This window comes from Proteiniborus ethanoligenes (assembly GCF_900107485.1).
Classification (GTDB): domain Bacteria; phylum Bacillota; class Clostridia; order Tissierellales; family Proteiniboraceae; genus Proteiniborus; species Proteiniborus ethanoligenes.
Genome location: NZ_FNQE01000030.1, coordinates 1 through 46,648, shown reverse-complemented (window position 1 = coordinate 46,648; position 46,648 = coordinate 1). Strand labels below are relative to the sequence as shown.

40 protein-coding genes, 1 pseudogene and 1 other annotated feature are annotated in these 46,648 nt (G+C 33.3%); of the genes and pseudogenes, 35 read left to right on the top strand and 6 right to left on the bottom strand.

Annotation, left to right across the window (positions count from 1 at the left end):
- Together BLV37_RS12135 and BLV37_RS12130 are read right to left on the bottom strand one after the other, a co-directional pair.
- On the bottom strand, window positions 1-253 hold a 253-nt coding region (locus BLV37_RS12135), incomplete at its 3' end, for a transposase (protein WP_143031517.1).
- 111 nt (window positions 254-364) lie between these two features.
- Window positions 365-1,429 carry an FAD:protein FMN transferase gene (locus BLV37_RS12130; protein WP_091731896.1) on the bottom strand — a complete coding sequence of 355 codons (1,065 nt, stop codon included), beginning with the start codon at window positions 1,427-1,429 and terminating at the stop codon, window positions 365-367.
- A gap of 345 nt (window positions 1,430-1,774) precedes the next feature.
- Here BLV37_RS12130 and BLV37_RS12125 point away from each other — a divergent pair, with 345 nt between their 5' ends.
- The 11 genes from BLV37_RS12125 to BLV37_RS12075 all read left to right on the top strand — a co-directional run bounded on the left by BLV37_RS12125 (window position 1,775) and on the right by BLV37_RS12075 (window position 13,926).
- Window positions 1,775-3,643 (top strand): FAD-dependent oxidoreductase, encoded by a 1,869-nt coding sequence (locus tag BLV37_RS12125; protein WP_091731893.1) that lies wholly within the window; start codon window positions 1,775-1,777, stop codon window positions 3,641-3,643.
- Between the two features lie 112 nt (window positions 3,644-3,755).
- Complete coding sequence (locus tag BLV37_RS12120) at window positions 3,756-4,727, top strand: polyprenyl synthetase family protein (RefSeq protein WP_091731890.1); 972 nt, start codon at window positions 3,756-3,758, stop codon at window positions 4,725-4,727.
- Window positions 4,728-4,981: 254 nt separating this feature from the next.
- Window positions 4,982-5,338 (top strand): FMN-binding protein, encoded by a 357-nt coding sequence (locus tag BLV37_RS12115; RefSeq protein WP_091731888.1) that lies wholly within the window; start codon window positions 4,982-4,984, stop codon window positions 5,336-5,338.
- An 86-nt stretch (window positions 5,339-5,424) separates the two neighbouring features.
- On the top strand, window positions 5,425-6,999 hold the full coding sequence (locus BLV37_RS12110) for an ATP-binding protein (protein WP_091731886.1): 1,575 nt from the start codon (window positions 5,425-5,427) through the stop codon (window positions 6,997-6,999).
- A gap of 1 nt (window position 7,000) precedes the next feature.
- Window positions 7,001-7,693 (top strand): response regulator, encoded by a 693-nt coding sequence (locus tag BLV37_RS12105; protein WP_091731884.1) that lies wholly within the window; start codon window positions 7,001-7,003, stop codon window positions 7,691-7,693.
- Window positions 7,694-7,938: 245 nt separating this feature from the next.
- A complete protein-coding gene (gene pdhA, locus BLV37_RS12100; RefSeq protein ID WP_091731881.1) occupies window positions 7,939-9,024 on the top strand; it encodes a pyruvate dehydrogenase (acetyl-transferring) E1 component subunit alpha in 1,086 nt (361 codons plus the stop codon).
- Entirely contained in the window at window positions 9,024-10,001 is a 978-nt protein-coding gene (locus tag BLV37_RS12095; RefSeq protein ID WP_091731878.1) for an alpha-ketoacid dehydrogenase subunit beta, read from the top strand. The genes pdhA and BLV37_RS12095 overlap by 1 nt, the downstream gene beginning before the upstream one ends.
- 11 nt (window positions 10,002-10,012) lie before the next feature.
- Window positions 10,013-11,308 carry a dihydrolipoamide acetyltransferase family protein gene (locus tag BLV37_RS12090; protein ID WP_091731875.1) on the top strand — a complete coding sequence of 432 codons (1,296 nt, stop codon included), beginning with the start codon at window positions 10,013-10,015 and terminating at the stop codon, window positions 11,306-11,308.
- Between the two features lie 13 nt (window positions 11,309-11,321).
- The gene (lpdA, locus tag BLV37_RS12085) at window positions 11,322-12,707 is read left to right on the top strand and encodes a dihydrolipoyl dehydrogenase (RefSeq protein WP_091731872.1); all 1,386 of its coding nucleotides are present in this window, start codon (window positions 11,322-11,324) and stop codon (window positions 12,705-12,707) included.
- A 180-nt stretch (window positions 12,708-12,887) separates the two neighbouring features.
- Complete coding sequence (locus BLV37_RS12080; RefSeq protein ID WP_091731870.1) at window positions 12,888-13,586, top strand: DUF1538 domain-containing protein; 699 nt, start codon at window positions 12,888-12,890, stop codon at window positions 13,584-13,586.
- A 13-nt stretch (window positions 13,587-13,599) separates the two neighbouring features.
- Window positions 13,600-13,926 carry a P-II family nitrogen regulator gene (locus BLV37_RS12075; protein WP_091731867.1) on the top strand — a complete coding sequence of 109 codons (327 nt, stop codon included), beginning with the start codon at window positions 13,600-13,602 and terminating at the stop codon, window positions 13,924-13,926.
- 106 nt (window positions 13,927-14,032) lie between these two features.
- Here the strand turns inward: BLV37_RS12075 and lplA are convergent, their stop codons facing one another.
- Window positions 14,033-15,061, bottom strand: coding sequence for a lipoate--protein ligase (gene lplA, locus BLV37_RS12070; RefSeq protein WP_244270535.1), 1,029 nt, complete (start codon window positions 15,059-15,061; stop codon window positions 14,033-14,035).
- A gap of 237 nt (window positions 15,062-15,298) precedes the next feature.
- Between lplA and BLV37_RS12065 the strand changes: the two genes are divergently transcribed.
- The 7 genes from BLV37_RS12065 (at window position 15,299) to leuS (ending at window position 23,351) form a co-directional block, all read left to right on the top strand.
- On the top strand, window positions 15,299-16,999 hold the full coding sequence (locus BLV37_RS12065; protein WP_091731864.1) for a zinc ribbon domain-containing protein: 1,701 nt from the start codon (window positions 15,299-15,301) through the stop codon (window positions 16,997-16,999).
- Between the two features lie 137 nt (window positions 17,000-17,136).
- Window positions 17,137-17,448 carry a LysO family transporter gene (locus tag BLV37_RS12060; RefSeq protein WP_091731862.1) on the top strand — a complete coding sequence of 104 codons (312 nt, stop codon included), beginning with the start codon at window positions 17,137-17,139 and terminating at the stop codon, window positions 17,446-17,448.
- A complete protein-coding gene (locus BLV37_RS12055; RefSeq protein WP_091731859.1) occupies window positions 17,438-18,031 on the top strand; it encodes a LysO family transporter in 594 nt (197 codons plus the stop codon). Before BLV37_RS12060 ends, BLV37_RS12055 begins: the two co-directional genes overlap by 11 nt.
- Before the next feature lie 70 nt (window positions 18,032-18,101).
- On the top strand, window positions 18,102-19,277 hold the full coding sequence (iadA, locus tag BLV37_RS12050) for a beta-aspartyl-peptidase (RefSeq protein WP_091731856.1): 1,176 nt from the start codon (window positions 18,102-18,104) through the stop codon (window positions 19,275-19,277).
- A gap of 172 nt (window positions 19,278-19,449) precedes the next feature.
- Window positions 19,450-19,791: a PadR family transcriptional regulator gene (locus BLV37_RS12045; RefSeq protein ID WP_244270534.1), complete on the top strand. Its 342-nt coding sequence runs from the start codon at window positions 19,450-19,452 to the stop codon at window positions 19,789-19,791.
- Between the two features lie 2 nt (window positions 19,792-19,793).
- Window positions 19,794-20,510 (top strand): hypothetical protein, encoded by a 717-nt coding sequence (locus tag BLV37_RS12040; protein WP_091731852.1) that lies wholly within the window; start codon window positions 19,794-19,796, stop codon window positions 20,508-20,510.
- Between the two features lie 158 nt (window positions 20,511-20,668).
- Window positions 20,669-20,879 (top strand) — a binding site (T-box leader).
- A 63-nt stretch (window positions 20,880-20,942) separates the two neighbouring features.
- A complete protein-coding gene (gene leuS, locus BLV37_RS12035) occupies window positions 20,943-23,351 on the top strand; it encodes a leucine--tRNA ligase (RefSeq protein WP_091731849.1) in 2,409 nt (802 codons plus the stop codon).
- 81 nt (window positions 23,352-23,432) lie between these two features.
- Here leuS and BLV37_RS12030 read toward each other — a convergent pair whose 3' ends face one another.
- The 3 genes from BLV37_RS12030 to BLV37_RS12020 form a co-directional block, all read right to left on the bottom strand.
- Entirely contained in the window at window positions 23,433-23,894 is a 462-nt protein-coding gene (locus tag BLV37_RS12030) for an Hsp20/alpha crystallin family protein (RefSeq protein ID WP_091731847.1), read from the bottom strand.
- A 313-nt stretch (window positions 23,895-24,207) separates the two neighbouring features.
- Window positions 24,208-27,240, bottom strand: a complete 3,033-nt coding sequence (locus BLV37_RS12025; protein ID WP_091731844.1) for an efflux RND transporter permease subunit — start codon at window positions 27,238-27,240, stop codon at window positions 24,208-24,210.
- A gap of 14 nt (window positions 27,241-27,254) precedes the next feature.
- Window positions 27,255-28,463 (bottom strand): efflux RND transporter periplasmic adaptor subunit, encoded by a 1,209-nt coding sequence (locus tag BLV37_RS12020; RefSeq protein ID WP_091731842.1) that lies wholly within the window; start codon window positions 28,461-28,463, stop codon window positions 27,255-27,257.
- Window positions 28,464-29,166: 703 nt separating this feature from the next.
- Between BLV37_RS12020 and BLV37_RS12015 the strand changes: the two genes are divergently transcribed.
- The 17 genes and pseudogenes from BLV37_RS12015 to BLV37_RS11935 form a co-directional block, all read left to right on the top strand.
- A complete protein-coding gene (locus BLV37_RS12015; protein WP_091731840.1) occupies window positions 29,167-30,975 on the top strand; it encodes an ABC transporter ATP-binding protein in 1,809 nt (602 codons plus the stop codon).
- A 34-nt stretch (window positions 30,976-31,009) separates the two neighbouring features.
- On the top strand, window positions 31,010-32,872 hold the full coding sequence (locus tag BLV37_RS12010; protein ID WP_091731837.1) for an ABC transporter ATP-binding protein: 1,863 nt from the start codon (window positions 31,010-31,012) through the stop codon (window positions 32,870-32,872).
- 69 nt (window positions 32,873-32,941) lie between these two features.
- Window positions 32,942-33,229, top strand: coding sequence for a hypothetical protein (locus BLV37_RS12005; RefSeq protein ID WP_091731835.1), 288 nt, complete (start codon window positions 32,942-32,944; stop codon window positions 33,227-33,229).
- Between the two features lie 83 nt (window positions 33,230-33,312).
- Window positions 33,313-34,203 (top strand): cation diffusion facilitator family transporter, encoded by an 891-nt coding sequence (locus BLV37_RS12000; protein ID WP_091731832.1) that lies wholly within the window; start codon window positions 33,313-33,315, stop codon window positions 34,201-34,203.
- Window positions 34,204-34,423: 220 nt separating this feature from the next.
- Complete coding sequence (locus tag BLV37_RS11995; RefSeq protein WP_091731830.1) at window positions 34,424-35,155, top strand: GntR family transcriptional regulator; 732 nt, start codon at window positions 34,424-34,426, stop codon at window positions 35,153-35,155.
- 41 nt (window positions 35,156-35,196) lie between these two features.
- On the top strand, window positions 35,197-36,480 hold the full coding sequence (locus BLV37_RS11990) for an amidohydrolase (RefSeq protein WP_091731828.1): 1,284 nt from the start codon (window positions 35,197-35,199) through the stop codon (window positions 36,478-36,480).
- A gap of 40 nt (window positions 36,481-36,520) precedes the next feature.
- Window positions 36,521-37,471 carry an MDR/zinc-dependent alcohol dehydrogenase-like family protein gene (locus BLV37_RS11985; RefSeq protein WP_091731825.1) on the top strand — a complete coding sequence of 317 codons (951 nt, stop codon included), beginning with the start codon at window positions 36,521-36,523 and terminating at the stop codon, window positions 37,469-37,471.
- A 30-nt stretch (window positions 37,472-37,501) separates the two neighbouring features.
- Complete coding sequence (gene mtnA / locus BLV37_RS11980; protein ID WP_091731823.1) at window positions 37,502-38,539, top strand: S-methyl-5-thioribose-1-phosphate isomerase; 1,038 nt, start codon at window positions 37,502-37,504, stop codon at window positions 38,537-38,539.
- Between the two features lie 16 nt (window positions 38,540-38,555).
- Window positions 38,556-40,277, top strand: a complete 1,722-nt coding sequence (locus BLV37_RS11975) for an ABC transporter ATP-binding protein (protein WP_091731820.1) — start codon at window positions 38,556-38,558, stop codon at window positions 40,275-40,277.
- Window position 40,278: 1 nt separating this feature from the next.
- Complete coding sequence (locus BLV37_RS11970) at window positions 40,279-41,037, top strand: energy-coupling factor transporter transmembrane component T family protein (protein ID WP_091731818.1); 759 nt, start codon at window positions 40,279-40,281, stop codon at window positions 41,035-41,037.
- 12 nt (window positions 41,038-41,049) lie between these two features.
- Window positions 41,050-41,817: an S-methyl-5'-thioinosine phosphorylase gene (locus tag BLV37_RS11965; RefSeq protein ID WP_091731815.1), complete on the top strand. Its 768-nt coding sequence runs from the start codon at window positions 41,050-41,052 to the stop codon at window positions 41,815-41,817.
- Window positions 41,818-41,838: 21 nt separating this feature from the next.
- Window positions 41,839-42,633 (top strand): QueT transporter family protein, encoded by a 795-nt coding sequence (locus tag BLV37_RS11960; protein WP_091731812.1) that lies wholly within the window; start codon window positions 41,839-41,841, stop codon window positions 42,631-42,633.
- Between the two features lie 149 nt (window positions 42,634-42,782).
- Window positions 42,783-43,973, top strand: coding sequence for a trans-sulfuration enzyme family protein (locus BLV37_RS11955; RefSeq protein WP_091731810.1), 1,191 nt, complete (start codon window positions 42,783-42,785; stop codon window positions 43,971-43,973).
- 156 nt (window positions 43,974-44,129) lie between these two features.
- Complete coding sequence (locus tag BLV37_RS11950) at window positions 44,130-45,164, top strand: S-methyl-5-thioribose-1-phosphate isomerase (RefSeq protein ID WP_176967973.1); 1,035 nt, start codon at window positions 44,130-44,132, stop codon at window positions 45,162-45,164.
- 14 nt (window positions 45,165-45,178) lie between these two features.
- The gene (locus BLV37_RS11945; protein ID WP_342026621.1) at window positions 45,179-45,865 is read left to right on the top strand and encodes an L-fuculose-phosphate aldolase; all 687 of its coding nucleotides are present in this window, start codon (window positions 45,179-45,181) and stop codon (window positions 45,863-45,865) included.
- 34 nt (window positions 45,866-45,899) lie between these two features.
- A complete protein-coding gene (locus tag BLV37_RS11940) occupies window positions 45,900-46,259 on the top strand; it encodes a nuclear transport factor 2 family protein (RefSeq protein WP_091731805.1) in 360 nt (119 codons plus the stop codon).
- 163 nt (window positions 46,260-46,422) lie between these two features.
- Window positions 46,423-46,648, top strand: a pseudogene (locus BLV37_RS11935) (hypothetical protein); the annotation flags it as partial.

The window sequence follows — 46,648 nt, the reverse complement described above, 5'->3', positions numbered from 1 at the left end:
CTATATAAGATCCTTTGTTAGTTATATATTCTTCTATAACTTCTAGTTTAAACTCCTTAGTGTAAGAATTGTTTCTCTTTGTAGTATCAAATGCATTGACCCCATGTTCTCTATATTTAAAGTACCATTCTCTTAATGTTGTCCAATTAACTCCAATTTCCTCGGCTATGCTTTGAAAACTACCTTTACCTTTCTCATAGTCTTTGCATGCTTGAGTTTTTGTTTCTATACTATACTGTGATTTCTTCCCCATAAAAAATACCTCCAAGTAGATAATCTAATTTTAATTAATTAGACTGTCTACTTTGGAGGTATCATATCAGTCCGGATTTAGGGGGTAACATCATTTCCTGTGGTGTTTGTTTTAGAAGCTTTTTTCCTTAAATTCGTCATTATCAATCGTAAAAGTATCTTTAAGACCACTTGTCACATAAACATTTTTATCCAAGTCTACAAAAATTGCATCAATTCCATTTAGGCCTTCAATTAGCTTCATTCCATTCTCAATTCCTAAAGCAAATACTGTAGTCGATAATCCATCAGCATCAATAGACGTATCTGCAACTATGGTAACACTCATCAACTCATTTTCTACAGGATAGCCTGTGAATGGATCTAAAATATGATGGTATCTTTTGCCGCTTTCAAAAAAATATCTTTCATATACTCCAGATGCAACTATGGTTTTATCTATGACCTTTAATACTCCTATAGACTTATTTCTTTGATCAAAGGGATTTTGAACACCAATGCTCCAAGGGTACTTTCCATCCTTTGCTCCTAAGGCTAATACATTACCACCTAAGTCTATTATTCCACTGTTAATATTCTTTGACCTTAGAAATTCTGCAAGCACATCAGCAGTATATCCTTTTGCTATTGCACCTAAATCAATTATCATACCTTCATTTGCAAGCATAACACTCTGTTCAGATTCGTTAAGTAAAATATCCTTGTAGCCTATCATGCTTATAGCTTCATCTATTTCCTTTTGTGGTGGTACAGTTGCACCCTCCTGACCTATGCCCCAAAGCTTAACCAAAGGTCCTATACTTATATCAAATTTTCCATTTGAGATTTCTGAATAATATTTTCCTTTTTTAATAACAAAATAAGTTTCAGGAGACACCTTAACATAAGCCTTACCCGCATTTTTATTAATCTCCATAACTTCACTTTCTTTTATATTTATGCTCATTTTGTTTTCAATATCTTCAATAATGTTAAATGCTTCTTCAAACAATTCTTCAGGCTGTGGTTCAAAGAGTTTAATTTTAACTAATGTTCCCAGCATGAATCCAGATTTTTCAGTTATTAAATTAGCACTTGAATTATTCGTGCCTTTATTTTTATTAACAAAAATAAAAGCTCCAAGGGCAACTATTGTGACAAGTAACACAAATATTATTGTTTTATTATTTTTTTTCATAGCTATCCTCCAAATTAATCTATAAATGTTCGCAATCGTAAACAAATAATTAAAACCTAAAATATACAATATTGTGACAAAATCATTATAGCACTAATAATAGCACCTTTAAAGTAAAATTAATATTATAATCCTATGAACAAAATTAACAAAAAGTATCCCTAATGACCAAAAACTTAGCAAATATAGACATTTGACAAGTATATGATAATATTTTAACTAGGATAGTTTGTGTATTATCAAACTTTAGAAATAGAAGGTAACATCATCCATGTGTTATGCATAAATAAATATTTAATTCAAAGGCTTGCTCTTTGAATGCTATAAATAAAGGGAGGTAAATCAATGGCTGATACTAAACGAATTATAGTACTAGGCGGAGGCTATGGTGGTATCATAGCAGCAAAAAAGCTTGGTAAATTGTTTAAAAAAGATGACAGCGTAGAGATTACATTGATTGATAAAAAGCCTTATCATACAATGTTGACAGAATTACATGAGGTTGCTGCTGATAGAGTTCCAGAGGATTCTATTAGAATTGAGTTTTCAAAGGTTTTTGCTAAGAGAAAGGTAAACGTTGTACTTGACGAAATAACAGACATTGACTTTAAAAATAATACTCTTAAATCAGAAAAAAGTAATTACAAATACGATTATTTAGTATTAGGTACTGGCTGTAAACCAACTTATTTTGGCGTGCCTGGTGCAGAGGAATATACTAAGAAGCTTTGGTCCTATGAAGATGCAGTAGAGCTTAAAGAACATATTCTTCATATGTTTAGGGAAGCTGTAAAAGAAAATGACCCAGAGAAAAGAAGAAAGATGCTCTCATTTGTAGTAGTTGGTGCTGGATTTACTGGAGTAGAGATGATAGGTGAGCTTGGAGAATGGAAGGATAGACTATGTAAAGAGTTCTATGTAGATAAGGAAGAGGTAAAGCTTTATGTAGTAGATGCATTACCTAAGATACTTCCAATATTTCCAGATAAGCTAATTAATAAAGCGGAAAAAAGACTAAGAAAGCTTGGGGTTGAAATAATTACAAATGCTGGGATTACAGAAGTTAAACCAGATGCTGTAATAATGGGAGAAAAAGGCACAATAGAATCTCAAACCATTGTATGGGCAGCAGGTGTGGAAGGTGCTGACCTGCTAGATAATTTAGATATTGAACAAAAAGGTAGAAAAAGAATAGTTACAAATGATAAACTTCAATCAGTAGATTATGATAATGTTTATGTAGTAGGAGATAATATATTTTATATACCAGAGGGAGAAGAAAGACCTGTTCCTCAAATGGTTGAGAATGCAGAACATTCTGCTCCGTTGGTTGCAAACAATATTTACGCAGATATTAAAGGTGGAGAAAAGAAATCATATAAGCCTTCATTCCATGGAGCTATGGTTTGTATAGGAGGCAAATATGGTGTTGCACATGTAGGTTTACCGGGTAAATTCTTTGGATTGCCAAGCTTCTTTGCAATGCTTGCTAAACATTTTATTAATATACTGTACTTCTTCCAAGTAGCTGGATTCAATAAATGCTGGTCTTATATTATGTATGAATTCTTCAATGTAAAAGATAATAGAAGCTTTATAGGCGGACATTTAGCTAAACGCTCTCCAAATTTCTGGCTATTCCCACTTAGATTGTTTGTAGGATATAAGTGGCTAGTACAAGGATTAGAGAAATTACCAAGTATTTTAGAGGATCCTTCAAAGATATTCTTGATACCAGCATCCCCACTTGCTGCTACAAGTGGTGCATCAGATGCAGTAGCAGCAGCTTCACAAGCAGCAGGAGAGGCTGCAGAAGTAGTGTCACAATGGGGAGAAGCTTTACCGGTTCCTGGATTTATTGAAAATATTGTTGAATGGTCAATGAATGCATTTTTCTATACACCTGATGGAGGCTATACAAAATTAGCTGAAGTCTTCCAAGCAGGAATGGTAATAGGTGAGATAATAGTAGGATTACTATTATTAGCAGGTTTATTCACAGCTTTAGCTTCTTTAATAACATTAGCAATGGGACTAATGATATGGTCTTCTGGAATGGCACCAACGGAAATGCTATGGTACTTTGTAGCAGGTATTGCCTTAATAGGCGGTTCTGGAAGCACACTTGGATTAGATTATTATGTGCTGCCTGTTCTTAAAAAATGGTGGAAGAATACAGGTTTTGCAAAGAAGACATATCTATATATTGATTAATAACTTCTAAAATGGGTGTCCTTTTAAAGATTTCTTTAGAAGGACATTTCATTATAAAGGAGAATATATATGCATAATATCATTTATAAACTAGACGGGTAAAGGTGAGAAAATGAATAGATTTTGGAAGGACTATCCAGTATTATTTCATGAATTAAATCAAGTTAAAGACCTTATAAAGAAGAATATTAGTTCAAGAGAGAAGTATTTAGAAGAGGCAATACTGCCAATGGTTGATGGTGGCGGAAAGATGCTTAGACCCGCATTTCTTCTTCTATCAAGTAAATTTGGAGAGCCTGATCCTGAAAAAATATATAACATTGCTGCTGTAATCGAAATGCTTCATATGGCGACTTTAATTCATGATGATATTATTGATGATGCTAGGCTTAGAAGAGGTAGTGAGACTGTACAGTATAAATACGGGAAGGAATATGCAGTATATATTGGAGACTTTCTCTTTTGCCAATGTATCAATATGCTAGCGAATTATGATTATAATATGGAGGATTTAAAGAATATATCTAAGGCTTTAACTAAGATTTGCATGGGAGAAATAACTCAATATAATCTAAGATATGCTAAGCACGCAAGCTTAAGAAATTATATAAGAATAATATCAGGAAAGACTGCTGCGTTATTTGCATTAAGCTTTTATACAGGAGCTAATGAAGCGAAGTGCAATGAACTGATTTCCAAATCCTTAGGAAAGATTGGATATAATGCAGGAATGGCTTTTCAAATAATAGACGATATACTTGATTATGATGGTAATACTGAACAGCTAGGTAAATCTGCATTAAGAGATTTAAAAAGAGGGTATTATACTTTGCCTTTAATATTAGCATTAGAAAAAGATAAGGATGGCAGGTTATTAAAATTAATTGATAATAAAGATTTATCTGATGAAGAAACAAAGGAAATAATAGAATTAGTCAATTTATATAATGGAACTAGTCGTGCTAAAGAGGTAGCAGATAGATATACTGAAAAAGCAATTGCAAGGATTGAAAAGCTTCCAAATTGTGAATCAAAGGATATAATCAGAAGTACGGTTATAAATCTATTAAAAAGAGATTATTAGATCCCAAATTAAAATTTTTTAATGAGCTGTTTTAAATCAACCTATAGGATGGAATACTTAGTACATTCTATAGGTTTTTATTTGCTCAAAGAGCTGAACCAAGGATTATATTTTTAAAATGCCTAATAAGACATAGCATGTGACAAAAGACCTGCTAAATGGTATAATGGGATAAACAATATTTACATTAAGACCAAAATCATGTATTTATATCTAGTATATTATCTCTACTTAGGCATAAGGAGAGGATAGAAATGAGAAAGACTATTTTCATTTTAATTATAATAATATTATGTACAGGATTATTAGGCTGTGGACCTAAAAAACAGCTATATAATCCAGGAGAATATGTTGGCGTTGGAGAAGGCCATCATGGTCCTATTAGAGTAATAGTTACTACAGATGAATACAGTATAATAGATATCCTAGTAATTGAAGAATATGAAATGCCAGAACTGGCAGTTATTGTTTACGATAAAATACCTAAAAAAGTAATAAAAACTAATAATGCAAACGTTGATGTTGTTGCTGGTGCTTCCTATACAAGTGTTGGGCTTATTGAAGCTATTAATGATGGGCTTAATAAGGCACTTATAGCACCAAATAAATAATACATTGCATTCGTCCATGAATAATAGCCAAGACTTCTCCGGAAGAAGTTTTGTTTATTACGGATTATAACAAAAGGGGTATTAGTATGAAACTACAGTATAAGATTACTATATTTATGACCTTGATGCTTATTGTAGTAGTAGGTGGTGTTGGCGTATTAACCTTTAAGCAAGTTGAAAACACCATAGAGAATCAAATGGAAAATAATGCTATGGACTTGGCAGTAACTATAGCTTCTATGGATATTATAAAAGAGACTTTGGCTACAACAAAGGATTATAGAGTTATACAAGACAAGATTGAAAGCTTTAGACATGAGACTAGATTTCAATATATTATTGTTATGGATATGGAGGGTATAAAGTACTCATATCCTATAGAATATGATTTAGGGAAAAAATATATTAGTGGCGGGGAAGAAAGGGTATTAAAAACAGGAGAGGCTTATGTTTCGGCAGACAGAAATGTACTAATATCAGCTATAAGAGCTTTTGCACCAATTTACCATGAAGGAGAACAAGTTGGAGCAGTATTGGTGGGACTCTTAAACAACACGGTATACGAAGAAATAGGACCCTATATATTTAATTTTTGGAAGACTCTTTTAGTAGGACTTATTGTAGGTGTTATTTGCGCAGCAGTTCTTTCTTACAATATTAAAAAGACTATTTTTGGTTTAGAGCCGAAAGAAATCGCACTTTTACTTGGGCAAAGAGATAATATAATCCATAGCTTAAAAAATGGGATTATGGCAATTGATGAAAAAGGAAAAATTATATTATTAAACAAGAATGCAAAAGATATTCTTGGCTTGAAAGACGAAGATGTAGGGAAGAATATATACGATTTAAACCTAGCATATACAAAACAGTTAAGTGAAGTGTTAGAAAATGGTGAATCTATATATAATGAAGAGGTTAAAATAAACCTTAGGAAAGTACTTCTTTGTAGTCATACTATAATGAAAGATCATAGAAACGAAATAATAGGAGTAGTATCTAGCTTTCAAGATTTATCTGAGGTTAAACGCATGGCAGAAGAGCTTACAGGTATAAAAAAGCTTACTAATGACCTTAGAGCTCAAAATCATGAATTCCTGAATAAGCTTCATACTATATCAGGACTTATACAACTAGAAGAATATAACAAGGCTATTGATTATATATCTGATTTATCTGACAGAAGACATGAGATATTAGGAACATTAACATATAAGATAAAGGATGCTCATTTAGCTGGGATATTGCTTTCAAAGTATAATAAAGCATCTGAATCTAAAATAGAAATGATAATAGATCCTAGTTCAAACTTAACAGTTATTCCAGATACAGTTACTGTTGACGAGGTATGTTCTATAGTTGGGAACTTAATAGAAAATGCTATAGATGAGTTAGTTAAAATAGAAAATGGGAAGCTTTATATTAAGATCAATTCGGACACAGATGGATTAAGAATAATAGTTAAGGACAATGGATTGGGAATAAAAAAAGAGATGAGAGATAAGATTTTTAAAAAAGGATTTACTACTAAAGTAGGGAATAGAGGGTATGGATTAAACATAGTTAAAAAAATCATAGATGAAGCAGATGGGATAATAGAGCTTAATTCTGATAAAGGGACAAGCTGGAATGTATTTATTCCAGCAAATAGGAGGGATTAATTTGATAAAGGTTTTAATAGTTGAAGATGATCCTATGGTTAGGGAAATAAACGAAAAATTTTTAAAAAGAGTAGAAGGCTATAAGCTACTAAATAGTGCAAGTTCAATAGAAAGAGCTAAGGAACTGATTTTAGAAGAATGTCCTGATCTCATTTTATTAGACATATTTTTCCCACAGGGGAAGGGTTTAGAGCTTTTAAAATGGATACGGAAAAAAGATATGAAAATTGATGTAATATTAATAACTGCTGATAGAAATATGGAATCTGTGGAAGAGGCCTTTAGATATGGAGCAGTAGATTATATTATTAAGCCTTTTGTATTCGAAAGGTTCAAAGAAGCAATGAATCAATATAGAAACAGAAAAAAGGGACTTGAAACTAATGGTTGTATAAACCAAGAAATAATTGATAAATACCTTCTAAATGAAAAGAAAGCCGCTACTAATCTCCTAGAGGATATCGGAGAAGTTAAAGGATTTAGTCAATATACCTATGAAAAAGTATTAGAGTATATAGAAGAAATGAAGGGGAAAACCTTTACCGCTCAGCAGGTAGCTAAGGATATTGGAGTCTCAAGAATTACAGCAAGAAGATATTTAGATTTTCTAGAAAAAGAACAAAAAATAGTCCTTGAGCTTGAATATGGAAAAGTTGGGAGACCTCAGAACAAGTATAGACTGAGGGAAGATTAAAAAAACTAATAGTATAGAGCATATATATTAGAGATCGGCATGTTCTTAAGATGATAATTTCGTTTTCTTAAGATTTAAAAAGATCTCTATTTTTATTTTGACAAAAATTATCAAAAAATTAACTATGTTTTTATTTCCATTTAAAAGGGTAATATTAAAGTAAGAGAACAAAACTAATTTAATTTTAGAGGATTAGTTTTCCATATATGAAAACTATTAAAGCAAAGAATAGGAGGATTGATTTAATGTTAACAGAAAAGTTTAATCCATTAAAAGAAGAGATGCTTAATATACTAGATTATGAAGGAAACATAGTAGATGCTAATTTAGAGCCTTTTATTGAGAATGATAATCTATTGAAGATGTACCACACTATGGTTCTGGCAAAGGTGGCAGACATAAAAGCATTGCAATACCAACGTCAGGGTAGGATGCTCACATATGCGCCTAATAGAGGTCAAGAGGCTGCTCAAGTAGGCTCCATAGCAGCTATAGAAAAAAGTGATTGGTTAGTTCCAGCCTTTAGGGAGCTAGGGGCATGGCTTTACAAGGGAGTATCTCTAGAGCAGGTATACCTGTACTGGTATGGAAATGAAATAGGCAGCAAGTTTTCTGAAGATGTAAAAATGCTTCCTGTGTCCGTTCCTATAGCATCACAGCTAAACCATGCGACTGGCATAGCTATGGCTTCAAAGATAAAAGGAGAAAATGATGTGGCTATTGCATATGTTGGAGATGGGGGGACATCACAGGGAGAGTTCCACGAGGCAGTAAATTTTGCTGCTGTATTTCATGCACCTGTAATATTCCTAATTCAAAACAACCAATGGGCTATATCAGTGCCTAGGAGTATGCAGACAAAGTCAAAAACATTGGCACAAAAGGCAATAGCCTATGGAATACCTGGTATTCAGGTGGATGGTAATGATGTTCTAGCAATGTATGCAGCAACAAAGGAAGCAGTAGATAGAGCTAGAAGAGGTGAAGGACCTACTATTATTGAGGCAGTAACATATAGACTAGGGCCTCACACAACTTCAGATGATCCAACAATATATCGTGATGATAGTGAGGTTAAAGAATGGGAAAAGAAAGATCCAATTGAAAGATTTAAGAAGTATCTCATAGATAAAGGCTTATGGAGTGAAGAAAAGGATAAAGCACTTTATGAGGAATATGAAAGCTATGTAGGGGAAACCTTTAAGAAAGTTGAAGAATCAGGATTAGTTTCATTAGAGGATGTATTTAAATACACTTATGATGAAATGACTCCAAACTTAATAGAGCAATATGAAGAATATAAGAAGTATCTTGAAGAGGAGGGACAATAATGGCATTACTAAATAATATAGGTGCATTGACACATGCATTAGATAAAGAAATGGAAAGAGATAAGTCTGTTGTAGTTTATGGAGAAGACGTAGGTCATGAAGGTGGAGTTTTTAGAGCTACAGTTGGGCTACAGCAAAAATACGGTAAGGATAGATGCTTTGACACACCACTTTCAGAGGCAGCAATAGTTGGGTCAGCTATTGGAATGGCCATAAACGGACTTAAACCTGTTGTTGAAATTCAATTTTCAGGATTTGTACTTCCAGCAGTCAATCAAATACTTGCACATGCTGCTAGAATGAGGAATAGAAGTAGGGGCAAATACAATCTTCCTATGGTAATAAGAATGCCCTATGGTGGTGGAATTAGAGCCTTAGAGCATCATTCGGAAAGCTTAGAAGCAATATTCTCACATATTCCAGGACTAAAGGTTGTAATCCCTTCTACACCCTATGACACAAAAGGCTTATTACTATCAGCAATAAGAGATCCAGACCCAGTAATATTTATGGAGCCAAAGAGAATATATAGGGCCTTTAAGCAAGAGGTTCCTGAGGAAGATTATACAGTTCCAATAGGAAAGGCTAAGATAGTTAAAAGTGGAAAGGATATAACTGTAGTAACATGGGGTGCCTTAGTTAGAGAAGCTCAAAAGGCAATAGAGGAAGTAGAAAAAGAAGGAATCAACGTTGAATTAATAGATTTGAGAACTATATCTCCAATAGACAAGGAAACAATAATTGAATCAGTAAAGAAAACAGGAAGGTTTCTAGTTGTCCATGAAGCAGTAAAATCCTTTGGGGCAGGTGCAGAGCTTATATCCATAGTAAATGAAGGAGCGTTTTTATATCTGGAGGCTCCACCTACACGACTTACTGGATTTGATATAACTGTTCCACTACCAAAGGGAGAGCATCATTTTATTATTGAACCAAAGAAAATAGCTTATAAAATCAGAGAAGTAGTAAAGTTCTAGGAGGTGATTAAATGTTTGAATTTAAATTTGCAGATATTGGAGAAGGTATTCACGAGGGAGTACTTCTTAAATGGTTTGTAAAAGAAGGAGATAATATAAAAGAAGGTGATTCACTATTTCTTGTAGAAACAGACAAGGTAAATGCAGAGATACCATCACCAGTAGGGGGCAAAATAAATAAGCTTATGGCTGAGGTAGGAGATACAATCCACGTAGGGAATACAGTAGTAATTATAGATGACGGAAGGGAACTCTCAGAAACTAAAAAAGAGCAAGAGCCTGTAAGTGAGGATGAAAAAGGTGCAGGTGTAGTAGGTGAAATAGAAGTATCTTCTGAGATTATAGAAAGCAGTGATGAGGGGAAATATGAAGAAAAAGACATAAAAGTCAAGGTGCTTGCAACTCCTGTAGCCAGAAAGCTAGCTAAGGATTTAGGAGTGGACATAAATCAAGTAAAGGGTACAGGACCTGCTGGAAGAGTGATGAAGGAAGATATACAATCCTATAATGAGAAAAACAAAGATATAAAAGAAAGCAATGTATTTATCCAACCAGTAGGAGATACCTTCATAAAGCAACCAGCCATACGTGAGGAAATAAAGGTATATGGCGAAGTAGAAAGAGTTCCTATATCAAGGCTTAGAAAAACTGTTGCAGAAAACATGGTTTTATCCAAGACCATAATTCCACATGCTACTACAATGGATGAATTTGATGTAACTGAGCTAGTAAAAATAAGAACAGAACAAAAAGAAATAGCCATAGATAAAGGTATAAATCTAACCTATATACCGTTTATTATAAAGGCCTTAACAATAGCCTTAAAGGAATTCCCTGTATTTAATTCCAGTTTTGATGATATAAAGGATGAAATTATTTACAAAAGATATTATAATATTGGTATAGCAACAGATACTCAAGAAGGGTTAATGGTTCCAGTTATTAAAAACGTTGATAGTAAGGGAATATTAGAATTAGCAAAGGATTTAGATGAAACAATTGAAAAAACTAGAAATAGAACTATAGGTATAGAGGAACTATATGGTGGAACCTTTACAATAACAAACTATGGTGCTTTGGGTTCAACCTATGGAGTGCCAGTAATAAGGTATCCTGAAGTGGCAATACTAGGAATAGGAAAGATTGATAAAAAACCAGTGGTATTAAATGATGAAATAGTTATTAGGCATATGATGCCTGTATCTCTGAGCATTGACCACAGAATCATAGATGGTGGAGACGCAGGAAGATTTTTAATGAGGCTAAAGGAGCTTTTGAGTAACCCTATGTTGCTGTTACTAAGCTAAAGGAGGTCAAAGGATGAAACAGTATGACATTTTAATTCTTGGAGCAGGTCCAGGAGGCTATGTAGCTGCCATTAAGGCTGCGCAAATGGGAGCTAAGACTGCAATTGTTGAAGCAGGTGAATTAGGAGGAGTGTGCCTCAATGTAGGCTGTATACCTACTAAAACATTATTAAAGAGTGCAAAGGTATACGAAAGCATAATGAATGCAGATAAGTATGGCATCAATATTGGGGACAAAAGTTTAGTATCTGTTAATGTTGATGGAATGGTTAAGAGAAAGAATCAAGCAGTTAAGAGATTGACAAGTGGAGTAAAGCTATTATTAGAAAAAAATGGTGTAGACATTTACAAAGGCTTTGGTGAAGTTGTAGACAAAAACACTGTAAAAGTAAATGATGAAGTGCTAAATATTAAAAACCTAATCATTGCTACAGGCTCATCTCCTATGATACCAGAGGTAGAAGGTATAAAAGAATCTTTCGAGCAAGGTTATGCTGTTACTAGCACAGAAGTTCTTGATCCAAAGGAAATTCCAGAGCATTTAATAGTAGTAGGTGCAGGTACTATAAGCATCGAGTTTGCAACATTATATAATGCACTTGGCAGTAAAGTAACCATACTTCAACGTTCTCCAAGGATATTGTCAGGAATCGATAAAGACCTAAGTGAAGCAATGGCAAAGGTATTAACTAGAAAAGGTGTAAAGATAGTTTATGGAGTGAAGCACAAAAAATTTGAAGGAAATAAAATAGTAGTAGAAGTAAATGGAGAGGAAAAAATCTTTGAAGGAGATAAGATACTAGTCAGTCTAGGAAGAACTCCTAATTTAAAAGGCTTAGAAAGCTTAAACCTTGAAACTGATAGAAAAGGTATCATTACAGATGAAAGGTTGAGAACTAACATTGAGGGAGTATATGCAATAGGAGATGTAAACGGGAAAGATTTACTGGCTCATGTAGCCTCAGCAGAGGGTATAATTGCCGTTGAAAACATAATGGGCAAGGACAGTAAAATGAGTTATGATAAGATACCATCATGTATATACAGCTTCCCTGAAATTGCAACTGTAGGCTTAACAGAAGATGAAGCAAGGGAAAAAGGCTATGATATAGTAGTAGGCAATTTCCCATTAGGTGCGAATGGTAAGGCATTAGCAGAAGGGGAAAGAGATGGATTTGTAAAGATTGTAGCAAGTAAAGAATACGGTGAGATTTTAGGAGTTCATATGATGGCATCCACTGCTACAGACATGATTGCAGAAGGGGTCATGACCATGGAGCTAGAAGGAACTCTAGAAGATTTAGCTAGAGGAATTCACCCTCATCCAACGCTTTCAGAAACAGTTATGGAAGCAGCACATCTGGCATTAGGCAGTCCAATCCATACTTTAAAACAATAAAGCAAGGGCAATAAAGCAAGGGGACGGGGTTAGTACTTCAATTGAAGCACTAACCCCGTCCCCTTGCTTGGAGACAAACATTTATTCTTGAATTGACAATGTATATAGGATAAAATAGATTATATGAGCGGAAAATGCAATAGTATTTAAAGAAACAATAGAGAAAGGGGGCTAGAATAATTGAAAGCGATTGAGATTTTTAAAGATTTATGGGAAACTGCTAAAAGTATTATTCCAATATTGACAGTATTATTATTTTTTCAAATAGTTGTACTAAAAAAACCATTAACTAATATCAAAGGATTAGTAATAGGCCTTATACTTTCAATAATAGGACTCAATCTATTTTTGAAAGGAATCTATTTGAGTATTATACCCTTAGGAGATACTGTAGGAGAAAGCCTTGTAAATGTTGATAATAAATATTTTATTATTCTGATTGCATTTTTCATAGGCTATGCTTCTACCTTAGTAGAGCCAGCACTGAGGGCATTGACCCTAGAGGTAGAAGAAATATCCATAGGAGTAATACGCAGCAAAATACTACTTCAAACAGTAGCCTTAGGATTTGGTATAGGTATGGCAATAGGTATGTTTAAAATACTTAATGGAATACCTACATCAAAAATTGTTATGCCAATACTTCTAGTAATAGCAGTATTGCTTTACTTTACACCAAAGGAATTCACAGGTATTGCTTTTGATGCTGCTACATCAACTACAGGTCCTGTAAACGTGCCATTGAACATGGCTATAGCCATAGGATTGACCCGAATAGTAGGCTCCAGTAATGCCTTAGTGGATGGTTTTGGAATTGTTGGAATCATGTCTTTAATGCCTATTGTTGCTGTGCTTACATTAGGTATACTTGTTAGATAAAGGAGGTTTTAAAATGCTAGACGTATTAGGGATTATTGCTATAGTTGAAAGAGGAAAAGCTGACTATGTTGTAAAAAAAGCAAAGGAAGCAGGAGCTCAAGGTGCTACTATTTTATACGGAAGAGGAACAGGTACTCACGAGGAAAAAAAATTATTTAATATTCACATAGAATCATCAAAGGAATTAATAATCATTCTAGTAGAAAAAGATAAAATGAAGCCGATATATGATGCAATAGTAGAAGCAGGTAAGTTAAATGATCCAGGAACAGGAATTATATTTACACTTCCTGTAGGTAATCTTTTAGGATTACATCATAGAGATAATATAGAGGAATAATAGGCTAAAAAGTCTTTTATCGTTGCACTATAAACTAAATAGAACTTATATAGAAAAAAGGTGCTGTAACTATATTTATTTCGTTACAGCACTTTTCAGCTATATTCTACTCAAAAAACATACAATCAATAAAATCATCAATACTTATACCATAAAAATATTCTCCAAAGCTTATGGAATTTAGTAGGGTTCTCACAGAATCTTCCCTAAAGCTAATACCACCTAAGAGTTGTTCAAGTTCAGATAAATCCTCTTTCCCGAAGAAATCACCAAATATTTTACATTCCTTAATTGTTCCATTGTGAACATTTAGTCTTATATCTAAGCCTCCTCCTGCATATCTTTTAGATTTTTGAAGATCAAAATCAGGAGATTCTCCATAAATCCATTCCCAAGTACTATATTTCTCATCCTTCATTTTGTTAATAACTGCAAGATCTTCTTCTGTTAGCTTATACTCTTTATTTTCAATATTATCAGTGCCAAGCATGAATTTTAAAAGGGTTTCCTTAAACTCTTCAACACTCATTTTTTGGGGAAGGTAATCATATATATTGCCAACTCTGCTTCTAACTGATTTGATTCCCTTTGATTCTATTTTGTCTAATTTTACATTTAGGACATCCTTAAGTATATCTAAATTAGTATGGAATAAAATAGTCCCATGGTGAAGCATTTTATCTTTGTAGTAGTATTGAGCATTCCCAGAAATTTTCTTACCATCTACAGTTATATCATTTCTTCCTGAAAACTCTGCATTTACACCAAGCATGTTTAATGCATCTATTACTGGCTTTGTGAATTTTCTAAAATTATTTGCACTATCACCTTGGCTGGAGGTGATAAAAGTAAAGTTTAAGTTGCCGTGATCATGGAATACTGCTCCACCACCAGACATTCTTCTAACTACGTTTATATTATTATCCTTAATGAATTTACTGTTTATTTCCTCTATAGTGTTTTGATTCCTTCCAATAACTACTGTTGGTTCATTAATCCATAGTATTATTATGTCATCTTCTAAAATTAAATGCTTTAGAGCATACTCTTCCAATGCAAGATTGAAGTATGGATTATTACATTCATTTTTAATATTTATCAATATTTTCACGTCCTTTTCATATATACTTTTCATTTAATATTAATATACCCTAAATTGCTTCCACTGAAAAGACTTTATGTCTAAAACTATTTCAATCTTGATTGCAATGTAGCTTTCTATGTTGTATATTATCTATAAGGCTTAAGAAAGACTTATAGAAATAAAATTTTAATATACAGCAAACCTTGCAAAAAATATTTAACCTATGAATGCAAATTTATTATGCAAAGGATAAAAAGTCTTTCATAATAACAGAAGGGAGATACTAATATGTTTTGTACAGAGTGTGGCAACAAATTGGAGCAAGAGGCAAAATTTTGTAGTAGCTGTGGCAGCATGGTAAAGGGAGAAGAAAAGCAAGAATCCCAGCAATTACAGCTATCTCAGGAGTCAAGTACTATAGCTACATACGAAAATCAAAAAGAGATAAAAAAGAGAAATGTATCCATGTCTAAATCTAAATGGGCTATAATTGCTATATCTCTAGTAATCATATTACTTATAGGTTTGATGGCTAAAGATTATGTAATATATGCCATATCTCCAGAGCTTTATATTAAAAATGCTTTTGGTAATACCATACATAGTGTAACAAAGGATTATTATAAAATGCAGTCACTAATATTAGGAAATAATTCATCAGATTTAAGCTATTCTACAAGTGCTAATGTATCTATAAAAGATGCAAGCCACACAGATCTATGGGAGAATGCAAACTTGTATATTTTAAAAGGATTAGGTATAGATTTTAAAACTATTTTTGATAACAAAAACAAAGAATACTATTTCGCTGGCAAATACCAAATATCTGGGAATGATGTAGCGTCCTTAAATTTAAAGCTTGATGATAATGAATTGTTATTGAACGTGCCAGAGCTATTTGACGAGGCTATAAGCGTACCTTCTAAAAGCTTTGGAAGTGAGTGGAACAGATCAATATTTGGTAGAGAAAGCTATTATAGTTTTGATGATGACCTGGACATATCTCTTTCAAATTTGTTAAAGATGCAAAACCCAGCAGAAACGGATACCCAAACTAAAAGTAGATATATAGATTCATTTAAAACAATGTTAGCTAACGGACGTTATGAGAAAAATGGAAGTACAACCTTGATGATTGGTGGGGCAATGAAAAAATGTAATAGAACTACTATACTTCTGAGGGAAGATAATGTAAAACAAGGACTTATGGATTTTTTAAATGCCTTAAAGTCAGATGATATGATAAAAACTTGGTCAAATAGCTTTAACCAAGGATATAGCTATTATGATTTTGAAGAAGCTATAGATGAAGCTAAATATGAATTAAAGGAAAATTTTAAAGCTGATAAAGTCTCTATAGATTTATTTACTAATAATGGGAAGGTAGTAAAGGCTGAATTCATAATCATTCCTGATAGTGATTATGAGGAGGATAGACTAGAAGCTAATATTGAGCTTTTAGGCGAAAAAAGTCTTATAGATAATTTCAAGCTAGAGATTGCAGTAGCAGATGAGAAGATAATGTTTGAAAGCGAAGGTAATCATACAGGAAAAAACAATATGTTTATAGATAATAGCAAATTTACTGTGAAAACCTATTATGGCGAAGAAGTAATCTTTAACTCATCAACTAAAATTGATTTTAATAAGGATAGGAATAACTTTGATTTAGATATAAAATTATCTGCAGATGGTGAAAGCATAAGATTTAATACAATAGGTGATTTTAAATTATCTAACAAATCTATTTCTTTTATATCTGATGAGATCCAATTTACATATAAGGATTACTATGATGATGTACTTAAGATTAATCTTAGTGCAAATATTATAAAAGAAAATAGTGTGAAGGATAAACCAGACTTTGATAAATACAGTAAATTAAATGTATTCAAGATGGATGAGTATGAAATGTACAATTTTATAAGTTCAATCGAAGAAAGAGCTTTTTGGCTTGGTCAAAAAATTGAAGAATATTATAATTATTAAAATAGAAAGCGGCAGAGAAATTAATCTCTGCTGTTTTTTCTGAATTGACCTGAATATACTAATAAAGTAAAATAGATAGATAAGAATCTATAGAGCATAATATACCTTAAAATACAATCGAAAACAGGAGGAATTAGATGGGCATTAGACTTTTATTATATTTAGGATTATTGATTATAGGTGGGATATTTGGCTACAAAGGCTTTGGTGGAGAGAAGCTAAATTCAAAGTTAGGAATTATTCAGACCATATGTCTTTTGTTTTTGCTCTTTATAATGGGTGTTAGAATGGGATTAGATGAAAAAGTCATATCCTCATTCTTAGAGCTAGGACTACAAGCACTTATAATTTCAGTATTCACAATAGTTTTTAGTGTACTATTGGTAATGAGTGTAAAAAAATATGTTGTAAAAAATATGAAGCAAGGAGAGCAGAAAAATGAGCTTTAAAATCATATTAGCAGTAGCAGCAGGGGTTGGAATAGGATATTTTGCCTTACCTAGCCATCTATTACAATATACAGATTATATACTAGATATAGGTATATGCTTGCTTTTATTTTTTGTGGGCATTGATATAGGAAAGCACAAGGATGTATTTAATACAATTAAGAGAATAGGCTTTAGGGTACTTCTAGTACCTATTATGATAATAATAGGGAGCATATTTGGAAGTGTTGTGGCGGGGTTTATTTTAGGTATTCCTGCAAATGAGGCAGGAGCAGTAGGAGCAGGCTTAGGCTGGTACTCATTATCCTCTATGATGCTATCCACATACTCATCAAAGCTAAGTGCACTTGCATTTATTTCAAATGTTACTAGAGAGATTATAGCACTACTAACAATACCCCTTATAGCTAAATATATAGGAGACGTAGAAAGTGTAGCCCCTGCAGGAGCTACTTCAATGGATACATCATTGCCCCTCATAGCTAGCTCTACAAATCCTCACACTGCAATTATTGCATTTATTAGCGGAGTTATATTGTCTACTTCTGTGCCAATATTAGTGTCAGTTATCATAAAGCTTTAAAGCAAGGGACGGGGTTGTTGCTTTTCTAGTACGAAGATAGAGTTACCACTTAAGAGAGGAGGAACTAAGTATGATAAAGCTAATCAAGAATGGAGAAGTATATTCACCAGATTATATTGGGAAAAAAGATATATTAATAACAGGAGAGAAAATTGGATATATAGAGGATTTCATAAGTATTCCAGAAAACTTCCTAGATATTGAAGTCATAGATGCAAGTAATCGAATAGTAGTTCCAGGTTTTATAGACGGACATGTTCATATAACTGGTGGAGGAGGCGAAGGCGGCTTTAAAACTAGAACACCAGAAATTCAACTAACAGACATTACAAAAGGCGGAGTTACTACGGTTATAGGAGTTCTTGGAACTGATGGGACTACTAGAACTATGTCAAACTTACTGGCGAAGGCATATGCTTTAGAAGAAGAGGGCATAAGTTGTTATGTACTAACAGGCTCATATCAAGTACCGATAAGAACAGTTACAGGCAGCATTCAAGACGATATAATACTTATAGATAAAATAATAGGAGTTGGAGAAGTGGCATTATCAGACCACAGATCTTCACAGCCTACATTAGAGGATATAGCTAAAATCGCTGCTGAAGCTAGGGTTGGAGGGATACTATCAGGAAAAGCAGGTATTGTGAATATTCATATGGGTGACGGGAAAAGAATGATAAGTTTCATAGAGAAAATACTAGAAGAAACTGAGATACCATCCAGACAATTTATCTTGACTCATATTAGTCGAAATTCAGAGCTCTTCAAAGCTTCAATAGAATATGCTAAAAAGGGGGGGTTAGTAGATATTACTACTAGCAGCTCAAGGGAAACAAATGATAATGGTGAGCTGACGCCTAGTAAGGCTTTGAATACTATGCTTAGTAATGGTGTAAATATTAAAAACATAACATTTACCTCTGATGGGCAAGGTAGCCTACCTATTTTTGATGAGAAAAAAAGATATGTAGGGCTAGGTGTTGGAAAGGTTACTTCTCTATATGCTGCTGTAAGAGATGCTGTATCATCGGAAAAAGTTTCTTTAGAGGATGGATTGAGGTTGATTACTTCAAATCCAGCAGATAACTACATGCTTAAAGATAAAGGCTATATTAAAGTAGGAAATGATGCCGACATAGTATTTTTAAACAAGACTGACCTTATAATAGATACGGTAATAGCTAGAGGTAAGGTAGTGATTCAAAATGGCGAAGTAAAAGTTAGAGGAACATTTGAAGTATAATAGAATAGTAATTCTTAAAAAACTAGCAAGGCTTTTATTTGATTAAGTACAGTAATCATTTAAAAGTCTTTTTTTGTTTTTGATTGAAAATAAAAAATACTTGCACAATTAAACACTTAGTATTATACTATACTTAGCAATACTAAGTATAGTATAATTGCGAGGTGAAGCTTTGAGCGGAATTGATAAACAGCTAAAAAAAGGGGTTTTAAATATTCTAATTCTAAAAATGATAAATAGAAAGGATATGTATGGCTATGAACTAATTCAAATAATGGATGAAAAAAGCAATGGTTATTTTAAGCTGAAGGAAGGCTCTCTATATCCTGTTCTCTATAGATTAGAGGATGAAGGACTTATTGAAAGCTATTGGAATCAAGAGCCTTATAAAAGAACTGTGCCTAGAAAATATTATAAAATTACTAAAAAAGGTAAGGCTGTACTGAAGGTATATATTGAGGAATGGAATGATTTTTTAGAGAGCACTAAAAGCATACTAAAGGGAGATGAGTAGGAGTGAAAAATTCAAGCCATGAAAGATATATAAAATCCGTTATAAATAATATTAGATGTAATGAAATTACAAAAAGAAAGATAAAAGAAGATTTACTTAATCATATTCAGATAAAATCTTTTGAAACAGGTGAAACAGATCCCTGGAGACTAATGGGAGACCCACAAGAAGTTGCAAAAGAATTTAGAGAAAATATGGATTTGAAAGATGATTATGGCTATAGGTATCCAGAGTATGAATATATATCTAAAACAAGGATATTTGGAATTCCATTAGTTCACATAAATAACAGAAGAAACGGTGTCGCTAAAGGTATTATAGCAGTTGGTGGAGTTTCTATAGGCGTACTTAGCCTTGGCGGAATATCCTTTGGATTATTTAGCTTTGGCGGGGTTTCCATAGGATTATTGATAGCCTTAGGTGGATTAGCAGGATCCCTTGGATTTGCACTAGGGGGTGCTGCCTTTGGATATTATATGGCGATGGGAGGAGCTGCAATAGCACAACATTTTGCAATGGGAGGATATGCTCAGGCAAATGTAGCTGTTGGAGATACGGTAAAAGGAATAATTACTGTATTCAAGACTAAGGGAACCGGAGACTTTCTTTTTAAAACACCAGTAAATGTCCAAGAATTTTCTGATGCAGTAAGAAACTTGTACCCTAAAATAGGCAAAATTACTTTTAGAATATTGGGCTTTTTTGTTGAGAATATGTGATGTAAATCAGCCCCAATAACTTTATAGTCATAACTAAATAATTTAAGCAAGTAAGTATTTTTTATCAATTAATTGCAAATACTAAAATATTCTTTCCTATTCGTTACAAAAACATTTGCTTTATATAATAAAATTTGGTACAATACCATATAATTGATATAATTGCATTGAAGAGAAGTAGTAGGCTATGGAGTTGTTTTTAGAGAGTCGTTGGCTGGTGAAAAACGACAGCAACAGTATCCGAACTCGTCTCTGAGCTATTAAGGTGAATACATTAGCCTTAATCGGATAAATCCGTTAAAATTTTTGAGTGGATAGTATTAATTATACTGTCAATTAGAGTGGTACCGCGAACCTTTCGTCTCTATATGAGTTGAAAGGTTTTTTTGTTTTTAAAACTATGAAACCAACTTTAATCAAGGAGTGAGAGCTTTGAAAGAGTATAATCCAAAATCAATTGAAAAAAAATGGCAAGACATTTGGGATGAAAAAGAAACCTTTTATGCTTCTGAAGATAAATCGAAGCCGAAATTCTATGCATTAATAGAATTCCCGTATCCATCAGGACAGGGACTTCACGTAGGCCATCCTAGACCATATACAGCACTAGATGTAGTAGCTAGAAAAAGAAGAATGGAAGGATATAATGTACTTTATCCTATGGGATGGGATGCATTTGGACTACCAACTGAAAACTATGCAATACAGAACAAAATTCATCCTGCAATAGTAACAGAAAAAAATGTTGCTAGATTCAAAGAACAGCTAAAATCTCTAGGACTATCTTTTGATTGGTCTAGAGAGATAAATACAACTGATCCTGAATATTTCAAGTGGACACAGTGGATATTCCTTAAGCTTTTTGAAAAAGGATTAGCGTATAAGAAAGAAGCATCTATAAATTGGTGCAACAGCTGTAAAGTAGGACTTGCAAATGAAGAAGTAGTAAATGGTGGCTGTGAACGATGTGGAGGAGAGGTAGTTAGAAAAACAAAAAACCAATGGATGTTAAAGATCACAGAATATGCAGAAAGATTAATCAATGATTTAGATTTAGTTGATTATATTGAAAGAGTTAAAATACAACAGAAAAACTGGATAGGTCGTTCAGAAGGTATGGAGGTAGACTTTAATATTACTGGTGATAAAAAAGTTACTGTATATACAACCAGACCAGATACTCTTTTTGGTGCAACTTATATGGTAATATCTCCAGAACATCCACTCATAGATGAACTAAAAGATAAAATCAATAATTTTGATGAAATTGAAGAATATAGAGAATATGCACATAAAAAATCAGACTTTGAAAGGACTGAATTGAATAAAGAAAAGACAGGAGTACAAATCGATGGAATAAATGCAATAAATCCTGTAAATAAGAAAGAAATACCTATTTGGATATCTGACTATGTGCTTATGTCCTATGGAACTGGTGCAATCATGGCTGTTCCTGGGCATGATACTAGAGACTGGGAATTTGCTACAAAGTTTGGTCTGCCTATAGTTGAAGTAGTAGCAGGAGGAAACATCAAAGAAAGCGCATTTACTGATATTGAAGATGGTGTAATAGTAAATTCTGACTTTATCAATGGTCTTCCAGTGAAAGAAGCAAAAGAGAAAATAAGCGATTGGATCGAGGAAAAGGGAATAGGCCACAGAAAAACTAATTATAAATTAAAAGACTGGGTATTTTCAAGACAAAGATACTGGGGAGAACCAATACCACTAGTATATTGTGAAAAATGTGGTTGGGTACCAGTGCCAGAAGAACAGCTTCCAGTACTATTACCAGAAGTAGAAAGCTATGAGCCGACAGATACAGGAGAATCACCATTAGCAAATATTAGAGAGTGGGTAGAAACTACTTGTCCTAAGTGTGGAGGCTATGCTGAAAGAGAAACGGATACAATGCCACAATGGGCAGGCTCATCCTGGTATTTCCTAAGATATACTGATCCACATAATGATAAAGAGCTTGCAAGCAAGGAAAATTTAGATTATTGGCTTCCGATAGATTGGTACAATGGTGGTATGGAGCATACAACACTACATTTATTGTATTCAAGATTCTGGCATAAGTTCTTATACGACTATGGTGTAGTACATTGTCCAGAGCCATATGGGAAAAGAACCTCACATGGTATGATACTGGGAGAAAATAATGAAAAAATGTCAAAATCAAGAGGAAATGTAGTAAACCCAGATGAGATAGTAGATGAATTTGGAGCAGATACTTTAAGACTATATGAAATGTTCATAGGCGACTTTGAAAAGAGTGTTCCTTGGTCTCAAAACGGTGTTAGGGGATGCAGAAGATTCTTAGACAGAGTGTGGAGACTTCAAGAGCTATTAGTAGATGGTGAACAATATTCTAAAGAACTAGAAACAAGTATGCATAAGACAATAAAGAAGGTAAGCGAAGACTTTGAAACCTTGAAGTTTAACACAGCTGTAGCAGCACTAATGAGCTTGCTTAACGAATTTAATGATGCTGGGAAAGTCAATAAAGAAGAATTTAAAACCTTCTTGATACTATTAAATCCAGTAGCCCCACATATTACAGAGGAAATATGGGCTGCAAACGGATTTAGTGGTATGCTAAATGAACAATCATGGCCTGTTTGGGATGAAGATAAAACAATAGATGATGTAATAGAAATTGCAGTTCAAATAAATGGCAAGGTAAGGGGAACTATGCTAATTCCATCTGACGCAACTCAAGAAGTAGCAAAAGCAAAATTTGCAGAGGATGAAAAGCTATACAGTCTAATAGAGGGCAAAACAATCGTTAAGGAAATATATGTACCAGGAAGAATATTTAACATTGTGGTTAAGTAGATAAAAAGCATAAAAATAGCACAAAAGTCCAGCTTTTATTCAAGCTGGACTTTTGTGATTTTAGAGGGTAAAGGGGTAATCTTAATTAATATCTATTTTTCTACTGCTATTTGCCTTGACTTCTTTTTTAGGAAGGGAAATTGATAGAATCCCATTGTCAAAATTTGCTTTGATATCTTCAGCTTTAATATTATCTACATAGAAGCTTCTTGATAGAGAACCAAATCTACGCTCTTTTCTGATATAGTTTTCTTTCTCTTCTTCAAATTGCTCATTTTTTTCAACAGATATTGTAAGCATGTCATCTTTAATCTCTACATTTAAGTTTTCTTTATTTACTCCTGGTAGCTCTGCCTCTAGAATATATTCACTATCCTTCTCTTTTATGTCAACCTTTATTTGACTGTTATTTAGAGCTGTAGGAAATAAATCAGCATTAAAGAAGCTATCTACAAAACTATTAAAGCTATCAAAATTAAAGAAGTCATTTGGCTTACTTATCATACTTTTACTTCTTCTGCTGTATGGAACTAATCCAAACATATAAACACCTCCTGTAAATTTTGTTGACTTTGACTTTCTTTGACCTTATCTATATTTTAATGTAAAATCTGTCAAAATTCAAGCTATATTTTAGGCGGAAAACAAAGAGTATCTTGCGAAAAATAGGATACAGCTTAAATATATAGAGAAATCTTGAGAAAACTTGTAATTTCTTTAAATATTAATGTGTTATATAAAAATTAGACTTTTTGTTAAAATAGGATGATAAAAACCCATTGAAAACAAATAACAAAACAAATCAGAAAAGGTAAGCACTCTATTGAATACTTACCTTAACTAGAAAGTAAAGATTTTATTTTTCAGTAATGCCTGTTTGAAATGAATAGACTACAGGTATTATGACTAATGTTAAAATTGTAGATACCATAAGTCCACTCATTAATGAAACGGCCATTGGAGTAAACATTGGACTGCCTGAAAGCACTAGTGGAATTAGACCTATAACTGTAGTAGTAGTGGTTAGAATAATTGGCCTAAATCTTTTATCTACTGCATCTATACAAGCTTCTTCTGCACTATGACCTTCATTTCTAGCAGTAGTTATATATTCTATAAGTAGAATTGCATTATTGACAACTACTCCAAAAAGACTAACTATTCCTAAGAATGCCATAAATGATAGTGGCTGTCTGAAAACAAATAATCCAACTAAAGAGCCTATTAAGGAAAGAGGTAGAGTAATGAGTATAATTAAAGGCTTAGCAAAGGATTTAAATTGGAACATAAGTATTATGTATATGGCTAATACAGCGAACATAGCTGAAAAACCAACATTACTGAATTTATCAACTATTTGTTCTCTTTCTCCATCAAAGGTAATAGTAAGGTCCTCAGTATCTATATTGTTAAGCTTATTTTTCTCAATGTTATTTTGAATATCTACTGAGCTATATCCATCCTTAACATCACTAAATACTGTGACAGTAACCTCCTTATTGTAAGTTGTTATGGTGTCTGTTTGCACACCAAGCTCAATATTTGCTATTTGTTTTAGTAAAACCTTATGTCCTCCTAAGGAGGATTTTATAGCTAAATTTTCAAGCTCACTCTTAGTGTAGATGTTGCTCTTTACAATGATAGAATACTCATTTCCACCCTTTCTAAATGTAGAAGCCTTTGCGCCCATTAAGGCAATATTTACTTGTCTTTGAACGTCTATCTTAGTAATACCATGACGCATTGCTACATCTGGATCAATATCTACAATGTACTCATAGCTTTTATTAGGTGCATCATCTCTAATGTTTATAGTACCGGATATATTTCTAATTTCGTCCTGAAGCTGTTCAGAGGCCTTCATTACTTTATCAAGACTCTCACCAGAAATCCTAATCCTTACAGGTGCTCCTATGGGCTCTGCATATTCTAATAGCTTAACCGTAGCTGTTCCTCCTACTATATTGTGGTCTAAAGCCTCTTGAAGATGATTTGCAAATTTTTCATTAGATTTAAAGCGACCACCTTTTTTAAGATCCAACTTTATCAATATTTGACCATGATCTGCAGAGGGAATAGTAGGCTGAACGGTTAAATAAAATTTAGGTAATCCACCACCTATTGAAGTGGTATAATCTATAACTTCTTCTTGCTTTGCAAGAATGCTTTCTATCTGTTCAGTTAATTGTTCTGTATCTTCAATATTTCCTTCGTTTTCGGACTGAATATCTATATATAGTACATTCTTATCTATGTAAGGAAAAAATTGAAGGCCTAATTGATAAGTCAAAAAACCAGTTAATAGTAATGCACCAAAGGATATGGCTATAGTGGCTTTCTTTTTCCTTAGTCCCCATAAAAGCATTTTATTGAAGAAGGGGTATAGCTTTCCTAGTCTAAACTTACTATTGCTTGTAGGCTTAAAGAATATATAAGCTAGAGTAGGAGTAATTATCATAGCAACTAAAAAGGAAGCACTTAATGATAATATTACTACCATTGGAAGACTGAAAACAAATTCCCCCACCATACCTGGAAGCAAAAGTAATGGTATAAAAGCAGCTATAGTAGTTAATGTGGAAGTAAATATTGGAACCATAGATTTTCTAGTACCTTCAATAACTGAATATAGCTTATCATGACCTTCATCTATTAAATATTGGATAGCATCGCTGACTACTATTGCATTATCTACCAACATACCTAATGCAATTATAAGTGCAGCAGTAGATATTTGATGAATCTTAATTTGCATTAGGCCCATGCCAACAAAAGTAACAATAATAGATAGTGGAACAGCAGTTGATACAACTAAGGCATTTCTAAGACCCATCCCAATAAATACTACAATTAATACAAATATTATACCTTGTACTAAACTACTCATAAATCCAGACACTGCATTACTTACGTCATCAGGCTGGAATAGAACCTCATCAAATATTATATCTTCAGGTACAGATGATTTTAAGCTGTTGAGAGTTTTTCTAACTTCCTTACCTATTAATACAATATTTTTATCTTGATCGAAGTATCCTGTCAATAAAACAGCATTTTTACCATTTTTCTTGTATTTTAGGCTTCCTTCCTCAAGCTCTAGAGATACTTTTGCGATATCTTTTAGCCTAATATAGGCGCCAGATTCTTTAGAAACTCCAATAATAGTATTTTCTATGTCTTGAACAGATGTATAAGCTCCTGGAATTTTCACATTAATCTTTGAGGTTTCACTCTTTATGCTTCCAGATGGTATCTCCATATTTTGTATTTGTAACAATTGAAGAACTTCATCTAAAGAAATATCTAATTGATTTATTTTATCCACATTTACAGTAACACTAACTTCTTTTTCAAGCTTACCATCTACTTCAAACCGAGAAACTCCATTTATTTTTGTGAGCTCATTTTTTATATTCTCCGCATAAGCAGCAAGCTGTTCATAGCTATAGCTGTCTCCTGAGAAGCTAATTATGATTCCAGAAGTATCAGCTAACTGTGTATTTACTTTTATTTCAGTAACTTCATCAGGTAAATTTGATTTAGCTTCGTTTACTTTATTTATTAACTCAGTCCAGGATTTATCCACATCGGCATCATTAGTTAGATATACAACTATTATAGCAACACTATTTTTAGAATAGGATACGACCTTATCGAAATCTTTTATTTGTTCAATCCTCTCTTCTAATTTTGAAGTAACTAGCTTTTGAACATCTTCGGGAGAAGCTCCTGGATATACTGCTGTAACCATTGCAACAGAAGGTGCCACATCTGGATTATCTTGCTTTGGAACTATGTAATAGCTATATAGACCAGCTATAGTTACTATTAAGGCTAAAAAGAGAGTAATTCTTTTATTACCTACTGCACTTTGAATAATTTTTTTCATAATCTCACCTCCGCCTAATTCTCAATGATGACCTTATAACCTTCTTTTACATTTTTCATACCCTTGACTATAAGCTTTTCATTGGGAGATAGGCCTTCTACTAATACTTTATCTTCGTAAACACTTAAAATACTAATATTCTTTCTAACTACATGTTCATCCATAACAACATAAACATAATCTTCTCCATCACTCATTATATTTACTATAGGAATCCAGATCCCACTCTCTTCACCTATTTGAAGCTCTACCTTTGCAATGGCACCTAAAAGAAAGTCCTTTTCAGATAACTGTTCATCAATGCTTAGCTCAACATTATAGGTTAAGGTTTCCATATCTACGGCTCTGTTTATATTCGAAACATGAGCTTTAAAATTTACATCATTTATAATTATATTTGCTCTAGTTTTAAGGTCTATTTTGCTAATATCCTCCTGTGATAATCCTACACTTACAATTTGTTCATCTGTACGAACTACTATGGCAGGATACCCTTGAGGAACTAGTTCTCCTTCCTTATACAATATGCTTACAATATATCCATCTGAGTCAGATACTAAAGAAGCATCATCTAGTAAGCTAAGCTGAGCTTCATATGCTGTTTTGGCTTGTTCATATTGTGAGAGTGCAGCTCTTTTATCCTCCTCAGTTGCTCCACTATTTACCTGATTTAAAGCTTCCCTTGCTAGCTTTAAGGAGCTTTCAGCATTGTCTAGCTGTAGCTTTACTTCATCTAGCTGCTGCTTTGAAATACTACCTGCTTCATATAGCTTTTGCATTTTCCCATAGGATTCTAATGCAAAATCATATCCGTCCTGTGCTTGCTTAACTGTCAACTCTGCTTGATTTCTTTGCTCTGAGGTAGCACCTTTTATTGATTTGTCATAAAGGGCCTTAGCAGCATCCATTTGATGCTTAGAAGCTGACACTGCCTTGTTTAAATCATCGGCATCTAATTCTATAAGCAGGTCACCTTTTTTAACATATTGACCTTCGGAAATATATATGGTCTTAATTTTTGCACTACTTTTAAAGCTATATTTCTTTAAATCCTTAGACTGTAATGTACCTATGTAATTTATTAAAATAGGAAAGGTTGTTGGCTCTAGGCTTTCCACTACTACTGGTCTTATATTTTCCTCTAGACTATTATTATCTATACTAGAGCAGCCTACTGAAAAAACCATAGATAGCATTATAATGAAGCAAAATATTCTTCTCATTTTATCTCCTCCAAAAACTATAAAAAATTATCTGTATCTTATAAAATTATATTTCAATATAAAAATAAAACAATATAGATTTAAATATAATTTATATATATTTATAGTATTATTATGCAATTTGTATGTCAAATAGTTTTTAAAATAACACGACATTATAATAAAGAAACATGTTGTAGTTATACAAACCACGTACTGGCTTTGCCTTTTAAACATTACAAATGTGTTACAAATTGAAAAAATAGTTGTAATTTCCATTTTATTTTAATATACTGGTTATGTTAGAAAATATTATGAAAAGGAGGTCGTGTCATGAGAAATAGAATAAATTTACTACTAAATAAAAATGAATTAAATATTTTATATACACGACCGGTGTCTTTAGTTTTTTAATGTAAATATTTTGAAATTTTATATTAGCTGATAAAGTCATAGGATTGTGTATGCTTTCCTATGGCTTTTTATATTTACCCTAAGAGTGTCTGGATTGTCTTTATGATTTGAAGGCTTTCTGCTACCCTTATGTGCTTATATTGCCATAGGAAATAATCCTATGGCTTTTTTCATCAAAAAAGGGGGAGTTAAAATGTTAAGTCTATTGAACAAAAATTGTAAAGGAATTTTAGGGTTAAGTAAGGATTATATTATTGAAACAGGTTAAAAATCATGTATAGAAGGACACTTATAAAGGGACGGTGAAAATATGGACGGTTTTAGAATGTTAATAAAATGGATGAAGGGAAATAGGTTATTATATATTGGAGCAATAATGAGTGTAGGATTTGCTACAGCTTTTACGCTAGCAGGACCACTAGTGCTTAGATTTTCTATTGACTCTGTAATAGGTAATCAGCCTATGGAGCTACCTATTTGGATAGAAAACATAATTAATTCAATAGGAGGAAGAAGTATACTGGTACAAAATCTTTGGTTATTGAGTATCTCACTCTTAATTTTAACTATGGGAAGAGGGATATTCATATATTTTAGAGGAAAGTGGTCAGCAGTAGCCTCTGAGTCTATAGCAAAGAATATTAGAGAAGAGGTTTATGATCACCTGCAGCATTTATCTTATGAATACCATGTAAAAGCAGAAACGGGAGATTTGATTCAGAGATGTACTTCAGATATTGATACAATAAGAAGGTTTTTAGCAGTTCAATTTGTTGAAATAGGGCAGGCTATTTTTATGGTAGCAATAGTCATGAGTATAATGTTTTCTCTAAATGTAAAGCTTACTATGATTGCTATGTCAGTAGTCCCAATTATTTTTGTAGCAGCAATAGTGTTTTTTATAAAGATAAGAGATGCCTTTAAAAACTCTGATGAGGCTGAAGGTAGACTTTCTAATGTGCTCCAAGAAAACCTTACAGGAATAAGAGTAGTTAGAGCTTTTGCTAGACAGCAATATGAAATAGATAAGTTTGATGATAAAAATATAGAATTTAGAAGCTTAACTTATAAGCTAATTAAATTATTAGCAGGCTATTGGGCATTATCAGACTTAGTATGCCTTTTACAGATTGGAGCAGTGTTAATCTTTGGTGCTCACTGGGCTGCTAAAGGAGAAATATCCCTAGGTACCTTAGTAGTTTTTACAACCTACGAGGGGATGCTTCTTTGGCCTGTTAGGCAAATGGGAAGAATATTAGCTGATTTCGGGAAAATGATAGTTTCTCTAAATAGAATAAGAGAAATAATAAATGAACCCTTAGAAATTACTGATGAAAAGCTATTAAAACCTGAAATAAAAGGAGATATAGATTTTCAAAACGTATACTTTGAATATGAAAAAGATAGGCCTATATTAAAGGAACTCACCTTTAAAGTAAAAAAAGGGCAAACAGTTGCTATATTAGGACCTACTGGAGCAGGCAAATCTACTTTAGTTCATCTTCTTGGTAGACTTTATGATTATCAAGGAGGTTCAATTAAAATAGATGGTGTAGAGCTAAAAGAAATAGATAAGAAATGGATAAGAAAAAATGTAGGTATTATCTTACAAGAACCTTTCTTGTATTCAAAAAATATAAAAGAGAATATTAAAATAGCAAAGAAGGATGCAATAGATTCACAGGTTTATGAGGCAGCACAAATAGCTTCTATTCATGATGTTATATTAGACTTTGAAAAAGGCTACGAAACATTAGTAGGAGAAAGAGGAGTTACTCTTTCAGGCGGTCAAAAGCAAAGAGTAGCTATTGCTAGGACCATAATCAATGACTATCCGATTCTTGTTTTTGATGATTCTCTTAGTGCGGTGGATACCGAGACTGATGCCAATATTAGAAGGGCTTTAAAATCAAGAAAAGAGGATACTACTACATTTATAATATCACATAGGATTTCTACCTTAGCAGAGGCAGATATTATTCTTGTTCTAGATGGTGGACAGCTAGTTCAATCTGGTACCCACCAGGAGTTAATAAGCCAACAAGGATTATATAGAAGAATATGGGATATCCAAAATTCTTTAGAACAGGAGCTTATGGTTGAGAGTAAAACAGTATAGGCTACTTTATTTGACAAAAAGGTGGTGTTAGTTAATGAGTTCGTTTCAAGAACAAGAGTATAACAACAATAAATTTGATTTAAAATTATGGAAAAAGATACTCTATTATGCAAAGCCTTTAAGAAAGGAATTAATTTTATTATGCTTCCTTATGGTAAGTCTTGCAGTAATAGATGCAATATTTCCTCTTATGACAAAGTTCATAATAGATAACTATGTAGTTAATAGTAATCTTAAAGGAATAACATTATTTAATAGGATATATATTGATGGGATTATAGTATTTGGAATTATATATGGAGTATTAGTCCTTATCCAAGTAGGAACTATAGGATTTTTCATAGCTATAGCTGGTAAAATCGAGACAGGGGTTGTATACGAAATAAGAAAAGAAGGCTTTAAGCATTTACAGGAGCTATCCTTTTCATATTATGATAATACACCTGTAGGATGGATAATGGCTCGAATGACTTCGGATGTTCAAAGACTAGGAGATACTATTGCCTGGGGTATCGTAGACATGGTTTGGGGATTTACCTTAATGATAGCTATTAGTATAGTAATGCTATTGCTTAACTGGAAGCTTGCACTAATTGTCCTTTCTGTAATGCCAATACTAGCAGTAGTTAGCATGTATTTTCAGAAAAAAATTCTAAAGGCACATAGACAGACAAGAAAAATAAATTCACGTATTACTGGTGCATTTAATGAAGGCATAATGGGTGCCAGAACAACTAAAACCTTAGTGAGAGAAGAAGGCAACCTTCATGAATTTGTAGAATTGACAAAAAGCATGAAAACTTATTCTGTAAGAGCAGCAGTATTTTCCTCATTATTTCAGCCTGTAGTTCTAGTGTTATCTACTATAGGTACAGGTCTGGCTCTTTGGTATGGAGGAGAAAATGTATTTTTGCAAGCTATTAGCTATGGTACACTAGTAGCATTTATATCATATACAGTTAGTTTTTTTGAGCCTGTTAGAGAAGTAGCCCGTGTGTTTGCAGAGCTTCAATCAGCTCAAGCTTCTGCTGAAAGGGTATTGTCAATGATAGATACAAAGCTTGAAATAAAAGATAGTGAGGATGTAGCAGCTGAATATGGAGATTCCTTAAATCCTAATAAAAAAGATTGGCCAGAAATTAAGGGCGATATAACCTATAAGGATGTAACCTTTGCATATAATACTGGTGAAAAGGTATTAGAAAACTTTAATCTTCATATTAAAGCGGGAGAAACTATAGCATTAGTTGGAGAAACTGGTTCAGGAAAAAGTACTATAGTAAATCTTGCCTGTAGATTCTATGAACCTACAAAGGGGCAAATATTCATAGATGGTGTTGATTATAAGAAAATGCCTTTACTTTGGCTACATTCAAATCTAGGATATGTTCTACAAGGACCTCACTTGTTTAGTGGCACTATAAAAGACAATATTAGATATGGAAATTTAGATGCAAGTGAATTAGAAATTATAAGAGCAGCTAAACTAGTAAATGCACATGACTTCATTAAAAAACTAGAAAAAGGCTATGATACAGAAGTTGGAGAAGGAGGCAGTAAGCTATCTACTGGTGAAAAACAACTTATATCCTTTGCAAGAGCAATTCTTGCTAATCCAAGAATATTTGTATTAGATGAAGCTACTTCTTCTATTGATACAGAAACAGAACAAAAAATTCAAGATGCTATACACAAGGTGTTGAAGGGAAGAACCAGCTTTATTATAGCTCACAGGCTTTCTACAATACGAACTGCAGATCGAATACTTGTCATTAAAGATGGCAAGATTATTGAAGAAGGAAACCATCTAAAGCTATTGAAGAAAAGAGGATATTATTATAGACTATATACAAATCAGTTTATAGAAGAACAAAATGCCAAAGTACTTAAAGGATAAAAAAGTCTTATTTTAGGTAGAATATTATGTAAGTAAATCCATGAATATTTCTACTAAGGAGGCTATAGTGTGAAAATGTTCTTTGTAACATTAAAAGAAAAAAGAGCTATATTAAATTCATTTAATAATATAGTTGAAGTAAAAGACGATAGAAATGAATACTCATATTATTTAAATGAGAACAATACATTTAAACTTGTAGCAAAGGGTTTTAATGAAGGTGGAGATGGGTATATATTTAACGATAAATTAAATGAGTACAATAATTCTAATGATGGCTGGGTAAGTGTCAGAGATTTTACTGCCCGTAGCCTAAGAGAATTACTTCAAAATACAGTAGATTCAAATCTACATTAAATATTAACTACAGACTAAGCAGTTCATTGGCTATGTTAATGGGCTGCTTTTTTCTGAAGGTTTAAAGGTGGTGGACACATATTATGGCAGAAAAAAGCAACTATAAGCAAGTCAGAAATGTACTAGGAGGTATTTTAGTACTGAACATCTTAGTAGCGCTTGCAAAAGTTATCTTTGGTAAAATCACTAATACTTCAAGTATGATTGCAGACGGATACCATTCTTTTTCAGATGGCTCGTCCAATGTTGTAGGTTTAATAGGAATATGGATAGCTGCCAGACCAGCAGATGAGAGTCATCCATATGGGCATCAAAAGTTTGAAACTCTTTCAACCATAGTAATAAGCCTTTTGCTTTTTTTTGTTTCTTATAATATATTGTCAGACGCTTATTATAGATTTAAAAACCCTATAACTCCAGAAATAAGTATTTATAGCTTTATTGTTATGATAGCTACCTTAGGAGTTAATCTTTGGGTAACTACATATGAAGCTAAAAGAGGAAGAGAACTAAAAAGCAGTATATTATTATCGGATGCTATGCATACGAGAAGTGATATCTATGTTTCTATTTCAGTTATTGTGAGCTTGATTGCTATAAGATTAGGCTTTGTAATTATAGATACAATTATTGCTGGTATTATAGCAATACTTATTATTAAAGCTGGACTTGAAATACTCATACCTGGAATAAATATATTATCAGATGCTAGTATGATTGATTCAGATAATATATATAATTTAGTAATTAAAGTTCCGCAAGTGCAGTATTGCCATAAAATAAGGACAAGGGGAAAAGAAAATTATATAATGGTGGATTTGCATGTGGGATTAGACAAAGCGTTTACCCTTGAATATTCACATAAGCTAGCCCATGAAATTGAGGATATGCTAAAAGAAGAGCTAGAAGGTGTAAAAGAAGTAATAGTACACGTTGAACCAGCCGATGTATTTAATAAAGAAAAAGATGAATAAATTTTAGATAGCTAAAAAACTAGCTATCTTTTGTTTTTTGAGAAATCAATATATTCCAATCCGAAAAATTCCCACAATAGAAGTGCCAGAGTAGAGTTTTCCTACTCGTTATAAAAAGAAAAAATTTACCAAGTAATATTGACAGAAAATTCATAAAATGATAATATTAAAACGAGATGTCAGACGTCTGACAAGTCAAAGATAAAGGAGAGCACTTATAATGAAAATTAAAGAAAAATCTGTTTCTCTAAGTCAAAAGGTTAAAGAGAAAATTACTGAATATATAATGAATGAAAATCTTCAGCCTGATAGTGTAATTCCTTCGGAGGCTGTATTAACTGAAATGCTTGGAGTAAGCAGATATACAGTAAGAGAAGCATTAGCCCTATTAGAACAAGATAAAATATTATATAAGATTCAGGGGAAAGGTACATTTGTAAACAAGGTACCTACTCACATTGAGAGTGGACTTGAAAAACTAGAGAGCATTACTGAAATAATAGAAAGCTATGGATATGAACCAGGCACTATTTGGATTGGCATTGAGGAAAACCTTCCCACAAAGGATATGGTGGATAAAATGGGCTTGGAGGAAGATGATAAAGTAGTGACTTTTACGAGGATTAGAACTGCCAATGGAAAGGTTGCGGTGTATTGTGTAGATACAATAAAAAGAACAGATACAATGGAAAAAATTCCACAAATCATTGAGGAAGAGTCCATGTTCAACTATTTAAAGGAAAAGCATGGAATAGAGCCTGAATACGCTATAGCAGAGATTATTCCCACTCTTCCCACAGCTGAAATGATAAAACATATGAAGATAAAGGAGAATCAGCTTTTCTTGTTACTACATCAAGTACATTACGACAAAGAAGGTAGTCCACAAATATACTCAATGGATTATTTTAATACAGACGTATTTAAATTTATAGTAAACAGGATAAGATAAATAAGAATTATAGAAAATAAAATATAAGAGGAGGAGAACGTATGAATATTTTAATCAAAAATGCTTCAGTTCTTACAATGACTGATCATGCTGAGCTTATAAATAATGCTAGTGTATTCATAGAAGATGGAAAGATTAAAGGTATAGGGGGAAACTCAGAGAACCTAAAAGCAGACAAAATTATAGATGGAACAAACAAGCTAGTTATGCCTGGATTAATTAATTCACATACTCATATAGCTATGTCCCTTTTTAGAAACTATGCTGATGATCTACCTTTTTGGCCTTGGTTAACAGAGAGAATAATGCCTCTTGAAGAAAAGCTAATACCTGAGCATGTTTATTGGGGCTCTATGCTTAGTATAGTTGAAATGATTAAATCAGGTGTCACATCCTTTGCAGATATGTATTTCTTCATGGACGAGGTAGCCAAGGCAGTAGATGAAACAGGAATAAGGGCAAGCTTGTCAATAGGCATGTCTGATAGTGGAGATCAGGACCTAAAGATCAACAATGCTAAAAAATATTATGATAGCTGGCATGGTAAGGCAGATGGAAGAATAACAGTAATGGCAGGACCTCATGCTCCATATTCATGTGAGCCTTCATTTTTACATAAAGTCATAAACATGGCAGCAGAAAAGGGAATGGGAATACATATTCATTTATCTGAAAGCAAGAAAGAAGTAGAAGATAGCTATAATCTTCGAGGAAAATCTCCTATTAAGCATGTTCATGATTTAGGACTTTTTGAATTACCTACATTGGCTGCTCATTGTGTACATTTATCAGACGAGGATATAGCCATATTGGTAGATAAAAAGGTAAATGTAGCAAACAACCCTGGTAGCAATCTAAAGCTAGGAAATGGTTTTGCAAGAGTAGAGGATATGCTTAAAAAAGGAGTAAATGTAGCATTGGGAACAGATGGTTCTGCTAGTAATAATAATCTGAATATGTTTGAAGAAATAAATTTAGCTGCTCTTGTTAATAAGGCATTAAAAGGTGATACTACCTCCATACCTGCAGCTACTGCTGTTAAGATGGCTACTTTAAATGGGGCTAAAGCTCTAGGTTTAGAAAAAGAAGTAGGAACATTAGAAGTTGGGAAAAAAGCAGATATTGTAATCTTGGATTTAAACAAACCGCATTTTTATCCAAGATATAATCTAGTTGCATCATTGGCTTATTCTGCTCAGGCTTCAGATGTAGAAACGGTAATAGTTGATGGGAAAATCCTAATGGAGAATTATGAGCTTAAAACAATAGATGTAGAGAAAGTAATGTATAATGCAGAAAAGTGTGCAAAGAGCTTAATTAAATAGCTTTCTTAATACCTAAATTTTTTAATGAGAGGGTGAGAAGATGAGAGCTGTATACTTTGATGGGGAGCTTCAATACAGAGAAGATATACCAAAGCCTCAAATAGAAAGCAACGAGTCTCTAATAAAGATTACCTATGCTGCAATATGCAATACAGATAAAGAGATAGTGAAAGGCTACAAGGATTTTAAAGGCATATTGGGGCATGAGTTTGTTGGAGTAGTTGAAGAATCAGAGGAGAAGGATTTGGTTGGCAAAAGAATAGTTGGAGAAATCAATATAGGATGCAATCAATGTGATTTTTGTAATAAAGGCTTCCAAAATCATTGTAGAAACAGAAAAATATTAGGAATGACCCATAAGGATGGGGCATTTGCAGATTATATAACTCTTCCAAACAAGAATATACACGTAGTTCCTGATAGAGTGTCAGACATGGAAGCTGTATTTGCAGAGCCTTTAGCTGCTGCGCTTCAAATAACTAATATGTATCATATAAAACCTACGGATAAAGTCGCTATAATTGGAGATGGCAAGCTAGCACAGATGATTACTCAAGTTATAAGCTTAACATCCTGCGACTTAACTGTAATTGGAAAGCATTCTGAGAAACTAGATTTATTAAAAAGAAAAGCAAAAACAATACTTTTACAAGATTCTAAATTTGAAAATTATTTTGATGTAGCAATTGACTGCACAGGTAATTCTCAAGGCTTAAAATATGCTAAGGATATAGTGAAAGCAATGGGAACAATAATACTAAAAAGCACTTATAACTCTGAGGCTATGCTTAACCCTACAAGCTGGGTTGTAAACGAAATAACCATATTAGGCACAAGATGTGGACCTATAGATGCAGCGTTAAGGCTTTTAGAAAGAAAGCTAGTGTCTGTAGATGGACTAGTAAGTGGAATCTACTCACTAAAAGACTTTAAAAGCGCTTTTGAAGATAAAAATGCCCTAAAAGCAGTATTCGATTTACAAATGAATTAGATTTATTCAGTATAAGAGGAGGAAAAAAATATGAAAGAAATTAAAACAATTGAATTTAAGGATGATATTTTATATCTAATAGATCAAAGAAAATTACCGATAACTTATGAAATATTCCAGTGCGAGACATATAAGGAAGTAGATTTTGCCATTAAAGATATGGTTGTAAGAGGAGCACCTGCCATAGGAGCAACTGCAGCATATGGAGTAGTCCTAGCTGCAAAAGAATTCCTAAATAATAGTAAGGATGAATTTTTTAAGAACATGGAAGAAGCATTGGACTTATTAAACAAGTCAAGACCAACAGCAGTAAATCTAATGTGGGCAATAAGAAGAATGAGAAACCTTATAGAAGAAAACAAAGAGCTATCAGTAAATGACATATATGAAAAAATAAGAATAGAAGCAGATAACATTTTTAATGAAGACATACAAACAAACAAACAAATGGGAAAACATGGTAATGAAGTTATTCCTGAAAAAGCTACTATTCTGACCCATTGCAATACAGGAGCTCTAGCTACAGCTGGGTTTGGTACAGCTTTAGGAGTAGTAAGAGAGGCATTCTATACTGGAAAGGATATATTTGTTTATGCTGATGAAACAAGGCCAAGACTTCAAGGCGGAAGACTTACTGCATGGGAGCTAAGGCAAGAGGAAATACCCTCAAAGCTTATTGCAGATAATGTGGCTGCGACCTTAATAAGAGATGGGAAAATAGACGTAATATTAGTAGGTGCAGATAGAATAGCCTTAAACGGAGACACTGCAAATAAAATTGGAACATTTATGTTATCAGTAGTAGCAAAGGCTTATAATGTACCGTTCTATATAGTTGCTCCAACAACTACTATAGATTTTGATATAGAAACAGGAGAAGAAATAGAAATTGAAGAGAGAGGTAGCGAGGAGGTTACTCACATCGAAAACGTTAGAATAGCACCAGAAGGTATGGACGTATTTAATCCTGCATTTGATGTGACGCCAAGTGAAAATATTACAGGGATTATAACGGAAAAAGGAATAGTAAGACCACCATATAGAGAAAACATATTAAAACTTAAATAAGGAGGGATGAAAGAAAATGGGTAATAAAGAGGAAGTAAAGGCTATATCCATAAAAAACCTGACTTTTAAGTATAAAGACCAAAAAGATAAAAATGCTATTGAAGATATAAACTTAGATATTGAAAAAGGTCAATTTGTAGTAATAATGGGGCCTAGCGGTGCAGGTAAATCTACTTTGGCAAATTGCTTAAATGGACTAGTACCTCATTTCATTAGAGGACAATACAGCGGTGAAGTTTTAATAAATGGTGCTAATGCAAGGGAAAATAGTGTGAGCAAAATGGCGAGGGAAATAGGATTAGTTTTTCAAGATTTTGAATCACAGTTGTTTTCTACAAATACAATGCTGGAGATTGCATTTGGACCTGAAAATTTTAAGGTTGATAGAGAAGAAATAAAAAGAAGAATAGAAAAAATATTAAAGACAGTTAAGCTTCAAGGCTTTGAAGCTAGGCAGCCTTCAACATTATCTGGAGGCCAGAAGCAAAGATTAGCTATAGGCTCTGTTCTCGCTTCTCAACCAAGTATTATCTGCATGGACGAGCCAACTACAGATCTGGACCCAGTGGGCAAGCTAGGTATATTTACAATAGCTAAAGAGTTACATGAAGACAAAGATCTTACCCTTATAATAATAGAGCATGAAACAGAAGAGGCATTAAACGCTGATAGGCTTATAATTATGGAAGACGGACATATTTTAAAGGATGGATGCCCTAAAGAGGTTCTAAAAGAAATAGAATTAACAGATCGTATAGGAATAATGTCCCTTCAAATTCCAAAATACTTTTCTCAAATGTCCTTAATAAAAAAAGAAGAACTACCCTTAACACCTGATGAAGGCCTAGAAAAATTCAAGAGTCTAGGACTTGAAATAGATGAAGAAAAATATGCAGAAATTCTTTGTGGAGAAGAAAAAAGAGATAGTAAATATGGAAATGTAATAATAGAAGTAAAGGATCTAGAGCACACTTATCCTAACGGGAAAACTGCCTTAAAAGGAGCTAGTCTAAAGGTAAGAGAAGGAGAATTTTTAGCTGTACTTGGGCACAATGGAAGCGGTAAGACTACTTTAGTAAAGCATTTTAATGGATTACTATTACCTACAAATGGGAATGTAATAGTAAATGGAAAAGACACTAAGAATTCAACAATATTTGAGATAGGTAAAGAGGTAGGATATGCTTTTCAAAACCCTGACCATCAGATATTTGCTGATACAGTTTATGAAGAAGTAGCTTTTAGCCCTAAGATTAGAGGCTGCTCAAAGGAAGAAATAGATGAAAGAGTTAAAGAAGCACTAAAGGCAGTTGATATGGAAGGATATGAGGAGGAAGACCCATTTTCACTTACTAAGGGCGGAAGACAAAGAATAGCAGTAGCTTCTATATTGTCTGCCAGACCAAAAGTTATAATCCTAGATGAGCCTACTACTGGACTTGACTATAAAGAGCAAAGACAGATGATGGAGCTAATAAAAAAGCTTAATGAAAGTGGGCATACCATAATAATGATAACCCATACAATGTGGGTAGTTTCTGAATATGCTCATAGGGTAGCAGTAGTAAATGATGGAGAAATAAAGATGTATGGCACTACTAGAGAGGTATTTAAAAATGAAGAGGAGCTTTTAAAATCTTATTTAAAAACACCTCATATAGTAAGCTTAAGCAATAAGCTAGGAAATACAATACTGTCAATAGATGAAATGATTAGATGCACTAAGGGGGCGAAGTAACATGGATATGTTCTTATATATAGACAAGAATACTTTCCTTCATAGATTAGATCCTAGAACTAAGCTGCTAGTCATGTTTGGTAGTTTTGCAATTGCACTTTTATTTAATTCTCTTCCTATACTAATTGGACTAGGAATAGTTATTTTCTTATATGGACAATCAGGAAGAGTGTTATCAAATTTAAAGCGTATAAGGGTAATATTATTCATGATTGCTTTAATGTCAATAATTATATGGTCCTTGACCAAGGGCGGGGAAACAAAGCTACTGGGACCTATAACTCTAGAAGGACTCTTACATGGAATCATGATAGGTTTAAAGTTTGACATAATGATTATTTCTGGGATGATTTTCCTAAGCTCTACAAAAATCGAAGAAATATCCCTAGGTCTTGTCAAATTAAAGGTGCCTTACAGAGGAGCATTTGCATTTTCAACTGCAATAAGACTTGTTCCTATGATAGTAGGTACTAGTTATACAATTACTCAAGCACAAAAGTCCAGAGGATTAGACTTAGATTCAGGAACGTTATTTCAAAAAGCTAAAAAATATGTACCATTATTGATACCAACACTTATTTCTGTTATAAGAGGTACAAATGTGTTTTCTATGGCCCTAGAATCAAAAGGCTTTGGCTATGACAAAGAAAGAACTAATTACATGGAAATAGGCTTTGATGGAAAGGATTATGCACTTATGGTAATAACAATATTAGCAGTAATATTTTCTATATACTCAAAAATAGCATTTAAATTATAGGAGGTAAATATTATGAAGAAGGCTATTATTGGAGGTACAGGTGTCTACGATATTGGAGTAGGAAGCCATGCCAAAATTGTTGAAACAAAATACGGAAATGTAGAAGTTGATATAGTAAATATTAACGGAGAAGATATAGTTTTCTTAGCAAGACACGGAAAAGACCATTCAACACCACCACATTTAATAAATTACAGAGCAAATATGAAGGCATTAGAACAACTAGGAGTTAAATATATCTACGCAACTGCAGCAGTTGGCTCATGTAATGAGAATTATGCTCCAGGGGATGTTGTAGTAGTAAATAATTTTATCGATTTTACTAAATTAAGACCTGTTACTTTCTTTGAAGGTGGAGAGGAGCCCGTTAAACATACAGATATGGGTGATCCTTATTGTAGAAACCTTAGAAACAAATTTTATGATGCAGCAAAGATTGAAGAAGTTCATGTAAAAGGAAATGCAGTATATATATGCACTGAAGGTCCTAGATTTGAAACAGAATACGAAGTAAAAATGTATAAAAATTTAGGAGGTGATGTAATAGGCATGACTAATGTGCCAGAGGTAGTACTAGCAAAGGAATTAGGAATGTGTTATGCAACAGTTGGGATAATCACAAATTGGTGTACAGGCATTAAAGGAGAGATTACCCTACATGATATTCGAGGTACATTGTCTGCGAACAAAGAAAAAATTAGTAAGGCTTTTTTAAGAGTATTTAGAGAAAACCTAGACCAGGAAAGTTGTAACTGTCAAAATGCAATTATTAAACTCTAATAATAAAGGGGGATATTTGTAATGAAAGAAGTATTTAAAATGTGGAAGTCAACTAAAATGGTAGTTTTAGTAGCATTATGTGCAGGCCTTTATGCAGCATTATTAATACCTTTCAAAGCACTAGTTTTAATTCCTGGAATTACAGAATTTAGACCTGCAAGTGCATTACCTATAGTATTTGGACTTTTATTTGGACCTGCGGGAGCTTGGGGTTCAGCTATAGGTAACCTTATAGGAGATTTCTTTGGTTCATTAGGTGTTGGTAGTATTTTTGGCTTCTTTGGGAACTTTATGTTTGCTTATGTACCATACAAAGTATGGCACAACCTAGGTGTAGTTGATAAAGACGATGCAGAACCAAATCTTAAATCTGGGAAGAAAGTAGTGGCATATATTCTTGCAACTTTAGGTGGAGCATTATCATGTGCTCTCATTATAGGCTGGGGACTTGAAATACTTGGAATGGTGCCATTTGCAGCACTAGGAGCTATAATATCTTTAAACAATTCAATTCCTTCAATAATCCTTGGTATACCTCTATTAATAGTTTTATATCCGAGAATTAAGAAATGGGACCTTCTATGGACGGATATAATGCCAGAAGAAGACCTACCTAAAACTGGTGGAACAGCAAGAATTGGTGCTATAATCATGTTTTTAGGTACAGTTGTAGGCCTTATAGGAGGATTAGCAGTTGCACTAGGTGCTGGGCAAGAGCTTTTCAGCTTTGGCTCTGGAGTAGCTGAAGGAATGAGTGTAGCATTAGTAGCAGGATTAGGCGTATTAGCAACATTTGTTGGGAGCTTTATGCAGTAACATAGGGGGGGGATTCCCCCCTGTGTATTCAATATAAAGGTACTAAATACTAAATAGAAAATCTTTTTTGTATTTAGTATTTAGTACCTAATAGTAGTTTAGTTATTAGATACTAAAATATTAGGTTAATAACAGAGAGAGGTGCTTTTATGGACAAAAATAAAAAATACAGATTTGAAACTATGTCAATACATGCTGGGAGCCAAGGAAAAAATGCAAATAATGCATTGAATCCGCCAATTTATCAAACATCTACTTTTGTATTTGATAGCATTGAACATGTTGAAAAGGTTATGTCCTTTGAAAGTGACGATTATGTATATACTAGGGGGAACAATCCTACCCTAAGACTTTTTGAAAACAGAATGGCTGCTTTAGAGGAAGGTAATGGAGCAGTTGCATTTTCTTCAGGAATGGCTGCAATAAGCTCGGTTCTATTTTCATTTCTTAAGCCAGGTGACAATATAATAGTAAATAAAACCTTATATGGATCTAGCTACAACGTTGTTACACATCTTCTTCCTCAGTACAATGTGGATTATAAAATAGCAGATTTAAGCTATACAGATGGGCTTAAAGACTTAATTGACGAAAAAACTAAGGTAATATATTTTGAGACCCCTTCAAATCCCAACCTAATGCTTATAGATATTAAAAAAATTTCAAAAATAGCAAAGGAAAAAGAGGTAAAGGTAGTAATAGATAATACTTTTGCTACACCGTACTTCCAAAGACCATTGACCTTAGGAGCAGATGTAGTAGTTCATAGTGCTACCAAATATATCTGTGGTCATGGAGATGTTGTAGGTGGAGTTGCTATCTCTAAAAATGCAGATTATATACAATCTCTAAAATTTGATTACATGTGTGAATTTGGAGGAGTAATGAGTCCGTTTAATGCATGGCTCTTGCTTAGAGGACTTAAAACACTTGGTGTAAGGATGAGACAGCATGAGAAAAATGCGCTTGAGGTAGCTAGGTTTTTAAAGCGTCATCCAAAGGTAAAAGAAGTTTTATATCCTGGACTTGAGGATTTTAAAGGACATGAAATAGCAAAAGAACAGATGAGTGGCTTTGGAGCCATGATAAGCTTTGAAATAAATGGGGATTTAGAAGCTGCTAAGAAGGTTGTTAACTCTGTGAGACTAGCACAGCTTGCTGTAAGCCTTGGAGACTGTGAAACCTTAATAGAGCTTCCAGCAGCTATGACACATAGAGGATACCCAAAAGAAGAGCTAGCTAAATTTGGATTAACTGAAAGCATGATAAGAATATCTGTAGGACTTGAAGATGTGAACGACATAATTGAAGACCTAGATAATGCACTATCAATGATATGAGTAAAATAGAGCATGAGTTTTATCTACATGCTCAGACTGAATATAAACTATACAACAAAGTCGCAAAATATAGAGTGACTCTGAAAGCTTTAGATTATCTTCTAGCTAACAGCTAAAGACTAACAACTAATACTGCCATAATTAGGAGGAATTAAGTTGATAAGAGCTGATAAAGGTTTGGCATTTATGCTTCAGTATGAAAATGTAGCATGGTATGAGAATGGTATGGTTAAAATATTAGATAGGAGAATATACCCTACTAAAGTACAGTTTGTTACTTGCTACCACCATACAGAAGTAGCTAAGGCGATTGCTGATATGGTAACTCAAAGTGGGGGGCCATATGTTGCTGCTGGTATGGGAATGGCACTTGCTGCTCATGAGGCAAAGGACAAATCTTCAGAACAGTTGCTTGAATATTTAAAGGATGCAGCCTATACACTTTCACATGCAAGACCTACTACGGTCAAACGTATGGAAATAGTTGTAGAGGGGTGTTTAAATGCAGCTCAGGAGGCTATAAAACAAGGGGAAAGGGTTGATGAAGGAATATTTCATCACACCTTAGCAACAATAAACAATAACTATATTAGGATAGGCAAGGTTGCAAATTATCTTGTGGATATGTTCCCAGATAAAGGCACCATTATGACACAATGCTTTGGAGAAACTATAGTAGGTCAAATGCTTAAGGAAGCAAAAAAACGGGGCAAGGATATTAAAGTTATATGTCCAGAGACACGACCATATTTTCAGGGAGCAAGGCTTACTGCTAGCGTCGTTTATGAGCAAGGTTTTGATGTAACGGTTATAACAGATAATATGCCTGCCTATACAATGCTAAGCAAAAAAGTAGATTTATTCACATCAGCAGCAGATGCTATTTGCATGGATGGGCATGTAGTAAATAAGATTGGCACTTTTCAAATTGCAATAGCAGCAAAGTACTTAGGAATTCCTTATTTTGTAACTGGGACTCCAGACAAGGGGCATGATAGTGTTTCAACAATAAAGATAGAAGAAAGAGATGCAAGCTATGTTTTAGAGGCTATGGGTGTAAGAACTGCAATGGAAGGTGTGAAAGGCTATTATCCATTGTTTGATATTACTCCTCCTCATTTAGTAAGTGCTGTAATTACTGACAAAGGTATATTTACTCCTTACGATTTAAATAGATATTATAGTGATTAACTATTTGTCCATTTATGAATATTTATTGTATAAAGCAAGAAAGGACTGATGAAATTATGTTAATGAAGGAAGAAAGACAGCTAATTGTAGAATACGGTAAAAAGCTTTTGACCTCAGGGTTAACAAAGGGTACAGGTGGTAATTTAAGTATATTCAATAGAGATAAAGGACTGTTTGCTATAAGCCCTACAGGCATTGACTATTTTCAAACTGAGCCAGAGGATGTAGTTATATTAAGCATTGATGGAGAGCAAGTAGAGGGACATAGAAAGCCTTCAAGTGAAGTTGAAATGCACAGAGTTTTTTATGAAAGAAGAACAGATATAGATGCTATTATTCATACTCATACCATGTATGCTACAACCCTAGCATGTCTAAACTGGTCCTTACCACCAGTTCATTATATGGTAGCACTAGCAGGCTTAGATGTAAGATGTGCTAAATATGCTACATACGGTACTAAAGAGCTTGCAGAAAATGCTTTTGAAGCTATGAAAGACAGGAAGGCAGTTTTATTAGCAAATCATGGACTCTTAGCAGGAGCAAATGATTTATTAAACGCTTTTAATATTACAGAAGAGATAGAATATTGTGCAGAGCTTTACTATAGAACAAAATCCATAGGAGAGCCTGTTATTTTATCAGAGGAAGAAATGATATTAATGTTGGATAAATTCAAAACATATGGTCAAAGAAAATAATTAATATTTTTATAGAAATATTTTGGAGGTAATCATGAGACCAAAAGAAGTCATTGAAAAATGGGTTGAAGCTTTTAATAATGCGAATGTTACTGATTTAATAAGTTTTTATGGCGATGAGGCTATAAACTACCAAGTACCCAACACTCCAATTCAGGGGAAAGAAGAAATCAAAAAAATGTTTGAAGAAGAATTTGCTCAAGCTAAAATGGTTTGTATTATAGAAAACATTTTTGAAGATGGTGAATGGGCAATTTTAGAATGGAAAGATCCACTTGGACTAAGAGGATGTGGTTTTTTCCATATTATAAATGATAAAATTGTATTTCAAAGAGGTTATTGGGACAAATTATCATTTTTAAGAAAGCATGGCCTTCCAATCCCAAAAGAGTAAAAAATTCAGAAGCGGAAATTGTTAAAACTATTCCCGCTTCTTTATTATTTCCCTTTGTAACTTAGTGTAAAATAATTGTAGGAAAAAATATAAAAAGAATAGCCCCATATGTTATGATGGAAGTGTCAAAGCAACACACCAAAACACAGAGGAGGCTATTCTTATGAATACAATTATACACGAAATAGTAGAAAAAATCACCCTGGATATGAAAAATAATTTAGAGGACCTAATATTAGATAGTAAAGACATTTCTCATTTCATCATAAATACAGGAAAATCCCTAGATGAAATAGGAGTTAAAATAGTGAAGGAAGCTCTAGAAATGCTTGATGAGACCATTAGGGAGTCAAGCACTAGAAAAAAGGAATACTACATTCAAAGAAGAA

What these genes read in the sequence shown, in the direction of transcription:
- BLV37_RS12130 (WP_091731896.1), bottom strand. Translation starts at nt 1,429, where the DNA reads ATGAAAAAAAATAATAAAACAATAATATTTGTGTTACTTGTCACAATA.
- BLV37_RS12125 (WP_091731893.1), top strand. Translation starts at nt 1,775, where the DNA reads ATGGCTGATACTAAACGAATTATAGTACTAGGCGGAGGCTATGGTGGT.
- BLV37_RS12120 (WP_091731890.1), top strand. Translation starts at nt 3,756, where the DNA reads ATGAATAGATTTTGGAAGGACTATCCAGTATTATTTCATGAATTAAAT.
- BLV37_RS12115 (WP_091731888.1), top strand. Translation starts at nt 4,982, where the DNA reads ATGAGAAAGACTATTTTCATTTTAATTATAATAATATTATGTACAGGA.
- BLV37_RS12110 (WP_091731886.1), top strand. Translation starts at nt 5,425, where the DNA reads ATGAAACTACAGTATAAGATTACTATATTTATGACCTTGATGCTTATT.
- pdhA (WP_091731881.1), top strand. Translation starts at nt 7,939, where the DNA reads ATGTTAACAGAAAAGTTTAATCCATTAAAAGAAGAGATGCTTAATATA.
- BLV37_RS12095 (WP_091731878.1), top strand. Translation starts at nt 9,024, where the DNA reads ATGGCATTACTAAATAATATAGGTGCATTGACACATGCATTAGATAAA.
- BLV37_RS12090 (WP_091731875.1), top strand. Translation starts at nt 10,013, where the DNA reads ATGTTTGAATTTAAATTTGCAGATATTGGAGAAGGTATTCACGAGGGA.
- lpdA (WP_091731872.1), top strand. Translation starts at nt 11,322, where the DNA reads ATGAAACAGTATGACATTTTAATTCTTGGAGCAGGTCCAGGAGGCTAT.
- BLV37_RS12075 (WP_091731867.1), top strand. Translation starts at nt 13,600, where the DNA reads ATGCTAGACGTATTAGGGATTATTGCTATAGTTGAAAGAGGAAAAGCT.
- lplA (WP_244270535.1), bottom strand. Translation starts at nt 15,061, where the DNA reads ATGAAAAGTATATATGAAAAGGACGTGAAAATATTGATAAATATTAAA.
- BLV37_RS12065 (WP_091731864.1), top strand. Translation starts at nt 15,299, where the DNA reads ATGTTTTGTACAGAGTGTGGCAACAAATTGGAGCAAGAGGCAAAATTT.
- BLV37_RS12060 (WP_091731862.1), top strand. Translation starts at nt 17,137, where the DNA reads ATGGGCATTAGACTTTTATTATATTTAGGATTATTGATTATAGGTGGG.
- BLV37_RS12055 (WP_091731859.1), top strand. Translation starts at nt 17,438, where the DNA reads ATGAGCTTTAAAATCATATTAGCAGTAGCAGCAGGGGTTGGAATAGGA.
- iadA (WP_091731856.1), top strand. Translation starts at nt 18,102, where the DNA reads ATGATAAAGCTAATCAAGAATGGAGAAGTATATTCACCAGATTATATT.
- BLV37_RS12030 (WP_091731847.1), bottom strand. Translation starts at nt 23,894, where the DNA reads ATGTTTGGATTAGTTCCATACAGCAGAAGAAGTAAAAGTATGATAAGT.
- BLV37_RS12025 (WP_091731844.1), bottom strand. Translation starts at nt 27,240, where the DNA reads ATGAAAAAAATTATTCAAAGTGCAGTAGGTAATAAAAGAATTACTCTC.
- BLV37_RS12020 (WP_091731842.1), bottom strand. Translation starts at nt 28,463, where the DNA reads ATGAGAAGAATATTTTGCTTCATTATAATGCTATCTATGGTTTTTTCA.
- BLV37_RS12015 (WP_091731840.1), top strand. Translation starts at nt 29,167, where the DNA reads ATGGACGGTTTTAGAATGTTAATAAAATGGATGAAGGGAAATAGGTTA.
- BLV37_RS12010 (WP_091731837.1), top strand. Translation starts at nt 31,010, where the DNA reads ATGAGTTCGTTTCAAGAACAAGAGTATAACAACAATAAATTTGATTTA.
- BLV37_RS12000 (WP_091731832.1), top strand. Translation starts at nt 33,313, where the DNA reads ATGGCAGAAAAAAGCAACTATAAGCAAGTCAGAAATGTACTAGGAGGT.
- BLV37_RS11995 (WP_091731830.1), top strand. Translation starts at nt 34,424, where the DNA reads ATGAAAATTAAAGAAAAATCTGTTTCTCTAAGTCAAAAGGTTAAAGAG.
- BLV37_RS11990 (WP_091731828.1), top strand. Translation starts at nt 35,197, where the DNA reads ATGAATATTTTAATCAAAAATGCTTCAGTTCTTACAATGACTGATCAT.
- BLV37_RS11985 (WP_091731825.1), top strand. Translation starts at nt 36,521, where the DNA reads ATGAGAGCTGTATACTTTGATGGGGAGCTTCAATACAGAGAAGATATA.
- mtnA (WP_091731823.1), top strand. Translation starts at nt 37,502, where the DNA reads ATGAAAGAAATTAAAACAATTGAATTTAAGGATGATATTTTATATCTA.
- BLV37_RS11975 (WP_091731820.1), top strand. Translation starts at nt 38,556, where the DNA reads ATGGGTAATAAAGAGGAAGTAAAGGCTATATCCATAAAAAACCTGACT.
- BLV37_RS11970 (WP_091731818.1), top strand. Translation starts at nt 40,279, where the DNA reads ATGGATATGTTCTTATATATAGACAAGAATACTTTCCTTCATAGATTA.
- BLV37_RS11965 (WP_091731815.1), top strand. Translation starts at nt 41,050, where the DNA reads ATGAAGAAGGCTATTATTGGAGGTACAGGTGTCTACGATATTGGAGTA.
- BLV37_RS11960 (WP_091731812.1), top strand. Translation starts at nt 41,839, where the DNA reads ATGAAAGAAGTATTTAAAATGTGGAAGTCAACTAAAATGGTAGTTTTA.
- BLV37_RS11955 (WP_091731810.1), top strand. Translation starts at nt 42,783, where the DNA reads ATGGACAAAAATAAAAAATACAGATTTGAAACTATGTCAATACATGCT.
- BLV37_RS11945 (WP_342026621.1), top strand. Translation starts at nt 45,179, where the DNA reads ATGAATATTTATTGTATAAAGCAAGAAAGGACTGATGAAATTATGTTA.
- BLV37_RS11940 (WP_091731805.1), top strand. Translation starts at nt 45,900, where the DNA reads ATGAGACCAAAAGAAGTCATTGAAAAATGGGTTGAAGCTTTTAATAAT.